The following is a 55229-nucleotide window of genomic DNA, read 5'->3' as shown; positions in this document are numbered from 1 at the left end:
AATCCGCCTTCGGCGCAACGCGTTCTGCGCCCCGATCTGCCCCACCTGTCGCGAGCGCGGGGCTGGTCGAAGCGGGCGGGAGACAAGCCCGCGCCCGCCGCTCCCCTCAGCTCAACCGGCTGATAACAATCACAACCTCGGGCTTCTTGCCGATCTCTTCCACAGCCGTCTGCCGCACCACGCGCCGCAAGCCCTCTTCCAGCTTGTCGTCATCGGTCAGCACCTTGTCATCGGCCCGGCCCATAAAGCCGTCCGCCGCCGCTTCGATCAGCTCCACAAGCGGCGCGCGCGAGCGGCCCGTTTCCGGCAAGCCAACCAGCTCTGCCCAGGGCTCGCCCAGCGGCTCGTCGTTTTCGTCAAGGATCAGCGTCAAAAACACCTGGCCGTTCAGCGCCACCCGGATCCGGTCGCGCACCACGCCATCGAGCGCGCCAATCTTGACCGAGCCATCCAGATAGGTCCGCCCGGTCTCGATGTATTCCACGATCTCGGGCTTCGGCCCGGTCAGGTCCACCATCGAGCCGTTCACCGCCACGATCGACGGAATGCCCTTGGCCTCCCCCACCTTCGCATGCTCGCGCAGCATCCGGTGCTCGCCATGCATCGGCACCAGAATCTTCGGGTGCATCAGGTCGTGCATCGCTTCAAGGTCAGGCCGGTTGGCATGGCCGGACACGTGATAAAGATCACTCCGGTCGTCGATCACATCCACGCCCATCTCCGAGAAGGAGTTGACGATGCGCAGCACGCCGCGCTCGTTGCCCGGAATCGTCTTGGACGAAAACAGGAAGGTATCGCCCTCCTTCATCGTCAGCCCCAAAAATTTGCCGCGCGCCAGCTGCGCCGATGCAGCCCGCCGCTCGCCCTGCGAGCCGGTCACGATCAGCATGAGGTTCTCGCGCGGAATATCCACCGCCTCCTCGGGCGTCACCGTGTGCGGAAACTTCTCCAGCACGCCGGTGTCAATCGCCACCGATACCATCCGCTTCATCGCGCGGCCCAGCAAGCAAACCGACCGGCCCGCCTTTGCGCCCGCCTCGGCCAGAGTCTTCACCCGCGCCACGTTGGAGGCAAAGGTGGTGCAAACAATCATGCCCTCCGCCTTTTCCACGAGGTCGATGATCGCCGGCGGCAGCGTGGCCTCCGAGCGGCTCGGATGCGGGCTCATGATGTTCGTGCTGTCGCAGGTCAGCGCCTGCACGCCGGGCTTGGCAACCTCGTTCCAAAGCTCCGGGTCAAAGGCCTCACCCACCACGGGGTTGCCGTCGAGCTTGAAGTCGCCAGTGTGCACCACCCGGCCCGCCGGGCTGTCGATCACCAGCCCCGAGCTTTCGGGGATCGAGTGGCTGACCGGCAGGAAAGACACCTTGAACGGCCCCGCCTCGATCATCTCCGGGTAAGGGCCGACCGCATTCACATGCTCCACGTCCTGCCCCTGCTCATCCATCTTCCGCACCGCCAGCGCCGCGGTGAAGCGGCGGCAGTAGACCGGCGCGCGCAGATCGGCCCAGAAGTGGCCAATGCCGCCCACATGGTCTTCATGGCCGTGGGTGATAAAGATCGCGTCCAGCCGGTCGCGGTTTTCCTTCAGCCATGTCATGTCGGGAAAGATCAGATCCACCCCCGGGGTGCCGTCCATATCGGGGAAGGTCACGCCGATATCGACAAGGATCAGCCGCTCCGCCCCCGGCTTGCCGTAGCCGTAGACATAGGCATTCATCCCCACTTCCCCGGCCCCGCCGAGGGGGAGATAGATCAGCCGTTCTTTGCTCATTCACTAAGCCTCTGGTTATGCGCATGGATCACTGTCAGCCCATGCATTGTCAGATCGTCTTCAAACGCGTCAAAGCGGGCATGGCCCATCTGGAACAGCGGCGCAAGGCCACCGGTGGCGATCACCCGCATCTCGCGCCCGTATTCACCCTTGATCTGGTCGCAAATGCCGTTGACGAGGCCGACATAGCCCCAGAACACGCCAGATTGCATGCAGGCCACCGTATTGGTGCCAATCACCCGCTCGGGCTTGGTTACATCCACATGCGGCAGGGCGGCGGCGGCCATGTGCAGCGCTTCGAGGGAAAGGTTGACGCCCGGCGCAATGACCCCGCCCACATAGGCGCCATCCTCGGCCACCACGTCAAAGGTGGTCGCAGTGCCAAAATCCACCACAATCAGGTCGCCCCCGTGCCGGTCAAAGGCACCCGCCGTGTTCACCAGCCTGTCCGGCCCCACGGCCACGCCTGCATCCACCCGGGGCGGCACCGGCAAGGCGCATTCCGGCTTGCCCACCACCATCGGGCGGCAGTTGAAGTAACGGTCCGAGAAGACCCGCAGGTTGAACACCACGCGCGGCACCGTCGAAGAGATAATGACCGCGTCGATATCCACCGCCACCTTGCGATGCTCCATCAACTGGCTGAACCACACCCAATACTGATCCGCCGTGCGCTGATGCTCGGATGAGGTGCGCAGGGTCGCCACAAAGCGCGTCCCGTCCCAAATCGAAAACACCGTGTTGGTGTTACCGCAGTCGATGCAAAGCAGCATGCCCGCCCCTCTCAGAAAAAGACCTCGCCCGCCGCGATGCCGCGCAGGCCGGTCTTGGTTTGAAGCTGAAGGTAGCCCATTTCGTCGATGGTTTTGAAGGTGCCGGTCAGCGCCTCGCCGGGCAGCCGCGCCGTGATCACCTCGCCCAGCCGCGCCGCCCGGTCGAGCCATGCGCGGCGGATGGGGGCAAAGCCATGGGTGGCAAAGCTGGCCTCATGGCGGGCGTAGGCAGGGGCCAGAGCGTCCAGAAACTCCTCCGGCGTCACCCGCACCCCGGCTTCCTGCGCCAAGGCCACCGGCCGCACCGCTCCGGGCTCCACCTCACCCACATCGGGCGGTTCAATCAGGTTGACGCCAATGCCAACCAACAGCCCGTCCAGCGTGCCATCAGGCCGTGGCCCGAGGCTCTCCAGCAAAATGCCCGCCACCTTGCCGCCATTCAGCAGCACATCATTCGGCCATTTCAGCGAAAGCCCATCAGGTCGCCCGGTGACTGCGACAAAGGCATCAAACAGCGCCAGCGCCGCCACAAAGCTGCGTTGCGCCGCCGCCTGCGCCGTGCCGGGGTTTGGCAGCGCCAATGTTGCCGTGAAGGCCCCCTCCGGGTTCGCCCAAGGCCGCCCGCGCCGCCCGTGCCCGCCGGTCTGGCGATGGGCCAGCACCCAGACCGGCCCCGCGTAGCCCGCAAAACCATCGCGGGCCACCATCATCGTTGAAGGACAGCTCGGAAGAACGATCCGGCCCGCGTCAGTTGACAAGTGTCGCCGCCGCCGCCGCCGCGTAGCCGTCCACCCCGAAGAGATTGACGATACCGAGCACCATGATCGCCGCCGAAGCCACGAGGAAGCCAAAGGTCAGCGGGCTCATATGGCCCTCCACCGGCTCCACGCTCTCTTCGCCGAAATACATGTAGTAAACGATCCGCAGGTAGTAGAAGGCGCCAATCACGCTGGCCACCGCACCGGCCACCGCAAGCCACGCCATATCGGCATCCACTGCGGCCCGCAGCACGGCGAACTTGCCGAAGAAGCCAAGCAGCGGCGGAACGCCCGCGAGGGAGAACATCAGCACCAGCAGCGCCAGCGCCTTTACGGGCTCCCGGCTGCCAAGCTGACGCATGCTGTCAATCGCGGTGATGTGCCGCCCGTCGCGCTCCATGCTGAGGATGAAGGCGAAGGTGCCGATGTTCATGGTCACATAGATCGCCATGTAAATCAGCATCGCCGTCACGCCCTGCTCGGTGCCCGAGGCGAGCCCCACAAGCGCGTAGCCCATATGGGCGATGGAGGAATAGGCCATCAGCCGCTTGATGTCGCGTTGCCCAACAGCGGCGATGGAGCCAAGGAACATCGACAGCACCGCCAGCAGCGCAAGGATCTGGGCCCAGTCGCCGGTGGCATTGCCGAAGGCATCATGCAGAACGCGGGCAAACAGCGCCATCGCCGCCACCTTGGGCGCCGTTGCAAAGAAGGCTGTGATCGGCGTCGGCGCGCCCTCGTACACGTCCGGCGTCCACATGTGGAACGGCACGGCGCTGATCTTGAAAGCGAGGCCCGAGATGATGAAGACAAGGCCAATAAGCAGGCCAAGCGGCATCTCGCCCTCGCCCGCCGCCGCGATGATCCCGGCAAACTGCGTGGTGCCCGCGTAGCCATAGGTCAGCGACGCGCCATAGAGGAGCAGGCCCGAAGACAATGCGCCCAGAACGAAGTATTTCAGGCCGGCTTCGGTGGATTTCACGCCGTCGCGCCGGATCGCGGCCACCACGTAGAGCGCCAGCGATTGCAGCTCAAGCCCCATGTAAAGCGCCATCAGGTCGCCCGCCGACACCATCAGCATCATGCCGACAACCGCCAACACCACCAGCACCGGGTATTCAAACTTCAGCAAGCCACGGCGCGCCATGAACTCCTGGCTCATCATCAGCACGCAGGCCGCGCTAAGGAGGATCACCACCTTGGCATAGCGGGCAAAGCCATCGTCAATGAAGAGGCCGCCAAAGGCCGTGCGGTCATTCCCGCCCGACATCAGCACCCAGACGGCCACGGCAATCATCACCGCGCTGGCCGCCCATGTGAGCGTGCCGGCCATGCCGTCCTTCTCGGTGTAGACGGCGCCAATCAGCGCAGCCATCGCGAAGAGCGAAAGGAAGATCTCCGGCAGGAGAATGGCTAGATCGGTCGAAATCATCAGTGGTCTCCCGTTTCCGCCACTTGGGTCGTGGGGCTGAAGTCCGCCACGGCCGTCTCGTATTTACCCACCAGCGCCTCCACCGAGGGGCCGATGATATCGGTCACCAGCGCCGGGTAGACACCCAGCAACAGGGTCATCACCACCAGCGGCGCAAAGATCGCGCGCTCGCGGCGAGACATGTCGGTGATCGTCTTCAGGCTCTCCTTGATCAGGTCGCCCAGCACCACCCGGCGGTATAGCCAAAGCGCATAGGCCGCGCTGAGGATCACGCCCGAGGTCGCAAAGAGCGCCACCCATGTGTTCACCTGGAAGATGCCCATCAGCACGAGGAACTCGCCGATAAACCCAGAGGTGCCCGGCAGGCCCACGTTGGCCATGGTGAAGAAGCAGAAGATCAGCGCATAGGCCGGCATCCGGTTGATGAGGCCACCATAGGCGTCAATCTCGCGGGTGTGCATCCGGTCGTAGATCACGCCGACGATAAGGAAGAGCGCGCCCGAGATGAAGCCGTGGCTGATCATCTGGAAGATCGCACCGTCAATCCCCTGCTGGTTGGCGGCAAAGATACCCATGGTCACATAGCCCATGTGAGCCACCGAGGAGTAGGCGATCAGCTTCTTCATGTCCTCCTGCGCCAGCGCCACCAGCGAGGTGTAGACGATGGCGATGGCGCTCATCCAAAAGACAAGCGGGGCCAAAACATCCGAGCCCACCGGGAACATCGGCAGCGAGAAGCGCAGGAAGCCATAGCCCCCCATCTTCAGCAGGATCGCCGCCAGCACGACCGAACCCGCCGTGGGCGCCTGAACGTGCGCATCCGGCAGCCAGGTGTGCACCGGCCACATCGGCATTTTCACCGCAAAGCTGGCAAAGAAGGCGAGGAACAGCAGCGTCTGCAGGCCCCCGACGATCTGGAAGCCGAACAGGCTCATCGTTCCGGTCGAGAAGTTGTGCTGCAACAGCTGGGCAATGTCGGTCGTGCCCGCATCCACATACATCGCAATCATCGCCACCAGCATCAGGACCGAGCCGAGGAAGGTGTAGAGGAAGAACTTGAACGCCGCATAAATCCGGTTCGCCCCGCCCCAGATCCCGATGATCAGGAACATCGGGATCAGCCCCGCCTCGAAGAACAGGTAGAACAGCACCAGATCGAGCGCGCAGAAAACGCCAAGCATCAGCGTTTCCAGCAGCAGGAAGGCAATCATGTATTCCTTCACCCGCACCTTCACATTCCACGCCGACCAGATGGTCAGCGGCATCAGGAAGGTGGTGAGCATGACGAAGAGCACCGAAATGCCGTCGACGCCCATCTTGTACTTCAGCCCCATCAGCCACTCGCGCTCTTCCACAAACTGGAAGCCGGTGTCAGCCGGGTCGAACTGGGCGATCAGGAAGAGCGACACGATGAAGGTCGCGCCGGTGGCAATGAGCGCCAGCCACTTGGCATTCTTCTGGGCCGCCGCGTCGTCGCCACGCAGGAACAGCGCGAGGATCACCGCCGCGATGGCCGGGATGAAGGTGATGATAGAGAGCAGGTTGTCCATCAGTTGGCCCCTCCGGTGATAGACATCCAGGTGACAAGCACCACGATCCCCAGCACCATCGCCGCCGCATAGGCAAAGATGTAGCCGGATTGTGCGCGGCCCGCGAGCCGGGTGAAGAAGGGGATGATCCCCAGGGCAAGCCCGTTGATCCCGCCGTCAATGGTGCCGGCATCCCCCTTCTTCCAAAGGAAGTTGCCGAGCCGCTGTGCGGGCTTCACGAAGATCACGTCATAGATCTCGTCGAAGTACCACTTGTTAAGCAGGAAGCGGTAAAGGATCGGCTGGTTCTCGGCCAGCTGCTTCGGAGTCTCGGGGCGGCGGATGTAGAACACCCAAGCCATGCCGAGGCCAAAGAGCATCGCGAGGAAGGGCGAGAGCTTCACCCATTTCGGCACGTTATGCGCGTCGTCCAAAATGGTGTTCTCGGGGCCGAAGTAGAGCGCGCCGTCACCGGGGTTGCCGCCAAAGGCCGCATGGTGCTCGGCATCCGCGCCGTGATCGTCGGTCACAACCACTTCCACGTCTTCGGGGCTGGTGGCCATCTCGGTGGCCTCGTCGCTATGCTCCTCGGCAGCGGCAGCCTCTTCGCCGTGCTCATCGGCCGCGCCGTGGCCTTCTTCCGAGACATGGGCCTCCCCGGCCAGCGGAATGCCATAGAACTTCGCCACCTGATCGGTGTGCCCAAAGAAGCTGCTCATCCAGATCATGCCCGCAAAGATCGCCCCAAGCGCCAGCACGCCAAGCGGCACCAGCATGGTCATCGGGCTCTCATGGGCGTGCTCGTGGGTGTGCTTGTCGCCACGCGGCTTGCCAAAGAAGGTCATGAAGATGAGCCGCCAGGAGTAGAAGCTCGTCATCGCCGCCGCGATCACCAGCAGCCAGAAGCCGAGCTGCCCGGCAGGCGTGCCCGCCGCAAAGGCGCTCTCGATGATCGCATCCTTGGAGAGGAAGCCGGCAAAGCCGATATAGGTCAGCGGAATGCCCACCCCGGTAATCGCCAGCGTGCCGATCATCATCGCCCAGAAGGTCACCGGCAGCTTGTCTTTCAGCCCGCCATAGTTCCGCATGTCCTGCTCATGGTGCATCCCGTGGATCACGGAGCCCGCACCAAGGAAGAGCATCGCCTTGAAGAAGGCGTGGGTGAAGAGGTGGAACATCGCCGCCGAATACATGCCCACGCCAGCGGCCACGAACATGTAGCCAAGCTGCGAACAGGTCGAATAGGCGATCACGCGCTTGATGTCGTTCTGCACCAGCCCCACCGTCGCCGCGAAGAAGGCGGTGAAGGCACCGATGTAAACGATGAAGGTGGCCGCATCGGGCGCAAACTCATAGAGCGGCGACATCCGGCACACGAGGAAGACCCCCGCCGTCACCATCGTTGCCGCGTGGATCAGCGCCGACACCGGGGTCGGGCCTTCCATCGCGTCCGGCAGCCATGTGTGCAGGAACAGCTGGGCCGATTTGCCCATCGCGCCGACGAACAGCAGGAAGCCCAGCAGGTTGGCCGCGTTCCACTCCGTCCAGAGGAAGGTGATGTTGGTTTCGGCCAGCTCGGGCGCCGAGGCAAAGATCACGTCAAAGTCGATGCTGTCGGTCAGGAAGAACAGCCCGAAGATGCCGAGGGCAAAGCCAAAGTCGCCCACCCGGTTGACCACGAAAGCCTTGATCGAGGCCGCGCCCGCGCTCGGCTTGCGGATGTAAAAGCCGATCAGCAGATACGAGGCCACGCCCACGCCTTCCCAGCCGAAGAACATCTGCACGAGGTTGTCGGCGGTCACCAGCGCCAGCATCGCAAAGGTGAAGAACGACAGGTAGGCAAAGAAGCGCGGCCGATAGCTCTCTCCCTCGCGGAAGTGCTCGTCATGGGCCATGTAGCCAAAGGAATAAAGGTGCACGAGGCTGGAGACGGTGGTCACCACGATCAGCATGATCGCCGTCAACCGGTCCAACCGGATCGCCCAATCGGTGCTCAGGCTCCCGCTCTCGATCCACCGCATGATGGTGATCTGCTCGGTCTGCCCGTCGAAGCTGAAGAAGACGATCCAGCTCAGGATGGCCGACAAAAACAGCAAGCCCGTGGCAATGACCATGCCCGCCTTCTCGCCAACGATCCGCCAGCCGAAGCCGCAGATGATGGCGCCGACGAGTGGCGCGAAGAGGATGATGGTTTCCATGGCCCCTTACCCCTTCATGTTGTTGACGTCTTCCACCGCGATCGTGCCACGGTTGCGGAAGAAGCAGACGAGAATGGCGAGGCCGATGGCAGCCTCTGCGGCGGCAACGGTCAGCACGAAGAGGGTGAAGATCTGGCCCGTCAGGTCGCCGAGAAAAGCGGAGAAGGCAACGAGGTTGATATTCACCGCCAGCAGCATCAGCTCGATCGACATCAGAATGATGATCACATTCTTCCGGTTGAGGAAGATGCCGAAGATGCCGATGACGAACAGCGCCGCCGCGACAGTCAGGTAGTGTTCCAGTCCGACCATCAGTTAAAGGTCTCCATCCTGAAGCGTTTCTTGCCGTTGCGCATAGCGGGGAAGGCCGCCGCACAGCCGCAGGTTTCTTTTCGGGCAGCCCCAACCGAAGCGCCGAGCGATTTGCGGCCGATCCGCAGGGCCATGTCGTCAAAGCTATAGCTGCGCTTGTCGTCCACTACCCGCTTCAACTCCTGCTGCACCCGGTCGCGCTGCGAAAGCTTGCGTGTCTTGCCGGCGCAAAAGCCCCGCGTTTCCTCCTCGCAGGCCGAGCGTGCATTGATCTGCTTGCCGCTCGCGCAGGCGGTCACAACAACCGCGCGGGTGCAGTCGCCACCAACGCAGGTTTCCACCACATGACTCACAATGCCGGTGCCAACCAGCGCATGACGGCTGGCATGATAGGAGCCGACAGTGCCAAGCTGGCGGTTGCACTGCTCCAGCGTCAGCGCCGCAACGGGGCCAGCCGAAGTGGCCAGCGCGGTGAGGGTCATGGCAACCATCGCTCTCAAACCCCCTGCCCCAAGCGCAAAGCCCGGCGCATGCGCCAGCGCCGCACGGCCCGCAGCACAGCCACACTGGCCAGCGCCTTGAGGGCCCAGAGCGCGACAAAGCCGCCAACGCCGACCGAGGCCAGCATCATGTGCCAAAGGTCCAGCATCAAAGGCCCTGCCCCGGTTTCACGTCGATCACTTCCATCGCCTTGGCCGGATCGCGATACATTTGCGCCAGCACGTCCTGCCGCTTCACGTCGGTGCGGTGGCGCAGGGTCAGCACGATGGCCCCGATCATGGCAACCAGCAGGATCAGCCCGGCGATCTGGAACAGCAGGAAATACTGATCGTAGATCACCAAGCCAAGCAGGCCGGTGTTGGGGTTGTTGGTCGGGGTGATCTCGCCAAGGCTGCCCGCCACGGCCACGCCATCGGCAGACACCCATGCGCCATAAACCATGCCCAGTTCCATCAACAGCACCACGCCGATCACGGCGGCAAGCGGCACGTATTTGGCCATCTCGCCGCGCAGCTCGGCAAAGTCCACGTCGAGCATCATCACGACGAAGAGGAACAGCACCGCCACCGCGCCGACGTAAACAATCACCAGCAGCATGGCCACGAACTCGGCCCCCAGCAGCACGAAGAGCGCGGCCGCGCTGAGGAAGCTCAGGATCAGCCAGAGCACCGAATGCACCGGGTTGCGGCTGACCACGACAAAGAAGCCCGCAGCGACCACGATGATCGCAGCCACGTAAAAGGCAAAGTCAGCGACCGTCATGCGCCCTCTCCCTTGGTTTTCTGAATTTCGGCCTGCGCCAGTTCCATCGCCTTGGTCATGGCCGGCACACCGCCGAACATGCTCATCATGGCGATCACCTCGGCCACCTCTTGCGGGCTTGCGCCAGCCTCAAGTGCGTGGCGCACCGTCAGCGTAATCTGGTCTTCCGCCTGCGCCCCCAGCACCGTGAGGGCCGCCAGCGTCACCAGCAGACGGGTGCGCGCATCCAGCCCCTCGGGGTTGAAGGTCTTGCCCATCCACATTTCCATCATGTCCTTGGGCATGGTCGGCATGAAATCTCCCATGCCCGGCATCTTGAAAGACGCCAGATCAGGGTTGACCGATTTGGCCATCTCCTGCCCCTGCTCCATGAGCTGCTGGAAAAGTTTGGTGAAGTCGTTGGTCATCGGTAGGGCGCATCCAGCTCGAGGTTGCGGGCAATCTCGGCCTCCCAGCGCTCGCCATTCGCCAGCAGCTTGTCCTTGTCATAGAACAGCTCTTCGCGGGTCTCGGTGGCGAATTCGAAGTTGGGCCCCTCCACGATCGCATCAACCGGGCAGGCTTCCTGGCAGAAGCCGCAGTAGATGCACTTGGTCATGTCGATGTCATAACGCGTGGTGCGGCGCGAGCCGTCTTCGCGCGGCTCGGCATCAATCGTGATCGCCTGTGCCGGGCAGATCGCCTCGCAGAGCTTGCAGGCAATGCAGCGCTCCTCGCCGTTGGGGTAGCGCCGCAGCGCGTGCTCGCCCCGAAAGCGCGGGCTGAGAGGCCCTTTCTCATGCGGATAGTTCACCGTCGCCTTGGGCGCGAAGAAGTACTTCAACCCAAGCCGAAAGCCCGCAATCCAGTCGGACAGCAGGAAATACTTTGTGGCGCGGTTCCAGTCGATCTGGGTCATTTAGGCTCCGTCATCCCCGCAGGTTGAAATCGCTGCGCATGTTGGGCGCGTTCTTCATCTTTTCCGCCTGTTCCTTCATCTCGGCAAAGGGGTCGATCCCCCTCAGCGAGCAATGAAGCGCGTGCAGCACGCCGGTAAAGTCATCCACGCTCACCAGCGCCGGTGTCTTCACCTTCTCGGCCAGATGGGTAAACCACTGGTTCACCACCTCGCCCGTCTTGGCCAACTGCGGGCCCCCAAGCTGCGGCAGGTCATAGCCAAGCCGCTCCTGCGCCAGCCAGTTGTTCACAACCATCCCGGTGGTCTCCGGGTTGATCTGGTCCCACTTCGGTTTGCTCTCGCCAAAGCTGCCCAGCATCACCGTCCGAAACGTACCCGCCTCGGAATAGATCGTCTGATGCGGCGCCTCCTCCATCCAGGTGGCAATGGCCTCCGCCGGGGTCTGTTCTTCTTCGCTCATGGTTTACCCTCCCATCGCAAACCGCGCCCAGAAGGCACCGAAGACTTCGAACTTGGCGAGGAAGGCAACGAGCACCACCCAGGCCAGCGAGAACGGCAGAAACACTTTCCAGCCGATCCGCATGAGTTGGTCGTAGCGATAGCGCGGGGTGATCGCCTTGATCATCGAGAAGATGAAGAAGAAGAAGCACATCTTCAGCACCATCCAGAGGATGCCATCCGGCAGCCCCGGAATGGGCGAGAGCCAGCCACCGAAGAACAGCAGCGTGACCAGAGCGCACATGAGCACCACCGCCACCAGCTCGCCAATCATGAAGAGCAGGAAGGGGGTGGAGGAATATTCAACCTGATAGCCCGCCACCAGCTCCGATTCTGCTTCGGGCAGGTCAAACGGCGGGCGGTTGGTTTCGGCCAGCGCCGAGATGAAGAACAGGAACACCATCGGGAAGTGCGGCAGCCAGTACCATCCCAGCAGCCCCCAGCCGGTGTCTTGCGCGGCAACGATGGAGCCGAAGTTCATCGAACCGGTCGACAGGATCACGCCAATGATGATCAGGCCGATGGAAACTTCATAGCTGATCATCTGCGCAGCAGAGCGGAGCGAGCCGAGAAACGGATATTTCGAGTTCGAGGCCCAGCCGCCCATGATCACGCCGTAAACCTCCAGCGAGGAAACGGCGAAGACGTAGAGGATGGCCACGTTGATATCGGCCAGCACCCAGCCGTCATTGAACGGAATCACCGCCCATGCAATCAGCGCCATCACGAGGCTGACCATGGGGGCGAGGAAAAACACCGCCTTGTCCGCCCCGGCGGGCACCACGATCTCTTTCACGATGTATTTGCCGAAATCCGCAAAGCTCTGCAGCAGACCGAAAACGCCCACAATGTTCGGGCCTTTGCGCATCTGGACAGCCGCCCAGATCTTGCGGTCGGCATACATCAGGAAGGCGAGTGCCACCATCAGCGGGATCACCAAAAGCAGCACCTGCCCTACGGTCAGGAGGAGGATGCCAAATCCGGTGTTGGTGAAGAAATCTGCCATTCTGCCTTACGTCCTCAAACCGTGGGTATGCCCCGAGCCTTGCAATCCTCAACCGCCACTTCCGCGTCGATATTGGTTGGCCCGCTCGGGAGCGCTGGCGATATGGTGTAAACAGCATCCGCCCGCCAAAGGCCAGCCTCTTCGGCCACTCTTGTGCGGACGTGACGCACGAAGCCGTAGCCCCGGATCAACGTGTATTGCGCGGCAGCGCAGAGGGCGTATTCCTCCACATCCACCTCGTCGCGCGCACCCTTCATCTCAACGATGAAACCCACCAGCTCGCCATCCAGAAGGCGGGTTTCGATGCCCTGATAGTCTGGCTCAAACGGCAGCGCCCGGCGGCCAACCACCTCGGGCAACGCATCGCCCTCGGGGTTGTCAAAGGCAATGCCATGGCCCTCGGGGCGGCTTTCCCCGCACCCGGCCAGCAACGCCGCCGCCAAAAGAGCCGAAAGCCCCCGCACCCGGCTTACTCCGCAGCCATCGGGGCGTTGCGCCGCGCTTTGGTGCCAGCGGAAAGCTCGGCCATCACTTCGGAGGCCCGTGCGACCGGGTTGGTCAGATAGTGATCCTTGATCGCGGCCACAAACTCGGCCTCGCCGAGCGTGCCCTCGTCGAGCGGCTGCCAATCGTTTTCCGGCACCGCATCGACGCCCGCCAAATGGGGCACCTCCGCCACCAGCGCCTGACGGAGCTGCGCAAGGCTGTCCCACGGCTGGGCCTCGCCCTCCATCTGTGCCGAAGCGGCCCGCAGGATCGCCCAGTTTTCTTTCGCCTCACCCGGCGGGAAGCCCGCGCGGAAGGCCAGCTGCGGGCGGCCCTCGGTGTTGACGAACAGCCCGTTTTCTTCGGTCCATGCCGCGGCAGGCAGGATCACATCGGCACGGTGTGCGCCCCGGTCGCCGTGGCTGCCTTGGTAAATCACGAACGGACCGTCAGCGATGTCGACCTCATCAGCCCCGAGGTTCCAGATCACCTCGGCCCCGTCGATCGCGGCGTCCAGGCCACCCTCGGTCACAGCGCCCACATCCATCGCGCCCACGCGGGAGGCGGCGGCGTGCAGCACCAGCAGCTTGCCTGCGCCCACCGCTTTCATCGCGGCGCCCAGCACGGCAGCGCCATCGGCCTCGCGCAACGCGCCCTGCCCGATCACCACCAGCGCACCCTCAGCCGCCTCATCCAGCTTGGAGAGCGCGGCCCGGTCTGTGCCGAGGTGCGTGTAATCATAAGTCAGATCCACCGCCTGACCGACGAGCGAAACCTCCGCCCCATTGAGCCAGGCCTTGCGAATCCGCGCGTTCAGCACCGGTGCCTCGGCGCGCGGGTTGGTGCCGATCAGGATGATGGACTTGGCAGCGTCGATATCTTCAATGCGTGCCGTGCCCGCATAGCCCGAGCGGTTGCCTGCGGGCAGCTTGGCGCCATCGGTTCGACACTCCACCGTGCCGCCCCGGCTCTCCACCAGCTGTTTCAGCGCAAAGGCCGCCTCTACCGGGGCCAGATCGCCAACCAAGCCGGCAATCTTCTTGCCCTTTGTCGCCTCGCCCACTTTGGCCAGCGCCTCGCCCCAGCTTGCGGGCCGCAGCTTGCCGTTTTCGCGGATGTAAGGCTTGTCGAGTCGCTGGCGGCGCAGCCCGTCCCAGACAAAGCGGCTCTTGTCCGAAAGCCACTCCTCGTTCACCCCGTCATGGTTGCGCGGCAAAATGCGCATCACTTCGCGGCCCTTCACATCCACCCGGATGTTGGAGCCAAGCGCATCCATCACGTCGATCGACTCAGTCTTGGTCAGCTCCCACGGGCGGGCGGTAAAGGCATAGGGCTTGCTCACAAGCGCGCCCACCGGGCACAGGTCGATGATGTTGCCCTGCAACTCGCTGTCCAGCGTCTCGCCCAGATAGCTGGTAATCTCCGCATCCTCACCCCGGCCGGTCTGGCCCATCTGGGTGATGCCGGCCACCTCGGTGGTGAAGCGCACGCAGCGGGTGCAGCTGATGCAGCGGGTCATATGGGTTTCAACCAGCGGGCCGAGGTTCAGATCGTCCACCGCACGCTTGGGCTCGCGATAGCGCGAAAAGTCCACGCCATAGGCCATCGCCTGATCCTGCAGGTCGCACTCGCCGCCCTGGTCGCAAATCGGGCAATCCAGCGGGTGGTTGATGAGCAAAAACTCCATCACCCCCTCGCGGGCCTTCTTCACCATCGGGGAATTGGTTTTCACCACCGGCGGCTCACCGTCCTTGCCGGGGCGCAGGTCTTTCACCTGCATGGCGCAGCTGGCAGCGGGCTTGGGCGGGCCGCCCACCACTTCCACCAGACACATCCGGCAGTTTCCGGCAATCGACAGGCGTTCGTGGTAACAGAAACGCGGAACCTCAATCCCGGCTTGCTCGCAAGCCTGAATGAGCGTCATCGCGCCCTCTACCTCAACTTCTTTGCCGTCAATGATGATCTTGCGCAGGTCGCTCATGCGGGGCCCTCTTGGCTGCCCCGAACCGGCACCTGCCATGGGCCCCTGCCCCGCCGCGCCGCATCCGGGTGATGCTGCGCTCTTGTAGGCGTCTCGGGGGGTGAGTTTCAACCCTCACGCCCCCGAAAAATCCTTAACACTCGCCACGCCTTATCCGCATCGCCGCGGCGCAGCGCAAATGCGCTTTATCGCGCCCGCATCAGGTTCCCGGCCTGGGTCTTTGCGGCAATCTCTTCGCGGCCCAGCTTGCAATAGCTCGCCGTGCTGCCATCAACCCCCTTGGAACGCATGTAGTCGCGCGCCTTGCCGACAAGCCGCTCCTTCTGCGCCTTGTCATCCACATAGGCGTCGATCTCATCATCGCTGAACCCTTCGGCCCGCGCCTGCTTTTTAAGAGAATTCAAAAAGCTATAGCCCCGGAGCGTGCGGGCAGAGATATCCGGGCATTTCTCCGAAATCTCCAATGCGATGCCCACCGAGATCAGCCCGCCGTTCACCGCCTTGCTGTCCGCCAGCGATTTTGCCGCCGCCGCGCCGGAAAATCCCAGCGCCACCATCACCGCAATAACCGCGCCGCCCAGTAACTTGCCTGCATGTCTCATTACATTCACCTTCTCTGTCCGTTTCGAGCGCATTTGCGCCTCGGCTTCGATGAACCAGATGGGGCCAGAGCAGTGGCTATGCAATAACAAGGCCCCTGTCATCCGCTGACAGAGCCTCACATACCCTTGATTCTGTTGGAGTTTGGCGAAAAACCGCTATTGCGGGCGCGGCCAGCGCCGCAGCGCGAGGCTCAGCACCAGAAGCGCGCCCAGAAGCGAGCAGATCGGGTAGGCCAAGAAGATGAGCTCGTGCGGCAGACCGAGGGAGCCACTCAAGGCCCGCAGGATGTAGGGTGCGCCCCACGCCAAAAACAGGAAGCCGAGGCCGTAAGCCACAGCCTCCCCCACAGCACGCCCCGAGCGAAGCGCAATCAGTGCAATCGCCCCCGACAGGATCAGCATCGAGAGTACGCTGATGCCCTGAACCACAAGAACGAGGCCGCTGGTCATTCAGCGGCAATCGCGCCGCGCTTGCTGGCAATCCGATCTTCGATCACATCGCGGAAGTTCTTGATAAGCCCCTGAATCGGCCAGGCCGCCGCATCGCCGAGGGCACATATCGTGTGGCCTTCAACCTGCTTGGTCACGTCAAAGAGCATGTCGATCTCTTCCACGCTGGCCTCGCCTTTGACCAGACGGTCCATCACGCGCATCATCCAGCCCGTGCCTTCACGGCAGGGGGTGCACTGGCCGCAGGACTCGTGCTTGTAAAACTTGCTCAAGCGCCAGATCGCCTTGATGATATCGGTGCTCTTGTCCATCACGATCACCGCCGCCGTGCCAAGGCCAGAGCCCAGCTCGCCGCGCAGGTAATCGAAGTCCATGATGGCGTCCTTCATGTTCTCGCCGCGCACGCAGGGCACGGAAGAGCCGCCGGGGATCACCGCCAGCAGGTTGTCCCACCCGCCGCGAATGCCGCCGCAATGCTTCTCGATCAACTCTTCGAAGCTGATGCTCATCGCCTCTTCCACCACGCAGGGGTTGTTCACATGGCCCGAAACCGCAAACAGCTTGGTCCCGGCATTGTTCTGACGTCCAAACCCGGCAAACCACGCCCCGCCCCGCCGCAGGATCGTCGGCACCACGGCAATCGATTCCACATTGTTCACCGTGGTCGGGCAGCCATAAAGGCCGGCCCCGGCAGGGAACGGCGGCTTCATCCGCGGCATGCCCTTCTTGCCCTCAAGGCTCTCCAGCAGCGCGGTTTCTTCGCCGCAAATGTAGGCCCCGGCCCCATGGGCGAGGAAAATGTCGAAATCCCAGCCAGAGCCAGAGGCGTTCTTGCCCACCAGCCCGGCGTCATAGGCCTCGTCGATCGCGGCCTGAAGCGCCTCGCGCTCGCGGATGTATTCACCGCGAATGTAAATGTAGCAGGTGTGCGCGTTCATCGCGAAGCTGGCAATCAGGCAGCCCTCGATCAGCGTATGCGGATCGTGGCGCATGATCTCGCGGTCCTTGCAGGTGCCCGGCTCCGATTCGTCTGCGTTCACAACGAGGTAGGCAGGCCGCCCGTCGCTTTCCTTGGGCATGAAGCTCCACTTCAACCCGGTCGGAAAGCCCGCGCCGCCCCGGCCCCGCAGGCCACTGGCCTTCATCTCGTCGATGATCCAGTCGCGGCCCCTCTTGATCAGGTCAGCCGTATTGTCCCAATGCCCACGCGCCTGCGCGCCCTTCAAGGTGCGCTCATGCATCCCGTAGATGTTGGTAAAAATGCGGTCGCTGTCCTGCAACATGGGCTGGCTCCAAATTCGGCTTCGCAATTCGGGAGATAGCTGAACCCCCGCGCCAATGCCAGAGGGTTCTGGCACCGACAGATTGACATTTCCCTGCCCCGTGGCGTCGCGCCCCCGGGGCCGGTCTTACTTTCGGCGCCGCCACATTGCGGCAAGGTTGACCATGGCAAAGACGAAGCAGGCCATGGCCACGAGGTAGATCAGCAGCTCAAACCGCGCTGCCAGCCCAAGTTTCACCACCAGCCACGGGGCCAGTATCGCCAGCACCCCGGCGGCTGCGATGAGCAGCGCAATCCGGCGGCCGGTACGGGCAAAGGCCTTCTCTTCCTCCGGGCTCACGCGCGCCGCCTCAGTAGACGTCGCCCTTCTTCACCCGGCCCGAAAACTCGGTCTCGCCCCCGGTGGCCAGCGTCTTGGCCTGGCCAACCCAATCGTCGCGGCGCACGCGGCCCCGGAAACCTTCCAGATTGTCGTCAACCCAGTCGACCTCGGCCTCGCTCCAGCGCGAAATCTGGTCGAAATGGTAAAAGCCCATGGAGTGCAGCAGTTTTTCCAGCTTCGGCCCCACTCCTTTGATGGCCTTGAGGTTGTCGGGCTTGCCGCCGCGCGGCGAGGCGAGCGTGCCCGGCTTCTCGCCAACAGTTGGCTGCTGCGCACCGTCGCCGCCCTTGTCTTCCTCAACCTCGGGGCCCTTGCCCGCAGCTCCATCCTTCGCGGCTTCCGTGCCGTCTTCGGTGGGCTGCTCCGTGGTGCTGCCCGCCGTATCGGCCTCGGCGCCCGCCTTGGGTCCGGGCTTTGCGGCATCGACATCGGAGGCCTTGTCACCGTCAGTCGAGCTTGCGTCTGCGCCGCTCGCACCGGCAGGTGCCGTCGCCTGCCCTTTCGCATCGTCAGAGCTTTTGCCCGCATCCGCGGCGCGCTCGGCATCGCCTGCGCCATCCACCTTCTGATGGTCGGCCTCCGCAGCCTCGGCAGCCGCCTCCTGCTTCGCGGGCGACCCTTTCACCTCGGTGTTTTCCCATCCCGCGGCCTCGGCCCGGGCGCGGCTGGTGGGCGTGGCGTTCTTGCCCGCCCAAGGCGTCAGCAGCGGCACTTCGGTGCCGTCGATCCGCTTTACCGTATCGCCAATATCGGTCGCCAGTTGCACACTGGCGTTGTATTTCGTCTTGCCGCTCTCATGCTCGGTCAGGCTGGTCAGCCCGCTCAGCGGTTCGGCGGCATAGCGGCCATTCTGCGGCCCCGGCACCGGCACCTTGCCTGCGCGCAGCTCTTCGATGATCTCGCCAAACCGCTCGGCGGTGAGATCCTCGTAATAATCCTTGCCGATCTGCGCCATCGGCGCATTGGCACAAGAGCCGAGGCATTCCACCTCTTCCCAGCTCAGCTTGCCGTCTTCCGAAATCTCATGCGGGTTTGCGGCAATCTTTTCCTTGCACACGGCCATCAGGTCTTCAGCGCCGCAGATCATGCAGCTCGTTGTGCCACACACCTGAATATGTGCAACGCTGCCAACAGGTTGCAGCTGGAACATGAAGTAAAAGCTGGCCACCTCCATCACCCGGATATCGGCCATACCCAGCATCTTGGCGATGTGCTCAATGGCGGGCCGCGTCACCCAGCCTTCCTGCTCCTGCGCACGCCAAAGCAGCGGGATCACGGCGCTGGCTTGCCGCCCCTCGGGATACTTGGTGATCTGACCTTCCGCCCACTTCTGGTTGGCCTCGGTAAAGGCAAAGCTCTCGGGCTGGTCGTGGTAGAGGCGGCGAAGCATGGCTTACTCCGTGATCGGGAATGTCGGCATACCGTTCAGAATCGCGAACGACAGCGTGAAGGTGAAAAGCAGGAACAGCGCAACAAAAGTCGCCCCGCCCGCAACGATAGCCAGCGGATAGGCCGCCAGCGCCGATGGCACGCGCCGCGCCACGAAGATCGTGACCGACAGCGATGCAATCAGCATCAGGAGAGAAACGAGCGCGGGCGTCATCGGCTCAGCGGTCCACCTCGCCGAACACGATATCCATCGTGCCGATGATGGCGGCAATGTCGGCCAGCTGATGGCCCTTCGAGATGTGGTCCATCGACTGAAGGTGCAGGTAGCCCGGTGCGCGCAGCTTGGCACGGTAGGGTTTGTTGGTGCCATCGGCCTTGAGATAAACGCCAAACTCCCCCTTCGGCGCTTCAACCGCGCAATACACCTCGCCCTCGGGCACGTGGAAGCCCTCGGTGTAGAGTTTGAAGTGGTGGATCAGCGCTTCCATCGACTGTTTCATCTCGCCGCGCTTCGGCGGGGTGATCTTGCCGCGCGAAAGCACATCGCCCTGCCCTTCCGGCGCGCGCAGCTTTTCGATGGCCTGCAGGATGATGCTGGTCGATTGCCGCATCTCCTCCATCCGAACGAGGTAACGGTCGTAGCAGTCACCGTTCTTGCCGATCGGAATCTCGAACTTGAACTCGTCGTAGCACTCATAGGGCTGAGCGCGGCGCAGATCCCAGGCCATGCCCGAGCCTCGCACCATCACACCGCTGTAGCCCCAATCCAGCACTTCCTGCTGGCTGACCACACCGATATCGGCGTTGCGCTGCTTGAAAATGCGGTTCTCGGTGAGCAGCCCATCAATATCGTCCAGCCGGTTGGGGAATTTCTTCGCCCACGCCTCGATATCGTCGAGCAACTCGGGCGGCAGATCCTGATGCACACCGCCGGGCCGGAAATAGGCCGCGTGCAGCCGCGCACCGCAGGCCCGCTCGTAGAAGATCATCAGGTCTTCGCGCTCCTCGAAGCCCCAGAGCGGCGGGGTCAGCGCGCCCACGTCCATCGCCTGCGTGGTCACGTTGAGCAGGTGGTTCAGCACCCGGCCAATCTCGGAAAACAGCACCCGGATCAGGCTGGCGCGGCGCGGCACAGGCGTGCCCGTCAGCTTCTCGATGGCGAGGCACCAAGCGTGCTCCTGATTCATCGGGGCCACGTAGTCGAGCCGGTCAAGATAGGGCAGGTTCTGCAGGTAGGTGCGGCTTTCCATCAGCTTCTCGGTGCCGCGATGAAGCAGCCCGATATGCGGGTCACACCGCTCCACAATCTCGCCGTCCAGCTCCAGCACAAGCCGCAAAACCCCGTGCGCCGCAGGGTGTTGCGGGCCGAAGTTGATGTTGAAGTTGCGGATCTGCTGCTCGCCTGTCAGCGCGTCCTCAAAGCCTTTGCCATCCATGGTCTCAGACCCTTTCCATGTTGCGCTGCCACGCTTCGGGCAGCGCCCCCATCTCATCGGCCACCGCAGCATATTGCGGGGCCAGCAACCGTTGCAGGGCGGCGCGGCGGCTGTCATCCAGCTCCAGCTCCGGCCCCGCGTTAATCTTCTCACCCGTCTCCGCCTTCACCCGGTCGATCCCGAGAAAGTCGCACAGCGCCCGAACAGAGCCGGGCTTGAACAGGTCTTCGTAAAAGCCGCACATCACCCGTTCGCGGGGCAATGCTGCCAGCTTGGCCAGCACGGCGGCATAGTCGCCACGCTGGGTAATATCGGTGTTCTCGCCCCGCAAGGCCTTGTCGAGCAACCGCAGGGCATAACCCTCCGCGTCATCCGTTTTGCCCCGCTCGGCACGCTTGCCAGCCATGAAGCGACACTGGCTCCAATACCGCTCCACCGGGTCACGCATGAGGAAGATAAAGCGCGTGTCAGGCACAAGCTCCGCCATCTCGCGCAAGCGCTTCTGCGGCAGCAGGCAGTAGCTCGGCGTGATATCGGCCACCAGCTTCGCCTCACCCGCGCCTTCATAAAGCAGGTCCAGATAGGTCCGGTGGTCGCGCTCCCCGATGACCAGCGCCGTCAGCCAGCGCTCCATCTGCTTGAGCCTCCGGCGCAGCCGCGGCACCCGCCCCTCCTGCTCGCCAGCCTCGACGCGGGCAATCCTGTCGCGCAGCCGGGTGATCTGGGCCACCACCTGATCCTTTTGCCAATCCGGCTTCAGCCCCTCGACAGTGTCCCAGTAATGCAGCTCCTTGGCGACCGGCATGGCACATTGCGGATGCGCGTCGAGAAAGCCGTGCAGCCAGCTTGTGCCGGTCTTCGGCGCCCCGATGGCATAAAGCAATGTCGCCTGCGCGCTCACCAATCAGCCCTTGGCTTCTTCGGTTTTCTCGTCGCCGGGCAGAATGTACTCCGCCCCCTCCCAGGGAGACATGAAGTCAAACTGGCGGTAGTCCTGCGTCAGCTTCACCGGCTCGTAGACAACCCGCTTCTCCACCTCGTCATAGCGCACCTCGGTGTAACCCGTGGTCGGGAAGTCCTTGCGCAGCGGATGGCCGCGGAAGCCGTAATCGGTGAGCAGGCGGCGCAGGTCCGGATGGCCCGAGAACATGATCCCGAACATGTCGAACACCTCGCGCTCAAACCAGTTGGCGCTGGGGTGCTCGCCCACGATCGAGGGCACCATCTCATCCTCGCGCACCGCAACCCGCAGGCGGATGCGCTGGTTCTGGTACATGCTGAGGAAGTGGTAAACCACGTCAAACCGCTTGTCCCGCTCGGGGTAATCAACGGCGGTGATGTCCACCAGCGTCGAGAAGCGGCAGTTGGCGTCGGTCTTCAGGAATTCCACGAACCCGGTCAGGTTCGACAGCGCCACATCCACGTTCAGCTCGTCAAAGGCCACATCCCAGCCCGCCACGCAATCGGGGCGACGCGCCTCCAGATGCTGGCCGAGTTCGTTCAGAGCATCGCTCATCTTGTCGTCCCTTTCTGGGTCAGCGCACCAGCGTCCCGGTGCGGCGAATGCGGCGCTGGAGCTGCAGCAAGCCATACATCAGCGCCTCTGCCGTCGGCGGGCAGCCGGGCACGTAGATGTCGACCGGCACGATCCGGTCGCAGCCACGCACCACCGAGTAGCTGTAATGATAGTATCCGCCGCCATTGGCGCAGGAGCCCATCGAGATCACGTAACGCGGCTCGGGCATCTGGTCATAAACCTTGCGCAGCGCCGGGGCCATCTTGTTGGTCAGCGTGCCAGCCACGATCATCACGTCACTCTGGCGCGGAGAGGCGCGCGGCGCGATCCCGAAGCGCTCGGCATCATAGCGCGGCATCGAGGTGTGCATCATCTCCACCGCGCAGCAGGCAAGACCAAAGGTCATCCAGTGCAGCGAGCCAGTGCGCGCCCAGTTGATCAGGTCTTCCGTCGAGGTGAGCAAAAAGCCCTTGTCCTGAAGGTCGCGATTCAGGCTTTGCACCGCCACGTCCTTGTCGGCACCCGCCGTCGTGCGGCCATAGGGGGCCAGCTCGCCCTGCACCTGCGGATCGGCAAACTGCGGCGGCGTGCCGGTCTTTTCCGTCACTCCCATTCCAGCGCCCCTTTCTTCCATTCATAGGCAAAGCCCACCGTCAGCACGGCGAGAAACACCATCATCGACCAGAAGCCCAGCATGCTGATATCCTTGAAGGCCACAGCCCAAGGAAACAGGAAGGCGATCTCGAGGTCGAAGATGATGAAGAGGATGGAGACGAGGTAAAACCGCACGTCAAACTTCATCCGCGCATCGTCGAAGGCGTTAAAGCCGCATTCGTAGGCGCTCACCTTCTCCGCATCGGGGTTGCGCACCGCCAGAACGGCGGCAGCGAGTATCAGCACCAGCCCAAGGCCAATGGCGATACCGAGAAAGATGACAATGGGCAGGTATTCCCTGAGCAAAGCGTCCAAAGCCGGCTCCTTTCTCGCGTGCCTCACAGGCGGTCCGTGACGGCCCCGGGGCACGCGCATCGTGGCTGTGTCCGGTCTTACTCCCGCCCCGGGAGAGGGTCAACCTGCACCCCCTTCAAATTCCCGGCTTTTCGCCCTGCGCTACTCCGCCGCAACCGGCAGCACCTCCGAGCGGGCGCGAAAGCTCTCCACCACATGCTCCGCCAGAGCCGCCGAACAGCAGCCCGGCTCCTCCTGCTCGATCATCCGAAGCTGATAGCGCCCGATCTCCTCAAACCCTTGTTCAGGGCCAAGCCGCTCCAGCTCCGGGGTGAAATTGCCCAGCGGCAGCGGGCTCACCGCAAGGTCGGCCTCAACCGCCGCCAACAGCGCCTGCCCGCTCTCCGAGACATAGGCTATACGCGACTGTTTTCCCACGCGACCAAGCGATTTCAACGACTTGCGCCGCCAGATGCAGCCCTCCTGCGCCAGCGCCAACGGCACCGGGTCGGCCTTCCACGCCCGCCCGCCGCGCTTTCCGGCCCAGGCCAGCACCTCGTCATGCACCACCCGGCCCGGCCCGCCCTCATCGGCGCACACCGTATGCAGCGTCACATCCAACTCGCCCGCCCGCGCCGCCTCGACCAGCCGCGCAGAGGTGTCCAGCGTCACCCGCACATGCACGCCCGGATGCGAGGTGGCAAAGCGCTTCAGGATCACCGGCAGCGCATTGGCCCCCATGTCCCCGGGCGCGCCCAGCCGCACCTCCCCCGCCATCGGCGTGCCCGCAAACCGTGCAATCGCTGCTTCGCTCACCCGCATGATCTCTTCGGCATAAGCCAAGAACGCCTCACCATCGCCGGTAAGCCGCACCTCGCGCGGCAAGCGCTCAAACAGCACCCGCCCCAGCTGCTCCTCCAGCCGCTTCACCTGCATCGACACCGCCGAGGGCGTGCGCAGCACCGCCTTGGCAGCCGCGCTGAACGAGCCGGTATCGTGGATCGCCAAAAAGGTGCGGATCAGGTCGGTGTCGATCATCTGCGGCGCAAGCATGGCATATGCTTTCAATTTTTCTGAATGATACCGTCAATACTATTCGTTTGATTGAACTCACGTCAAGGCGCACCTTTCCCTCAATCGAAACGTCACCCGAAGGAACCAGCCAATGGCCCACATCCCCTACCACCCCGCCGAAGCCGCCCGCTTCCCCCACCTGCGCGCCCTCCTCGCCCGGATCGGGGCCGCCATCCGCAGCAATTTTGAAACCCGCGCCGCCATCCGCGCCCGCCGCGCCCGGATCTCCAAGGTCGAACGCCTCGATGACCGGACGCTGCGCGACATCGGCCTCACCCGCGATGATCTCAACTATGCGCTCTCCCACCCCGAAGCGCCGGATGACACCCTCCGCCGCCGCGCCCTGACCAACCGCAAAGCCGATCTGGAGCGCCCACGCCTCAAGGCGCGCTAAAGCAAACGGGCCGCCCTCGCCCGAGAGCGGCCCCAATCTTCGACAATTTGATTAAAATGCGCGCCGCCCGGTCCGCGCCTCCGCAAGTTCCATTCTCTTGCGTCAAATATTCCCGGGGAGCGCGAGGGGCTGGCCCCTCGCTCCGGCCCTCACCAGATCAGCCCAAGCGCTGCAACAACGCGCGCGAGGGCTCTCCCGTCACCGGCAACCCGTTCGCCGCCTGATAGGCCCGGATCGCCGCCGCCGTCTTGTTGCCCAGCACCCCATCGGCGGTGCCCGCATCAAACCCGGCACGCGTCAGACCGGCCTGCAACCGCATCCGGTCCTTCTGCGTCAGCCCGTATCGGTCGGGGCCAAACTCGGCCTTCAACCCGCCCCGCCCGGCGATCCTGTCGCTGAGGTAGCCCACCGCGAGAGCATAGTTGTCAGAGTTGTTGTAGCGCTTGATGACATTAAAGTTGTGCCCCACGGCAAAGCGCGGCCCGCCCGGATCGGGCTGAAGGCCCCCACTGGTGGTCTCGCTGCCCCAGCGCTCACCGCGCCGCCAGCCGTTCTTGGCAAGGTAGGCCGCCGTCGAGGCCAGCGCATCACTCGGATCGTCACTCCAAATGTCCCGCCGCCCGTCGCCGGTGAAATCCACCGCAAACAGCTGGTAGCTCGTGGGGATAAACTGTGTGTGCCCCATCGCACCGGCCCAGCTGCCCACCATCCGCTCGGGCGTGGTGTCGCCCGATTGCAGGATGCGCAGCGCAGCGATCAGCTGCTTTTCAAAAAACGCGCCGCGCCGCCCCTCATAGGCCAGCGTCGCACAGGCCGAGATCACCGGAATATCGCCGCGCCGCGTGCCATAGGTGCTTTCCACACCCCAGATCGCACAGCATATCTCCGCCGGAACCCCGTATTTCGCCTCAATCGCATTGAGCCGCCCGCGCTGGCGCGAAAACGCCGCCCGGCCCATCGCCACCTTCTTCTCGCTGGCGACCAGCGAAAGGTAATCCTCGAACGAGCGTTTGAACTCCGCCTGATTCCTGTCGCGCTCGATCACCCCGGGGATGAAGCCCGCGCTCGCAAAGGCCCGGTCCACCACGCCCTGCGAAATGCCTGCGCCCACGGCACGGCCCTTGAACCGCGCCACCCATGCGTCAAACGCCGCATTGGCCACCGGCCTCATCGCAGGGTCAGGCGCGCTCTGGGGGACGGCATCAAAGCCGTTCACCCCGCCACAGGCGCTCAAAAGCCCCATCGCCGCCGTCGATACCAAAAATCCGCGCCTGCTCGTCACGCTCAATGTCATCGGGTGTCCCCCCGTTGCTGACGTCCTCTTTTGCGCGAGCCTAGCCCATGCGCCGCGCCGCCCCAAGTGCCATCTGCACCGCAAAGCCAGCCGCAGCGCCCCGCCGCCGACCGGCGACCGCCGCGCGCGCGCCCCTCCCTTCCACATCATATCCCCACCCCGCCCGGCCCCGCGCTGCGGCTTGCGATCTCCCCTTTCCAAGCCCCGCCGCTCGGGGCACAAAGCGGCATGGCCAAATCCCTTGCTTTCACCTGCACCGCCTGCGGCGCGTCCCACTCCAAATGGAAGGGCCAATGCGACGCCTGCGGCGCGTGGGACACCATTCAGGAAGAGGCCCCGCTGTCCTCCGGCCCCAAGGGCAAGGGGCTCGGCGCGCGCAAGGGCACCACCATCCCGCTGGCCGAACTCTCCTCACCCGAGGCCCCGCCGCCCCGCACCATGTCCGGCCTCGACGAGTTTGACCGGGTGCTCGGCGGCGGCCTCGTTCCCGCCTCGGCCACCCTCGTGGGCGGCGATCCGGGCATCGGCAAATCCACCCTGCTGCTGCAAGCCGCCGCCCGCTTTGCGATGGCCGGGCAGAAGACCATCTACATCTCCGGCGAGGAGGCCTCCGCGCAGGTCCGCATGCGCGCCCGCCGCCTCGGGCTGGCCGAAGCGCCGGTCAAACTGGCCACCGAAACCTCCCTGCGCGACATCCTCACCACGCTGGATGCCGAACGCCCCGACCTCTGCATCATCGATTCGATCCAGACCATGTGGTCCGACACGGTCGACTCGGCCCCCGGCTCGGTTTCGCAGGTCCGCGCGGCCTGCCACGAGCTGACACAATTCGCCAAACGGCGCGGAACCGCCGTCATCCTCGTGGGCCATGTCACCAAGGAAGGTGCCATCGCCGGCCCCCGCGTCGTCGAGCATATGGTCGATACCGTGCTCTACTTCGAAGGCGAGCGCGGCCACCAGTTCCGCATCCTGCGCGCGGTGAAAAACCGCTTCGGCCCGGCGGATGAAATCGGCGTGTTCGAGATGACCGGCGAGGGCCTCGCCCAAGTGCTCAATCCCTCCGCCCTCTTCCTGTCAGACAATGAAACACCCGCCCCCGGCACCGCCGTCTTTGCCGGGATCGAGGGCACCCGCCCCGTGCTGGTGGAGTTTCAGGCCCTCGTCGCGCCCGCCCCCGCAGGACAGGCCCGCCGCTCGGTTGTGGGCTGGGACTCGGGGCGACTGGCCATGATCCTCGCCGTGCTGGAAGCCCGCTGCGGCATCCCCTTCGCCGGGATGGATGTCTATCTCAACGTCGCGGGCGGCCTGAGGGTGTCAGAGCCCGCCGCCGACCTCGCCGTTGCCGCCGCCCTGCTCTCGGCCCGTGAAGATGTGCCCCTGCCGCCACGCATGGTGGTTTTCGGCGAGATCAGCCTCACCGGCGCCCTCCGGCCCTCCTCGCAAACCGAAAACAGGTTGAAAGAGGCGCAAAAACTTGGTTTCTCCTGCGCAACGCTGGCAGAGGGGTCAAAATCTACCTCCAGCGGGGGCATGGACCTGCGCAAGATGTCAGACCTCACGGGTTTCGTGGGCGAGATGTTCGGCGCAGGCTGACAGACCGGAAAGGCAAGAAGAGAGCACATGGAAGGCTTCACCATTTTTGACGCGGGCGTGGCCGTCGTCATCGTCCTGTCGGCGATTCTCGCCTACTCCCGCGGCTTCGTACGCGAGATCCTCGCCATCGCAGGCTGGATCGGCGCCGCCGTGCTGGCCTATATCTTCGCGCCCCAAGCGGTGCCGCTGGTCAAGGAAATCCCTGTCGTGCAGGACTTCCTCGACAATTGCGAACTGGCCACCGGCGCAGGCTTCGTCGTGGTCTTCGCCATCGGCCTCGTGATCTTCGCGCTCTTCACCCCGCTCTTCGCCAGCCTCGTGCAACGCTCTGCGCTCAACGCGGTCGATCAGGGCCTCGGCTTCGTCTTCGGCGCCCTGCGCGGGTTGATCCTCGTGGCCATCGCGCTGGTGCTCTATGATTTCATCGCCGGGTCCGAGAGCCTCGCCTTCGTCGATGACAGCCAGACCTCCAAGCTCTTCGGCTCCGCCAAAACCCGGATCGACGGCGAGATTGCCGATCAGGAAGGCGTGATGAACTGGTTCCGCGAGAAGTTCGAAAGCCTGACAGATCGCTCCTGTGGCGCGCCTGCCGCCGCACCGGCCGATCCCACGGCCCTGCCCGATCAGCCCGCCACCGACGGCAACTGATCGCCCGATAATACCCCAAACACACGCGGGCTGCGCCTTCCTTACGCAGCCTGCACCCCCATCGTCAGCCCTTCGTGTCAAACGCCCGTTACAAAGGGATGACAGCGCCCGCGCCAAAGGTTAAACGGGGGCATCGCTCACAAAGCCGGATTCGGAGCTGCCCCTTGCCCGACCATCAGCGCGGTCAACCCGCCCTGCCACCCGCCCATCCGTTCGATGACGACAAGCTCCGCGAGGAATGCGGCGTTTTCGGTGTCATCGGCGTAGAACAGGCTGCCAATTTCACCGCCCTCGGGCTGCACGCGCTCCAGCATCGCGGACAGGAGGCAGGCGGCATCGTCAGCCACGATCCCGAACAGGGCTTCAACTCCGCCCGCCGCTTCGGCTACGTGCGCGACAACTTCACCAAGGCTTCGCTGATGGACACGCTGCCCGGGCCGCTCTCCATCGGCCACGTGCGCTATTCCACCGCCGGCTCCAAGGGCAACACGCAAATCCGCGACGTGCAGCCCTTCTTCGGCGAGTTTTCCATGGGCGGCGCGGCGATTGCCCACAACGGCAACATCACCAATGCCGGAGCCCTGCGCCGCGAGCTGATCGAGCGCGGCTCTATCTTCCAAAGCTCGTCGGACAGCGAATGCATCATCCACCTGATGGCCCGCTCGCTGCAACGCGACGTGCCCGCGCGGCTCGAAGATGCGCTGCGCCGCGTCGAAGGCGCGTTTTCCATCGTCGCCATGACCCGCACCAAGCTGATCGGCGTGCGTGATCCGCTCGGCGTGCGCCCGTTGGTGCTCGGCAAGGTCGGCGACGGCTGGGCCCTGAGCTCCGAAACCTGCGCGCTCGACATCATCGGCGCAGAATTCGTCCGCGAGATCGAGCCCGGCGAGATGGTCGTCATCACCAAGGATGGCGTCGACAGCCGCCGCCCCTTCCGCTCCAAGAAGGGCCGCTTCTGCATCTTCGAGCACGTCTACTTTTCGCGCCCCGATTCCATCCTCGGCGGCCGCAGCGTGTATGAAACCCGCGAAGCCATCGGCCGCGAGCTGGCCAAGGAATCCCCGGTCGACGCCGATCTCGTCTGCCCCGTGCCCGATTCCGGCACCCCCGCAGCCATCGGCTTCTCGCTCGAAAGCGGCATCCCCTACGCGATGGGGATCATCCGCAACCAATACATGGGCCGCACCTTCATCGAGCCCACCGAGCAAATCCGCAACATGGGCGTGCGCCTCAAGCTCAACGTCAACCGCGCGCTGATCAAGGGCAAACGGGTGATCCTTGTTGATGACTCGGTCGTGCGCGGCACCACCTCGCGCAAGATCAAGGAAATGATCCTCGACGCAGGCGCCAAAGAGGTGCACTTCCGCATCGCCTCGCCCCCCACCGCATGGCCCTGCTTCTACGGCGTCGACACGCCCGAGCGCAGCAAGCTGCTGGCCGCCAACATGAGCGCCGACGAAATGGCCGACTACCTCGGCGTCGACAGCCTCAAGTTCATCTCGCTCGACGGTCTCTACCGCGCCGTGGGCGAGGCCAAGGGCCGCGACCCGAAAAGCCCGGCCTATTGCGACGCTTGCTTCTCCGGCGAATACCCGGTCGAGCCCGCCGACATGATCGAGCAGGGCTTCGAGATGAAAACCGCCGCCGAGTAAACGGCAACAGCCGTCATCCTCGGGCCTGATCCGCGGATCTCCTCCTTGCCAGAAGCGTCATCCTCGGGCTCGACCCGAGGACCTCCCGACCACGAGATCCTCGGGTCAGGCCCGAGGATGACAGCCTCACCGCTGCGAAGAGCGGCCGCGCCGTAGGCAAGGCCCCGATGAGCCGCCCTGCCATTCCCTACCGCCGAAAATCCTCCGCCTTCAGCCCGTGCTTGGCCAGCTTGTCGTAAAACGTCTTGCGCGGCAGATGCAGCGCCGCCGCCGTCGCCGTCGCATTCCCGTTCTGCCGCCCCAGCGCAGCGGCGATCAGTGACTTCTCCACCCGCGCCATCTGCTCGGCCAGTCCCAGCTCAGCCGCCTCCTGCGCCTCGCCCGGCATCCCCAGCACAAAGCGCATGGCCGCGCTCATCAGCGAGCGGGCGTTGCCCGGCCAGTCCTGCGCCATCAACCCGGCCAGATGCTCCTCGCTCACCTCCGGCTCCGCGAGCCCCGCCTGCTCCGCCGCCTGCGCGACGTAGTGGCGAAACAGCACCGGAATATCCTCGCGCCGCTCCTCCAGCGTCGGGATCCGCACCTGCATCACGTCGAGCCTGTAGTAGAGATCGGCAGCAAACCGGCCCGCCTCCATCTCGGCCACGAGGTCGCGGGTGGTTCCGGCAACGATCCGCGCCTCCCCCGGCGCCTCCAGCCGGTCCAGCAGAACAAGTTGAACGGATGCAGGCAAGGCGCTGATTTCATCCAGAAAAAGCGTGCCCGCCCCCACCGCCTCAATGGCTGCATCCAGCCGCGCTTCATCCAACGAGGCGGCAAGGCGCTTGACGAAGGGCTGCGGCGCGGCGGGCGACATGATGTGGATCACCTCGGCAATCTTCGCCGTCTGCGATCCGGGCCCGCCCGTCACCAGCACCTCGGCCCCGGCCCTCGCCACCGCCCGCACCTGCGCGCGCAGCGCCTGTGCCTCCGCCGAATGGCCAAAGATCATCCGCGAGGCCGCATCGCCCCGCTCCAACTCCCGCTTCAGCCGCCGGTTCTCCAGCACCAAGGCCCGCGCCTTCAGCGCCTTCTCGACCACGCCCACCAACTCCTTGGGGCCGCAGGGCTTTTCCAGAAAGTCAAAGGCCCCCTCACCAATCCCCTTCACGGCCATCGGCACGTCACCCTCGCCGGTCAGCAGGATCACCGGCAAATCCTCGTCGCGCCGCCGCGCCTCGGCCAGCAGAAAGAACCCGTCCCGCCCCGGCATCCGGATGTCGCTCACCACCACGCCGTCAAACTCCGGCCCGATGTGGTCCTTCGCCTCGATGTAGCTGCCCGCAAGGATCGCCTCGATCTCGGCAAGCTCCAACGTCTGCCCCAGCGCCTCGCGCACCGCAGCATCGTCATCCACCACCAGCACACGCCGCGCTCCGCTCATGCCGCCACCTCCATATCGGCGGGCTGAAGCTCAACCGTAAACTCCGCGCCGCCGCCCTCCCGGTTCACACCCCGGATGTTGCCGCCAAAGCTCTGCACCAGCCCGTAGCTGATGGAAAGTCCCAGCCCCATGCCCTCGCTCGCGCCAACCTCCTTGGTGGAGTAGAACGGGTCAAAAATTCGGTCCGGCTCCGCGATCCCCGGGCCGGTGTCGCGCACCTTCAGCCGCACTGGCGCACCGGGCTCAATGGCAATGCCCAGCCGTGCGCCCTCGCGTCCGGACATCGCATCAATTCCATTGCTGACAAGGTTGAGCACCACCTGCTGCAAGCGCACCTCACCGCCCCGCACCATCACCGGCGCGCCCGGAGCGGCCCAGTCCAGCGCAACACCCACCTGCGCCATCCGGCCCTCGACCAGTTCCAGCACCGTCTCCACCACGGCCCCCAGATCAACCCGGCCAATCGGCTCGCTCTCTTGCCGGGCGAAAGCCCGCAGGTTGCGGATGATACGCCCCATCCGCCGCGCAAGGTCTCCAATCCGGCCAAGGTTCTGCGCCGCCCGCTCTGGCTTGTCGCGCTCCAAAAAGCTCTCCGCATTTTCGGCAAAGGAGCGGATCGCCATCAGCGGCTGGTTCAACTCGTGGCTGAGCCCGGCGCTCATCTGCCCCAAGGCGCTCAGCTTGCCCGCCTGCACAAGCTCAGCCTGCGCCCGGCGCAGCGCCGCCTCCGCCTCCTTGCGCTCGCGCACCTCGCCCTCCAGCCGCACATTCGCCGCCTGCAAGGCCGCCGTGCGCTTCTCCACCCGCGCCTCCAGCACCGCATTCGCCCGCGCCTCCACGCCCAGCCGCTCGGCCAGGGCACGGCGGCGCTCACTGAGCAAAAACAGGAAGGCCCCGAAGCCAAGGCACAACGCCGCCACCGCCGCCGCCGCCAAAGCACCAAGCCGCAGCGCGGGCGCGAGCGAAATCAGCGCCTCGCCCCGCATCCCGATCACCGGCAGATCCTGCGTCAGATGCAGCGCGGCGCCCGGAATATAGGGGCCCCCATCCACCCACCACAGGTCGCGCCCCTCTGCCTGCCACGGCCGAAACGGAAAGAACGGCTTCAGCTCCGCCCCTTCATGCACGGCTGCGCCCTCCACGCCGTCGCGGCGCATGAACAGCAGCTCGGTGCGGTTGGCGACAAAAACAATGCCGTCACTGTCGGTATAAAACACCGGCACCGGATCGCCCGCCCAATCCAGCTCGATCAGCCGCAAATCGGCCTGCACCACAACAATGCCCATCACCGGCCCGCCCGGCGCAAAGATCGGCGCGGCGTAGGAATAAAGCCGCTTGCCGCTCGCCGGGTCCACCCGATGGCTGCTGCCCAAAGCGCCCTGTCGCGCACGGGCGATCTCGGGGCCATCCAGCCGCACAGGCGCGGCCCCCGCCTCGCCCGTCGCGGCCAGCACCCGCCCGCCAAGATCGGTGAGATAGATCGCCGCGCTGCCCGTCATATCGGCATGGCGCACCAGCAACGCCGAAACCCGCTCCGCCGCGCCGCGCCCCGCCACCTGCGCGCGCGGCTCGGGCCGGTCGGCCAGCGCCACCGCCAGTTCTGCATAGCTCTGCAACTGGGTCGCAAGCCGCTGCGAGGTGAGCCGCAAATCGCTCTGCCCCCGCCGCTCCACCTCGTCCAGCGCCGAAGCAAAGCCGCCCCAGCCCGCCGCCACGCTGAGCAGCGCCGCCGCAACAAGGTAGAGCAGGATAACAAGCCAGCGTCGCGTCATTCCTCTTCCTAGACAATTCGCCGCCCATCTGAAAGCGTCGCCGCCATGCAGGCGCTTTCCCAATCCCCCACCGATCCGTCCTTCGTGCAAGACCCATACCCCTTCTATCACCGCGCCCGCGCCGCCGGAGATCTGTTCTACTGGGAGGACTACGGGCAACTGGCCGCCGCGGGCTACGCGCAGGTGAAACGCCTGCTGAAAGACCGCCGCCTTGGCCGCGAGATGCCGCCCGATCTCGCGCCGCCAATCCCGCCGCGCCTGCAACCCTTCTACGACGTCGAGGCCAACTCGATGCTCGAACTCAACCCACCCCGCCATACGCGCCTGCGCGGGCTGGTGCTGCGCGCCTTCACCTCCGCCACCGTCGAGGCCCGCCGCCCCGCGCTGGAGGCCCTCTGCGCCGATCTCATCTCCGCGTTCCCCACAGGCCCCTTCGACCTGCTCGACGCCTTCTGCCGCCCCCTGCCTGTCATCACCATCGCCGCGCTTCTGGGCGTTGACGTGGCCCGCGCGCCCGACCTGCTCGCATGGTCCAACGCCATGGTCGGCATGTATCAGGCTGGCCGCACCCGCGAGATGGAAGACGCGGCCATCGAGGCCACCCACAGCTTCACCGCCTTCCTCGCCGATGAGATCGCCCGCCGCCGTGCCGCCCCCACCGAGGATCTCATTTCGCAACTCATCGCCGCCGAGGAAGCAGGCGAAAAGCTCACCGCCGCAGAGCTGACCTCCACCGTCATCCTGCTGCTGAACGCCGGGCACGAGGCCACAGTACACAGCCTTGGCAACGCGATAAAAATCATCTGTGAACAGCAGCTTGCAGACCACACCTCATCCAACGAAAACGCCCCGCTGCTCACCGAAGAAGTGCTGCGCTACGCCCCCCCGCTCCATATTTTCGAGCGGATCGCCTCTGAGGATTTCGAGATCTACGGCACCCCCATCACACGCGGCCAGCGTATCTCCTGCCTGCTCGCCGGGGCCAACCGCGACCCAGATGCCTACCCCAACCCTGACAGTTTCAACCCCACCCGGCGCGGGCCCTCCAACATGGCCTTCGGGGCCGGGTTGCACTTTTGCGTCGGCGCGCCGCTGGCCCGGCTGGAGCTGCAAGTCGCCCTCCCCGCGCTCTTCTCCGCCTGCCCCGGCCTCACCCTCGCCGCACCGCCCCGCTACGCTTCGGTCTATCACTTCCACGGGCTGGAATCCCTCAGCGTCACCGCCTAACCTTGCAGGCATTGCTTCAGGAGTTTTCCATGCGCGCCGTTCTTGTTTTCGTCGCCCTTTCCCTGCCCGCCACCGCACAGGAGCGGGTGCTTTCCCCCAAGCGGGCCAGCGGCTATGACGGCATCATCACCCAATGCGTCACCCTCACCCGCGAGGCCTACGCCAACGATATGTGCGCCCCGCTGGCCACCTCGATCGCCGGCATGGCCACCAAGGCAGACCTCGCCCACATACATCTCGGCCTTGTCGAATGGGGCTTTGGCACAGATGAATATGCCCCCACACCCACCGATCTTCCGATGGTCGCGCCGGTCAACCTCACCTTCTACATCCGCGGCGTCTCCGATCCCGCCGGGGCAATGATCTGGGCCTCGCTCTACCGCGAAGTGCCCGAGGGGCGGCTTGTCATCTGGGAGGATTCCGGCCTCGGCGTGGGCGAAGAAAGCGTCATCCGCGACGGCCTTTCCACCGGCATCGCCCGCAAGCTCCAGCCGGTGATCGACGCGCTCGCAGAGGCAAATTAACAACCCCGCGCAAGCCGTTCATTTAACGCGTAAAAATCACGCCCACCACCGCCACGCACAAGGCCCTGCCGCTCTACTCCATCGCCACCGGCAGCGCCGTGGTGCTCTTGATCTCTTCCATCGAGAGCAGCGCCGTGACGTTGTGAATTTTAACCTCGCCGATCAGCGCCTGATAAAATTCATCATAGGCCCGCGCATTCGTCACCTGCACCTTCAGGATGTAGTCGATATCCCCCGCCAGCCGATGCGCCTCCAGCACCTCGGGCCGCGCACGCAGCGCTTTCAGGAACTTCTGCTGCCAGTCCGCCTCATGCTCGCTGGTGCGGATCAGCACGAAAAAACACGCCTCCAGCCCCAGCGCCTCAGCGTTCAGCAGCACGGTATTCTGGCGGATCACCCCGGCCTCGCGCATCTTGCGCACACGGTTCCAAACCGGCGTCTTCGAACTGCCTACTTTCTTGGCAATTTCGTCCAAAGATTGCGCAGCGTCACTTTGCAGTTCTGCAAGGATTTTCCGGTCGATCTTGTCCAGACGGACGGACATTCGCTTTTCTCCAGAGTTGATGGAATTCCGGCCCTTCACGGGAGTTTCTCGGAACGTTTTTCCCTAACTGCCGTGAACCCCTGCCAATTACCAGAACAAAATTCTACATTCTGCACAAGCAACAGGAGCCGCCGCCATGCAGCATTTCCCGATCTTTCTCAACACCCGCGGTCAGCGCGTGATGCTTTCGGGTGGAGGCGAGGCAGCGCTGGCCAAGCTGCGCCTACTCACCAAGACCGAAGCCGATCTGCACGTCTACGCCGCCGATCCCCACGCCGATCTGCAAACCCTCGCCGCCGAGGGCCGCATCACCCTGCACAGCCGCGCCGCCCGCGCGGGCGACTTCGCGGGGGCCCGCCTCGCCTATGGCGCCAATGAGGATCACGCCGAAGACACCCGCATCAAGGCACTGGCCGAGGCCGAAGGCGCGCTGGTCAACATCGTTGACGATCTGCACAACAGCCAGTTCATCACCCCCGCCATCGTCGATCGTGACCCGGTGACGGTGGCAATCGGCACCGAGGGCGCCGCCCCCGTGCTCGCCCGCGCCATCAAGCGCGACCTTGAAGAGCGCCTGCCCACCTCCCTCGGCTTGCTCACCCGCGTCGGCAAGGCCTTCCGTGCCGCCGCCGACGCGCTGCCGATGGGCAAAAAGCGCCGCGACTTCTGGGCCGAGTTCTACTTCGACAAAGGCCCCAAGGCGCTGGCCCAGGGCGAAGAGAGCGCCCGCACGGCGCTCGATGAGCTGCTCGCCCGCCACCTCGCGCAAGCCCCCGAACCGGGCGAAGTCGCCTTCGTCGGCGCGGGCCCCGGCGATCCCGAGATGCTCACCCTTGCCGCCCGTCGTGCGCTCGATGAGGCCGAGGTTGTCATTCACGATGGCCTCGTTTCCCCCGAAATCCTCGAACTCGCCCGCCGCGAGGCGCTCATGATCGACGTGAGCAAGAAGGGCTTCGGCAAGAGCACCCCGCAAGAGGCGATCAACGCGCTGATCGTCGGCCATGCGCTCAAGGGCGAAAAGGTCGTGCGCCTCAAGGCCGGTGATCCGGTCATCTACGGTCGCCTCGATGAAGAGCTGAAGGCCCTCGCCCCCCACGGCATCGCCACCCGCATCCTGCCCGGCATCACCGCCGCCTCCGCCGCCAGCGCCGCCCTCGGCCAGAGCCTCACCAAGCGAGGTCGCAACTCGGAGCTTCGATTTCTGACCGGGCACGACACCAAGGGCTTCACCGAGCAGGATTGGTCCGCCCTCGCCCGCCCCGGCAATGTCGCCGCGATCTACATGGCCAAAAAGGGCGCGCGCTTCCTTCAGGGCCGCCTGATGATGCACGGCGCGGCCCCCGAAACAGATGTGACCGTGGTCGAAAATGCCTCGCGCCCCGATATGCGCGTGCTGCACACCACCCTCGCCGCCCTGCCAGACACAACCGAGGGCCTCGACGGCCCCGCGGTCCTCCTCTATGGCCTCGCCCCACGCGACGCCACCGATGCTCTCGAATTGAAGGTTGCCCAGTAATGCCCAAGCCCTTTACCCCCAAGGTCGTCACCGCCAACGCGCTCATCGAGGGCGATGTGATCTACCTGACGAATAACGGCGAATGGTCGCGGCGCCACGAGGATGCCCGGCTCTTCACCGATGAAGCCGCCGCCAACGCCGCTCTGGCCGCCGCCGAGCTTCAGGCCTCCGAAATCGTCGGGGCCTACCTTGCCGACGCCACCTCCGGCGCACGCGGCCCCGAGCCCACACACTTCCGCGAGGCCTTCCGCGCCACCGGCCCCTCCAACTATGCCCACGGCAAACAGGTGGATCTCTGATGTATAGCTATACCGACTTCGACGAAGCCTTCGTCCGCACCCGCGTCAGCCAGTTCCGTGCTCAGGTCGAGCGCCGCATCGACGGCTCGCTCACCGAGGACGAGTTCAAGCCGCTGCGCCTTATGAACGGCCTCTACCTCCAGCTGCACGCCTACATGCTCCGCGTGGCCATCCCCTATGGCACCATCTCGGCCCGCCAGATGCGCCAGCTCGCCTTCATTGCCGACAAGTGGGACAAGGGCTACGGCCATTTCACCACCCGCCAGAACATCCAGTACAACTGGCCCGCACTGAAAGACGTGCCCGACATGCTCGAGGCGCTGGCCGATGTGCAGATGCACGCCATCCAGACCTCCGGCAACACCATCCGCAACGTGACCTCTGACCACTTCGCCGGGGCCGCCGCAGATGAGCTGGAAGACCCGCGCCCCTACGCCGAGCTCCTGCGCCAATGGTCCACCGACCACCCCGAGTTCCAGTTCCTGCCCCGCAAGTTCAAGATCGCGGTGACGGGGGCCGAGGCCGACCGCGCGGTGATCCGCAGCCATGACATCGGCCTCCAGATCGTCGAGCAAAACGGCGAAACCGGCTTCAAGGTCATCATCGGCGGCGGGCTTGGCCGCACCCCGATGATCGGCAAGGTGGTGCGCGAGTTTCTTCCCAAGGAAGACCTGCTGCCCTACTGCGAGGCCATCGTCCACGTCTACAACACGCTCGGACGGCGCGATAACAAGTACAAGGCCCGCATCAAGATCACCGTCCACGAGAACGGGATCGACACCATGCGCGACCTCATCGAAGCGCGCTTCACCGAGATCCGCCCCGAGTTCACCGGCGTCGATCAAGAGCTTCTGGCCGGCATCAAGGCCCAATTCGCCACCCCGCCGCTGCGCGAGGGCGATACCGCCGCCTATGACGCCGCCTACCAGATGGACCCGATCTTCCGCGCCTGGGCCGACACAAACCTGACCGCGCACCGCAAGGCCGACCACGCCATTGTCACAATTTCGATAAAGGCCCATGGCAAGACGCCCGGAGATGCAACCTCCGACCAGATGCGCCTTATGGCCGATCTGGCGGAAGAGTATGCCCACGGAGAGCTGCGCATCAGCCACGAGCAGAACGTCATCCTGCCCCATGTCCACAAGGGCGACCTTCCCGCGATCCATGCGGCGCTGAAGGCGGCCGGGCTGGGCACCGCCAACATCGGGCTTGCGTCAGATATCATCGCCTGCCCCGGCATGGACTACTGCGCCCTCGCCACCGCCCGCTCGATCCCGATTGCTCAAGAGATCGCCACCCGCGTCGACGAGCTGAAGATCGAGCACGAGGTCGGTGAGCTGAAGATCAAGATCTCCGGCTGCATCAACGCCTGTGGCCACCACCACGTGGGCCACATCGGCATCCTCGGGCTGGATCGCGCGGGGGTCGAGAACTACCAGGTCACGCTCGGCGGCGATCACACCGAAACCGCCGCTGTCGGCACCCGCATGGGCCCCGGCTTCTCGGCGGACGAGATCGTGCCGGCCATCGAACGCCTGATGCTGGCCTACCTCGACCTGCGCGACGCGCCCGAAGAGACCTTCCTGCAAACCTTCCGCCGGTTGGGGGATGCGCCTTTCAAGGCCGCCCTCTACCCCGAAAGCGAGGCCCGCAATGCCGCGTGATACCGTCACTGGCGTGACCGACGAGGTGGCCGAAGCCCGCGCCGCCGCCGAGGCCCGCGCCCTCAACGAACGGTTCGCCGGAGCCACGGCGCAGGAAGTCCTGCGCCACGCCCTGACCGATCCGGCGATGGGCCGCATCGCCACCGTCAGCTCCTTCGGGGCCGAGTCGGTGGTGCTGCTGCACATGATCTCGCAGATCGACCGCGCCGCACCGGTCCTCTTCATCGACACCCAGATGCTCTTCGAGGAAACCCTGCAATATCAAACCGATGTTGCCGAAAAACTCGGGCTGACCGGCATCGAGCAGATCCGCACCGCCGATGTGGACCTCTCCACGCAAGACCCCGACAACACCCTGCACCAGCGCGACACCGACGCCTGCTGCGACCTGCGCAAGACCGTGCCGCTCGCCAATGCCCTGCTGGCCTATGACGGCTGGGTGACGGGCCGCAAACGCTTTCAGGCCGAGGCCCGCGCCACGCTGGACTACTTCGAAAGCGAAGGCCCCCGGATCAAGATCAACCCGCTCGCAGGCTGGTCGGCCACCGAGCTCAAGGCCTACATGGATGAGCACGATCTGCCCCGCCACCCGCTCGTGGCCAAGGGCTATCCCTCCATCGGCTGCTGGCCCTGCACCACGCCCGTCAAAGAGGGCGAAGACGCCCGCGCCGGGCGCTGGCGCGGCGAAGACAAGGAAGAATGCGGCATCCACTTCATCGACGGCAAGGTCGTGCGCGGCCCCCTGCCCGAGAGTGAAACCGCTCCCGAAAGGAAGAGTGCCTGACATGACAAACGTGATCGTCACCGACACCGGCTTTGCCGCCGATGACTGGGCCCACCCCGTCACCCCGCTCGCCGAGTTGGAAAACACCGAGGCAGGTGCCCCCGCGCTGGCCGTGGATCTCGCACCCGGGGATGACCCGGCAGCCCTGCAATCCCGCCTCGACGGCATCGACCTGATCCGCATCGCCTTCCCCAGCTTTGCCGATGGTCGCGGCTTCACCCATGCCAAGGCCCTGCGCCGCATGGGGTTCGCCGGGCGCCTTCGGGCCGCGGGCCATGTGATCTCCGATCAATACGCAATGGCGCGGCGCTGTGGCTTCGACGAGGTCGAAATCTCCCCCGATCTCGCCGCCCGCCAGCCCGAGGCCGAGTGGAAGTTTCGCGCCGACTGGCAAGCGCATGACTACCAGTCCCGCATGCGCGCCTGAGCCGCCTCGAACATATTCAGAAACCCTGATACAGATCAAAGCACCAAGGAGCCGCGCGGCCGACAAAGCCCGCGACAGATGCATATGACCGAACAGAGCCCCGTGACAGAACAAGCCGCCCAACCCGTCAAAGCCAAGCCCACGCTCCCCGACGCGCAAACCGTGACAGAGGTGAAGCACTACACCGACCGGCTGTTCAGCTTCCGCTGCACCCGCCCCGCGTCGCTGCGCTTCCGCTCCGGCGAATTCGTGATGATCGGCCTGATGGGTGACCCGGATCCGAAAACCGGCAAGCAAAAGCCCCTGCTGCGCGCCTATTCCATTGCCTCGCCCTCATGGGACGAAGAGCTGGAGTTCTACTCGATCAAGGTGCAGGACGGCCCGCTCACCTCCAAGCTCCAGCATATCCAGCCCGGCGACGAGCTGATCCTGCGGCCCAAGCCCGTCGGCACGCTGGTGCATGACGCCCTGCTGCCCGGCAAGCGCCTCTGGTTCTTCGCCACCGGCACCGGTTTTGCGCCCTTCGCCTCCCTGCTGCGCGAACCGCAAACCTATGAAGACTACGATGAAATCGTCATCACCCACACCTGCCGCGAAGCTGGCGAGCTGACCTATGGCCGCGAGCTGATCGAAAGCCTCAAGGATGACGAGCTTCTGAACGAGGTGATCGGCGAGGGCTTCTGGAAGAAGATCCGCTACTACCCCACCACCACCCGCGAAGAGAGCGCCAAGATGGGCCGCATCACCGACCTGATGCGCACCGGCGAGGCCTTCACCGACCTCGAATGCGCGCCCCTCAACCCCGAGACAGACCGCGCGATGATCTGCGGCAACCTCGCCTTCAATCTCGAACTGAAAGAGATGCTCGAAGGCTACGGGCTGGAAGAAGGCGCCAACTCCAAGCCCGCCCATTACGTCGTCGAAAAGGCCTTCCTCGACTGACCGATCGGGCGCGGCGGCTCTTGCCCCGCCGCGCCTTTCGCCCTAGTCGGAGAAGATGGATACCGCCTTCCTCATCTCCGCCTTCGTCACCCTCTTCGTGGTGATCGACCCGCTCGGCCTCGCCCCCCTCTTCGCCGCGCTCACCCATGACGAAACAGAGGCCCGCCGCCGCGCCATCGCAATCCGCGCCGTGGCCATCGGCTTTTCCATCCTGCTGGTCTTCGGCCTCGCTGGCGAGGCGGTGCTCGAATTCGTCGGCATCTCCATGCCCGCCTTCCGCATTTCCGGCGGGCTGCTGCTGTTTCTCACCGCGCTCGAAATGCTCTTCGAGCGCCGCACCAAGCGCCGCGAGGACCAGGCCGAGGAGGATCGCCCCGATCCCTCCATCTTCCCCCTCGCCACGCCCCTCATCGCCGGGCCGGGGGCGATTGCCTCGATGATCCTGCTCTCCGGCGCGCCCAACGCCACCTGGTCCACAACGCTTCAGGTCATCGGCGTCATGGCCACGGTGCTGGCCATCGTGCTCATCCTCTTTCTCGGCGGCGGCCTGCTTTCGCGGCTTCTCGGCAAAACCGGCATCAACGTGGCCACCCGCCTCCTCGGCATGCTGCTCGCCGCGCTCTCGGTGCAATTCGTCATCGACGGGCTGCGCGACCTCTCCCTGCTCTAGCAAATCGCCGCAGCGCCCCCTAAATACCTGATATGGACGGCGATACCCTCGGACGGCTCACCTATCTCATCCTGCTCGGTGTCTTCATCGGCAGCTACTTCTTCGTGTCTGGCCGGACCAACTGGGGCCAGACAGCCCGGCACGCCGCGCTCTGGGTCTTCATCTTTCTCGGCGTGATCGTCGCCTATGGCCTCTGGAATGACGTGAAGCGTGAGGTGGCCCCCCGGCAATCGGTCTTTGCCGAGGATGGCCGCGTCGAGGTGCCCGTCTCCCCCGATGGCCACTACTACCTGACGCTCGATATCAACGGCGCGCCCACCCGCTTCGTGGTCGACACCGGCGCGTCTGACATGGTGCTCTCCCGCGCCGATGCCCGCGCCGCCGGGATCGACCCCGACAGCCTCGCCTACCTGGGCCGCGCCAATACCGCCAACGGCGAGGTGCGCACCGCGCTGGTGCGCCTCGACGAGGTCAGCCTCGGCGGCATCTCCGACAGGAACGTGAGCGCATTGGTCAATGACGGCCAGATGAACGGCTCTCTTCTCGGCATGCGCTACCTTGAGCGCTTCGCCTCGGTCAGCTTCTCGCGCGGCGAGATGATCCTCCAGCGCTGATCCGCTCAAGCGGATTTCTATGCCCTCAGCATCTTTTTAATTGGCGCACCGCACCGCCACGCCCGACCCTTGAGCCACGCGCCGCCACGGCGCACCAAGGGAGGAACCACCATGAAACGCACCCGCTTCACCGCGGCCGCGCTGCTGCTTGCCACCAGCCCCGGCCTCGCCACCGCCGCCCCCGATGCCAAGGGCTGCACCGCCCTGCGCGGCCTCTCCGTGCCGCCCGAGGCCATCGGCCTGCCCAGCAGCGGCGCCGACATTCACACCGCCGCCTTCATCGAGGCCCCGGTCCCCTACTGTCAGCTGAACGGCGCAATCGACCCGGTCGATCCATCGGCACCCGACATCAACTTTCAGGTCAACCTGCCCGCCGAGTGGAACGGCAAGGCCCTGCACTACGGCGGCGGCGGCTACAACGGCAGCCTCGTCACCGGTCTCGCCCAAGCCAAGTTCAACCCCGAGGTCGAGCCAACCCCGCTCGAAAAAGGCTACGCCACATGGGGCAGCGACAGCGGCCACCAATCCGGCTCCTCGCTCTCGGGCGAGTTCATGCTCAACGAGGAATCCCTGCGCAACTTCGGTGGCGAACAGCTGAAGAAAACCCGCGACACCGCAATGGCCGCCCTCACCGCCTTCTACGGCGAGGCCCCAAGCCGCACCTACTTCCAAGGCAGCTCCCAAGGCGGCCACGAGGCGATGATCGCCATCCAGCGCTGGCCCGATGATTATGACGGTGCCCTCGTCACCCACCCCGCCAACCCCTTCGTCGGCCTCCAGCTGTCAGGCATCCGCGCGGGCCAAGCCTTCTACGCCGAGGGCGCCTATATGTCCCCCGCCGATGTCGAGCTGCTCAACAGTGCGGTCTTCGCCGCCTGTGATGGTCTCGACGGCGCAGAAGACCGGCTGATCGGCAATATCGCCGCCTGTGAGGCTGCCTTCGACGTGCAAAGCCTCGCCTGCGAAGGCGACAGCGCGCAAGAAGGCCAATGCCTCACCCAAGCCCAGATCACCGCGCTCGATGTGATCGCCACCCGCACCGAAACCCCGCCCCTGCAAGGCGGCGCAACAGGCTTCTCCGGCTGGCCGATCTACCTCGCGGGCGATCTCTACGGCCTCTGGGGCATGGGCACATCGCCCGAGCTCACCAACCCGCCAACCCCGGTCGCCAACTTCGGCCTCGCCGTGCTGGCCGACCCGATGATCCGCTACGGCGTGCTGGCCGACCCCGACGCCAACACCATCGAGTTCGACCCAGAGGCCCACGCCGCCCGCCTTACCGAACTGTCGGAAATCACCGATGCGGTTGAGGCCGACATGTCCGGTTTTGCCGATAAGGGCGCCAAGATCCTGCTGATGCACGGCACCACCGATTTCGCCATCCCCTTCGGCAATACCGTCGACTGGTACGAACGCGTGGTGGCGGAGATGGGCCGAGAGGCCACGCGTGACTTCATGCGCTTCTGGCTGGTGCCCGGCTTCGGCCACGGCTCCGGCGAGTTCCAGATGCGCTGGTCGAGCCTCGATGCGCTCGACGCCTGGGTCGAAGAGGGCACCGCCCCCGAGGGCCTCGTCATGACGGACGCCGCCGAAGCCACCGCAGGCCGCAGCCGCCCGATGTGCGAATACCCGGCTTTTGCCCGGCTGAACGAAGGCGCAAACGACCTCAACGCCGCCACCAGCTACAGCTGCGTCACCGAGTAGCCCGTGCCCATTTTCTTGCTGTAAATATCTCCTGCCGGAGGCCCAAATCTCTTCTGGGCCTTCGGCACCCCCGGCCACCAACCTGGCCGAAACTGCCCGCCCGCGCGTCATGGTTAGGGCGGGACGTGTCCCGCCACCCCGAAAAGCCGCTACCCGCCGCTCTCGGCCTTCTTCTCCCAGCGCCCGCTCTCTTCCGACCAGTATTCGGCCACCGCGCCCGCCCCGGTGAGCGCCTTCCACTGGCCCCGCGCGTGCTGCACCGCATCCGGGTCATGCCCGTCAAACAGCACGCAAACCCGCTCCAGCGTGGCCACCTCATCAGGCTGCACCCCGGCACCATCCACCGCCATCAGGCAGGTCGCGCCATTGGGCATCTCCTCGCCCGTGGTCAGCAGCACCGGCTGCAGCGCGTCATGCGGCCCGCCCGCGCGGCCATGGGCCAAAAACTGCTCATCCGGCCCCTTCCATAGGGCCTCGTCCAGCCAGCCCATCCGCCCCTCGTCCCGGCCCCGCACGGCCACCCGCCAGCCTGCGGCGAGCGAGCGCTCGAGCAGCACCGGCAGGGTGGCTTCCAGCGGGCGCTGGGTCAGGTGATAGAACATGGCCTTGCCCATCAGGGCTTACCCCTCATAGCTATCCGCAATCAGCCGGTTGAGCGCCAGCACACCCCAGCCAGAGGCCCCTTTCGGCCCAAGCGCGGGGGCCTCGGCGGGCTGCGCGACACCGGCAATGTCGAGGTGAATCCACGGGGTCTCCTCCTTCACGAACCGGCGCAGAAACTCGGCTGCCGTGATCGACCCGCCCCAGCGGGTGCCCACGTTCTTCACATCCGCCTTCCGGCTCTTAAGCAGCTTGGCATAGGCCTTGCCCAGCGGCATCCGCCACGCGCCCTCGCCCTCGGCCTCGGCGGCCTTCAGGAAGGCCCCGGCAAACCGGTCGTCGTTGGAGAAGACGCCCGCGTTCTCATGCCCCAGCGCCACAATGATCGCCCCCGTCAGCGTGGCCAAGTCCACCATCGCGGCGGGCTTGAAGCGCTCCTGCGCGTACCACATCACATCGGCCAGAACGAGGCGGCCCTCGGCATCGGTGTTGATCACCTCAACCGTGTCGCCCTTCATGCTGGTCACAATGTCACCGGGCCGTTGCGCGCGCCCGTCGGGCATGTTCTCCACGAGGCCCACGAGCCCCACCACGTTGGCCTTGGCCTTGCGCTCTTTCACCAGCTGCATCACGCCGCTGACAACACCGGCGCCGCCCATGTCCATCGTCATGTCTTCCATGCCGCCCGCAGGCTTGAGGCTGATGCCGCCAGTGTCAAAGACAACGCCCTTGCCCACCAGCGCCAAGGGCGGTTCGTCTCCGCCGCCATTCCACTGCATCACCACGACCTTGGAGGGGCTCTCCGAGCCCTCGCCCACGCCCAGCAGGCAGCCCATGCCGAGCTTCTCCAGCTCGTCTTCCTCCAGCACCTCCACCGTCAGGCCATCGCCCTCCAGCGCCTTCAGCCGGTCGGCAAAGCTGGTGGTGGTCAGCACATTGGCAGGCGCGTTCACGAGATCCCGGGTAAAGGCCACGCCCCCGGCCATCGCCTGCACCTCGGTGCCGTCCACCTCTTCAGGCTTTGCCAGCATCATGGTGATCTCAACCGGGGCCTTGGGCGCCTTCGAGGTCATCTCCACGTAGTCATAGGCCCCCAGCAAGGCCCCCAGCAGCAGCGCATCCGCGCGCTTGACCGCGCCCGCCAGCACCAGCACCGGGCCCTCCCCGGCGGCCTTGCCAATGGCCGCACCCGCCCTGCGGGCCGCCTCCAGCGTCGGGCGGCGCGACAGGCGCACCACCTGCACCGCCTGGGCTTCCATGCCCGCAGGCCATGTCAGCTCGGTCGCTTCGCCCTCTTCCACCTTGCCCCAGGCCTCGCTCTCCACCAATCGCTTCAGCGCACCCCGGGTCAGCCGGTTCACCCGGCGGGCGGGCACATCGAGCGTGCCATTGTCGGGCACCAGCACCACCACCCGGCCCTCAGCCCCTGCGATGGCGTCGATATCTGTTTCCTTCAGGGTAAAGCGGGGCAGATCGGTCATGGGGCGACTCCTTTGGTTGCGTGCCGCACATAGCTAGGGCGAAACCGCCCCGAAGGAAAAGGGGGGCTGGCGAAGCGTCACCCTCCGGGGGGTGTCAGCCGGTGGCGTTCGGGCGAAAGTGGCCGCTCCGGGCGCAGCCCAAGGCCCACCACCGCGCCCACCCGGCGTTGCAGCCAAGGCAGGGATGAAACCAGCCGCAGCACCATCGGAGCGCGGTCGCGCCGCGCGCGGGGCCCGTCACCGCGCTCCAGGATCGGGCCAAGAAGCCGGTTCTGTATCAGCCCCTGCAAAGCCTGGGTCGCGCGTGTTGGCCAGGCGCGGCGGCGGCGCAGGGCCTCAAGGTCCACCTCCTCCAGCCGCCCCTCCGCCAGCGGACCGGCCAGCAGATTGGCGGCGGCCACGGCATCCTGCACCGCAAGGTTAATGCCCACCCCGCCCACGGGCGACATCGCATGCGCCCCGTCACCGATCATCACCAATCCCGGGCGCGACCATTTCGTCAGCCGGTCCATCCGCACGGTCAGCAGCTTGAGCGCCTCGATGTCCTCCAGCCTGTCCACCACCCCGGCAAAATCCGGCACCGTCTCGGCCACCTTGCGGCGAAAGGCCTCGATCCCCTCCGCCCGCACCTGCGCCGCCCCGCCCTTGCGGATGACATAGGCACATTGAAAGTAGTCACCCCGGTCGATGGTCACCAAGATGCGCCCGCCCCGGCTGCGCAACAGCGGCTCGGGTTCGCTCCCGCGCGTGTCGCCCCCCGGGCGAGGCAGCGAAAACCAGAGCACGTCAATCGGCGCGCCCACCTCCTTCATCGGCAGCCCAGCGGCCTGCCGCACCCGGCTGTGCCGCCCGTCCGCCCCAATCACCAGCCGCGCAGTGACGCGGCGCTCGGTGCCCTCCTCCCGCACCGTCACGCCAGTCACCGGGCCGCCCGGTTCCTGCTCGACCAGCCCGGTCACCTCTGCATTCATCCGCAACTCGAAGCCGGGCAGCTGCGCGGCGGTGCGCGCGATGAAATTCAGCAGGTGCCACTGCGGCACCATCGCGATGAACCGGCAGCGTGCCTTCAGCCGGGAGAAATCCGCCACCGCCACCCGCTCCTCGCCAAACACCCCGCCAAGGCGCGGCAGGCGGTTGTGGGGCAGCGCAAGAAAGCTGTCGAGCAGGCCAAGGTCTCCGAAGATGTCGAGGGTGGAGGGGTGCACCGTGTCGCCGCGAAAGTCGCGCAGGAAGTCGCCATGCTTCTCCAGCACAAGCACCCGGCAGCCGGCGCGGGCAAACAGCAGGCCCGCGATCATCCCGGCAGGCCCGCCGCCGGCGATGACGCAGTCGTACTCCGGCGCTTCGCCCATCCCGGCCACCTTCCGCAGCTTGCATTGCTTCCGCACAGCCAGCCTGCCCCGGCATCATTGCCTGTTTCAACCCCGCGCGCGATCCGCTAGATTTCGCGGCAACCAGAACAACACCGCCGGGGCAGTCCGCGTGCCGAGATACGACCGCTATATCCTCTCCCAACTTCTGGTGCTGTTCGGCTTCTTCTCGCTCGTGCTCGTCTCGGTCTATTGGGTCAACCGCGCGGTGATCCTGTTTGACCAGCTCATCGCAGACGGCCAGTCGGCGGGCGTGTTCGTGGAGTTCACCGCGCTCTCGCTGCCCAACGTGATCCGCCTCGTGCTGCCGATGGCTGCCTTCGTGGCCACGGTCTATGCCACCAACCGGCTGGCTTCGGAAAGCGAGCTGGTGGTCATCCAGGCCACCGGCTTCTCGTCCTGGCGGATGGCGCGGCCGGTGCTGTTCTTCGGGCTCTTCGTGGCGCTGCTGATGGCGGTTCTGGTGCATGTGCTGGTGCCCGCCTCGCGCGGCCAACTGGCCGAGCGGCAATCAGAAATCGCCAATAACATCACCGCCCGCTTCCTCACCGAGGGCCAGTTCCTGCACCCCGCCTCCGGCATCACCTTCTACATCCGCGAGATCTCTCCCGAGGGCGAACTGCGCGATGTGTTCCTCTCCGATGCCCGCAACCCCGACGAGCGCACCACCTACACCGCCGCCCGCGCCTTCCTCGTGCGCCAGGAGACCGGGCCGAAACTGGTGATGTTCGACGGCGCCGCGCAAACCCTCTCGGCCGAGACAGAGCGGCTCTTCACCACCGCCTTCTCCGACTTTTCCTACGACATCGGCGCGCTCATCACCTCCTCCGCCTACGCCCGCACCGATATCCGCCACTACCCGACGGCGGCGCTGTTCTCTCCCACAGAGGAGGCGCTGGAGATCACCGGGCGCACCCGGGCCGAGTTTACCTATGAGGGCAACCTGCGCATCGCGCAGCCGTTTACGGCGCTGGTGGCGGCCCTGATCGGCTTTGCCACGCTGATCACCGGCGGATTCTCCCGCTTCGGGGTCTGGCGACAGATTCTCGTGGCGGTGGGGCTGCTGATCGTGGTGCAGGTGTTGGAGACGGTGGCCGCAGGGGCCGCGCGCAAGGATGCCGCGCTCTGGCCGGTGGTCTACCTGCCGGTGGCGGTGGGGCTGGCGATCACCGCGGCGCTGCTGTGGTATGCTGACCGGCCCTTCATGTTCACCCGGCGGCGCAAGGCGGAGGCCCCCGCATGACCCGCCGCTGCTGCCACATGGCGCTGGCCCCTGCCGCGCGGAGGCTTCACCCATGAAGCTCCACTTCTACTTCGCCCGAAAATTTGCCCTCGCCCTGTTCGGCGTCTTCGCGGTCTTCGGCCTGCTGCTGACCCTGCTCGATATCGTCGATCAACTGCGGCGCTTCTCCGATACCGGCATCAGCTTTGGCGGCGCGCTGGAGCTCTCGCTGCTCTCCGTGCCGCAAACGCTCTACCGCATCCTGCCGCTGATCGTGCTGCTGGCCACGCTGGTGCTCTTCCTCGGGCTGGCCCGCAGCTCCGAGCTGGTGGTGACCCGCGCCGCCGGGCGCTCGGCGCTCCGGGCGCTGGTCTCTCCGGTGGTGGTGGCGCTGCTGCTCGGCGGGCTGGGGATCGCGGTGATGAACCCCATCGTCGCCGCCACGCAGGTGCGCTACGAGCAAAAGGCAGCCGACCTGTCATCGGGCGGCGGCTCGGTGCTTTCAATCTCGGGCGAAGGGCTCTGGCTGCGTCAGGGCGGGCCAGAGGGCCAAACGGTGATCCGCGCGGCACGCGCCAATCTCGACGGCACCACCTTCGAAGGCGTGACCTTCCTCAGCTTCGCGCCCGCAGGGGCCGAGGTGCAGGGGCCGGTTCAGCGCATCGAAGCGGCAGCAGCGCGGCTGGAGCCGGGCCGCTGGGTGCTGGAAAACGCCAAGGTCTGGCCGCTGGTCGGCGTGCCCAACCCAGAGGCCGCCTCCTCCCGCGCGGTGGAGATGGAGCTGCCCTCCGCCCTCACCCTCGACCAGATCCGCGACAGCTTCGGCACCCCCTCGGCCATCCCGATCTGGGAGCTGCCCGGCTTCATCGCCAACCTCGAAGGCGCCGGGTTCTCGGCCCGTCTGCATAAGGTGTGGATGCAGATGGAGCTGGCCCTGCCGCTGTTCCTGATGGCCATGGTGCTTGTGGGGGCGGGCTTCACCATGCGGCATACGCGGTTCGGCAAGACCGGGCTGATGGTGCTGCTGGCGCTGATGCTCGGCCTCGCGCTCTACTTCATCCGCAACTTCGCCCAGATCCTCGGCGAGAACGGCCAGATCCCCGTGACCATGGCCGCATGGACGCCCCCCGTCGCGGGCATCCTCGCCTCACTCGCCCTGCTCTTGCACCTGGAGGACGGCTGATGCTGCGGCTCCTCGCCACGCTAGGCCTCTTCGCCCTGCTCATCGGCCCCGCCAGTGCCCAGCAGTCCGAAGAGGCGGTGCTGCTGGCTGACCGGGTGGAGATTGCCGGAAATGACAGGCTGATCGCCACCGGCAACGTCGAGGTGATCCAGGGCGACACCCGGATGACCGCCGGACGTATCGTCTATGACCAAAGCACCAATATGCTGGTGATCGACGGGCCCATCACCCTCAACGACGGCGCGGATACGGTGATCCTCGCCTCCGACGCCGCGCTCTCGACCGACCTGAAGAACGGCCTCCTGCGCTCCGCCCGCATGGTGCTCAACCAGCAGCTCCAGCTTGCCGCCGTCGAGATCAACCGGGTCAACGGCCGCTACACCCAGCTCTACAAAACCGTCGCCTCAACCTGTCAGGTCTGCGGCAAGCGCCCGGTGCCGCTCTGGCAGATCCGCGCCAAGCGGATCATCCACGACGAGCAGGAACGGCAGCTCTACTTCGATGGCGCGCGCTTCGAGGTGGCCGGCGTGCCGATCATGTATCTGCCCCGCCTGCGCCTGCCCGACCCCACGCTGAAGCGCTCCACAGGCTTTCTGGCCCCCACCTTCCGCTCCACCGATGCGCTCGGCTTCGGGGTGAAGATCCCCTATTTCATCACTCTCGGCCCCCACGCTGACCTCACCCTCACACCCTACGTCTCCACCAATTCCACCCGCACGCTGGAATATCGCTTCCGCCGCGCCTTCCGCGCCGGCACGCTCTCGTTTGAAGGCGCGGTCTCCGAGGATGACATCCGCGAAGGCGAGCTGCGCAGCTACCTCTTCACCCAAGGCCAGTTCGACATCGGGCGCGGCTACACCCTCTCCTTCGACGTCGAGACCGTCTCCGACACCGGCTACCTGCTCGACTACGGCTATTCCGACAAGGACCGGCTCGACAGCGCTGTCGAGATCGCCCGCACCCGGCGCGACCAGAACTTCCGCGCCAATATCACCGCCTACCGCTCGCTGCGCGACAGCGAAAGCAACCAGACCCAGCCCACCATCACCGCCGACCTGCACTACGAAAACCGCTTCACGCCGGGCTGGCTCGGCGGCTCCGCGGGCTTCGCCTTCGATCTGCACCACCACTACCGCCGCTCCGATCTGGATATCGACAGCGCCGATAGCGATCTCATCGTCGATGGCCGCGATGTCACCCGCGCCTCCGCCCGGCTCGACTGGCGGCGCGATTGGCTGCTGGATAACGGCATCATGATCGGGGCGCTCGGGGCGCTGAATTTCGACTTCACCGATGTGGCCGATGACGCGGGCTATTCCGACTCGGTCTTCGAAGTCACACCCCAGGCCGCCGTCGAGCTGCGCTGGCCCTTCATCCGCCGCGGCGCCCGGGCCACCCACATCCTCGAGCCCATCGTGCAACTGGCATGGACTGGCGAAAGCGACACCGACCTGCCCAACGATGAAAGCACCCTGCTCGAGTTCGACGAAGGCAACCTCTTCTCGCTCGACCGCTTCCCCGGCGGCGATGTCTACGAGCGCGGGTTGCGCACCAACCTCGGCCTGCGCTGGACCCGTTTCGATTCCAGCGGCTGGACCCTCGGCGTCACCCTCGGGCGGATCATCCGCTCCGAAGACCTTGGCCAGTTCACCGGCTACCCCGGGCTGGAAGGCACCAAATCCGACTGGCTCGCAGCGGTGCAACTCCAGCTGCCCAACCGGCTGACCCTCACCAACCGCGCCCTCTTTGATGACAACTTCTCTTTCTCTAAGAACGAGCTGCGCGCCGCCTGGTCCTCCGATAGCCTCTCGATGGCGGGCTCCTACATCTGGATGGAAGCCAACACGCTCGAGAACCGCCCCCTCGACGTGAACGAGATCACCCTCGACACCGCATGGCAGGTGGATGACAACTGGCTGCTCTCGCTCGACTGGCGCTATGACGTCGAGCAGGACCGCGCCGCCGAGGCCACCTTCGGCGTCGAATGGCGCAACGAATGTGTGGAGGTCGATCTTACGGTCTCGCGCCGCTTCACTTCCTCCACCGCCATCGACCCGACCACCGACATCGGCCTTCAGGTGTCGCTCTCCGGCTTCGGCGCAGGCCGCGCGTCACAGCGCCACCTCGCACGTGGTTGCAGGGGCTGAAGCCATGGGCCACCTCATGCATCCCACCGGGCCCCGCCACGCCCGGCGCATCTGCGTTGCGCTGGCCACCCTCGCGGCCCTGCTCCTGCCCGCCCCCGCGCAGGCCGAGCGGGACGAGGTGGCGAACTGGCCCGCAACCTGCGCCGAGGCCGTGGCCCGCCTCACCTTCGAGCTGCCCGCCGAAGAGCGCCGCCGCCTTGCCGCCATGCCCGAGCAAAACCTGCCCCTGCTCCACCACGGCTACGGCACCCATATCCGCAACAGCTTCGGCCTCTGGCTGGGCAACATCGCGCTGGCCCGCGATTGCACCGGCGCGGCACTCCCCCACCCCGACGAGGCCTCCATGGCCATCATCCGCGCCCTCTGGCTCAGCCTCCAGCCCTGAGCCCGGCCCCTTCACGCCCGCGCAACCGGGGATGACAAACCCCCGCGCCTTTGCGATAAGTCACCAACAATGACCAGAACAGCTTGCAGGCACCCATGATCACTTCGCGTTTCACCCTCCTGTTGCGGTCCGCTCTGGCCGCTCTGCTGGTGCTTATCGGCCTCCCCGCCACCGCACAGGTCGCCACGACCGAGCTGTTCAAACCGGTGGTCACGATCAACGGCAAGGCGGTGACCAACTTCGAAGTCCAGCAACGGATGATCATGCTCAAGCTCTTCCGCACCGCCGGAGACCTCGAAGAGCAGGCCATCGAAGCCCTCATCGAAGACCGCCTGCGCTTCATCGCCGCCGAAGAAATGGATCTTGCCCTGAGCGAGGAAGAAATCATCGAGGGCGAGGCCGAATTTGCCAGCCGCGCCAACCTCACCCGCGAAGAGTTCCTGCAGGCTCTCGCCGGCGCTGGCGTGGCCCGTGAGAGTTTCCGCGATTTCGCCGCCGCCGGCCTGCTCTGGCGTCAGGTCGTGGCACAGCGCTTTGCCCAACGGGCGCAGGCCCAAGTCACCGAAAGCGATATCCAGCGCGCCATCTCCACAACCTCCCGCCGCGGCGGTGGTGTGAAGGTGGACTTCGCCGAAATCATCCTGCCCGCCAACACCCCCGCGGCGGCGGCGCAGGCCGAGCGCCGCGCTGCCGAGCTTGGCGGCACCTCCATGTCCGAGGCGGCCTTCTCCTCCTCCGCACGGCGCTTCTCGGCCTCCCCCTCCCGCGCACGCGGCGGCCGCATCCCCGAGCCGGTGCCCATCGGCAACCTGCCCGGGCCCATCGCGCAGGCCTTCCTCACGTTGGCACCGGGCGAAACCACAGATCCGTTTCCAATCCCCAACGCCATCGCCATCTTCCAGCTGCGCCGCCTGATCGACACCGACGAACCGGGCGATGAGACGACAGCGCTGGAATATGCCCGCTTCCTCATCCCCGGTGGCCGCACCGAAGAAACCCTGACAGAGGCCGCCCGGATTCGCGCCCGCGTCGACACCTGCGATGATCTCTACGCCGTGGCCAAGGGCCTCCCGCCCCAGCGCCTCACCCGTGAAACCCGCGCCGCCGATGATGTGCCCCGTGACATCGCACTGGAGCTGGCCAAGCTCGACGCGGGCGAAAGCTCCACCGCGCTGACCTCCGGCAATGCGCTGGTTTTCCTCATGCTCTGCGCCCGCAGCGCGGCCACGCTTGAAGATGACAGCCCCACGCCCACCCTGCGCACCGGCAACGTCGCCGCCCCGGTCGAGCCCGCCCCCGATGCGGCCACGGCCGAGGCCAGCGAGCCTGAAGGCACCGTGCCCGGCGTGTCCGAGGTCAATCGCCGTGCGGTGCGCGAACGGCTGGTCAACCAGATCGTTGCGGGCTACGCCGCAGGCTACCTCGCCGAGCTGAAGGCCAATGCCATCATCACCTATCCCTGAGGGCGCCCCGCGCCCCATCGCACTGTCCTGCGGCGACCCGGCAGGCATCGGCCCCGAAATCGCGGTAAAGGCCTGGCAACGCTATCGCGCACGCCTGCCCTTCGCCTATATCGGCAGCCGTCGCCACCTGCCGGCCCATCTGCCCGTTGCGCCCGTCACCAGCGCCGCCGAAGCCGCCAGCGTGGCCGCAGACGCCCTGCCACTGATCGAAATCGACTTCGCCGGTGAGAGCCAGCCCGGCCAGCCTGATCCGGCAGATGCCCCCGGCACCATCGCCGCCATCGAGCGAGCCGTGGCCGAAGTGCGCTCCGGGGCCGCCGCCGCCCTCACCACCTGCCCGATCTCCAAGCTGGCACTGATCGAGGGGGCCGCCTTCGCCTTTCCCGGCCATACCGAGTTTCTGGCCCATCTCGCAGGCGGCGGGCCGACCCCGGTGATGATGCTGGCCTCGCCCGCGCTGCGCGTGGTGCCCGCCACCATCCACATTCCGCTGGCGCAGGTGCCCACCGCGCTAACCCCCGAGCTGCTCAGCGAAACCATCCGCATCACCGCCGCCGGTCTGACCCGCGATTTCGGCCTCTCCGCGCCCCGCATCGCCGTGGCTGGCCTCAACCCGCACGCGGGTGAAGGCGGCAAGATCGGCACCGAAGAGCTGCGCTGGATCACCGCCACGCTCGACGATCTCCGCGCCGAGGGCCTCGCCCTTACCGGCCCCCTGCCCGCCGACACCATGTTTCACGCCGCCGCCCGCGCCCGCTATGACGCGGCAGTGTGCATGTATCACGATCAGGCCCTGATCCCGGCCAAGACGCTGGCCTTTGACAGCGCCGTCAACGTCACCTTCGGCCTGCCCTTCACCCGCACCTCCCCCGATCACGGCACCGCCTACGATATCGCCGGCCAAGGCATCGCCACGCCCGCCTCCCTCTGCGCCGCGCTCGAAATGGCGCGCGACATGGCCATCGCCCGAGGCGCACATGGCCCAGATTGACGGCCTCCCTCCCCTGCGTGATGTGATCGCGACCCACGGGCTCGCGGCCAAAAAGTCGCTCGGCCAGAATTTCCTGCTCGACCTCAACCTCACCTCCCGCATCGCCCGCATCCCCGGTGACCTCTCGGGCGCCGATGTGCTGGAGGTCGGCCCCGGCCCCGGCGGCCTCACACGCGGCCTGCTGGCCAACGGCGCCCGCCGCGTGCTGGCCATCGAAAAAGACGCCCGCTGCCTCCCCGCGCTGGCCGAAATCGCCGAGGCCTACCCGGGCAAACTCACCGTACTGGAAGGCGACGCGCTCGAAATCGACGCCACCGCCCACCTGACCGGCCCCATCCACGTGGTCGCCAACCTGCCCTACAACGTCGGCACCGAACTGCTGATTAGGTGGCTGACACCGCCGCAATGGCCGCCCTACTGGCAAAGCCTCACGCTGATGTTCCAGCGTGAGGTGGCCGAGCGCATCGTTGCCCAGCCCGGCGGCAAGGCCTATGGCCGCCTCGCCGTGCTGGCTCAATGGAAGGCCGAGGCCCGCATCGCCCTGTCGCTGCCGCCCGAGGCCTTCACGCCACCGCCAAAGGTCTCCTCCGCCGTGGTCCACCTCACACCCCGCCCCGCGCCCGCCTTCCCCGCCGATCCGGTGATGATGGAACGCGTGGTGGCCAAGGCCTTCAACCAGCGCCGCAAGATGCTGCGCGCCGCGCTC

At 65.5% G+C, this 55229-nt stretch carries 57 protein-coding genes (1 of these 57 running past the window's edge); 22 read left to right on the top strand and 35 right to left on the bottom strand.

From position 1 onward, the window contains the following. Positions 1–106 precede the first annotated feature (106 nt). From FHY55_RS09280 to FHY55_RS09150, 28 genes are all read right to left on the bottom strand, one after another. Positions 107–1774 carry a ribonuclease J gene (locus FHY55_RS09280; protein WP_140013925.1) on the bottom strand — a complete coding sequence of 556 codons (1668 nt, stop codon included), beginning with the start codon at positions 1772–1774 and terminating at the stop codon, positions 107–109. Then, complete coding sequence (locus FHY55_RS09275; protein ID WP_140013924.1) at positions 1771–2547, bottom strand: type III pantothenate kinase; 777 nt, start codon at positions 2545–2547, stop codon at positions 1771–1773. The genes FHY55_RS09280 and FHY55_RS09275 overlap by 4 nt, the downstream gene beginning before the upstream one ends. A gap of 11 nt (positions 2548–2558) precedes the next feature. Continuing rightward, positions 2559–3305: a biotin--[acetyl-CoA-carboxylase] ligase gene (locus FHY55_RS09270; RefSeq protein WP_371707628.1), complete on the bottom strand. Its 747-nt coding sequence runs from the start codon at positions 3303–3305 to the stop codon at positions 2559–2561. Beyond that, on the bottom strand, positions 3295–4737 hold the full coding sequence (nuoN, locus tag FHY55_RS09265; RefSeq protein WP_140013922.1) for an NADH-quinone oxidoreductase subunit NuoN: 1443 nt from the start codon (positions 4735–4737) through the stop codon (positions 3295–3297). The genes FHY55_RS09270 and nuoN overlap by 11 nt, the downstream gene beginning before the upstream one ends. Beyond that, complete coding sequence (locus FHY55_RS09260) at positions 4737–6287, bottom strand: NADH-quinone oxidoreductase subunit M (protein ID WP_140013921.1); 1551 nt, start codon at positions 6285–6287, stop codon at positions 4737–4739. Before FHY55_RS09260 ends, nuoN begins: the two co-directional genes overlap by 1 nt. Continuing rightward, positions 6287–8464, bottom strand: a complete 2178-nt coding sequence (nuoL, locus tag FHY55_RS09255) for an NADH-quinone oxidoreductase subunit L (protein WP_140013920.1) — start codon at positions 8462–8464, stop codon at positions 6287–6289. The genes FHY55_RS09260 and nuoL overlap by 1 nt, the downstream gene beginning before the upstream one ends. Positions 8465–8470: 6 nt before the next feature. Continuing rightward, positions 8471–8776 carry an NADH-quinone oxidoreductase subunit NuoK gene (nuoK, locus tag FHY55_RS09250; protein WP_140013919.1) on the bottom strand — a complete coding sequence of 102 codons (306 nt, stop codon included), beginning with the start codon at positions 8774–8776 and terminating at the stop codon, positions 8471–8473. Beyond that, complete coding sequence (locus FHY55_RS09245; RefSeq protein ID WP_140013918.1) at positions 8776–9267, bottom strand: hypothetical protein; 492 nt, start codon at positions 9265–9267, stop codon at positions 8776–8778. Before FHY55_RS09245 ends, nuoK begins: the two co-directional genes overlap by 1 nt. A gap of 5 nt (positions 9268–9272) precedes the next feature. Continuing rightward, a complete protein-coding gene (locus FHY55_RS20485) occupies positions 9273–9425 on the bottom strand; it encodes a hypothetical protein (protein ID WP_168222964.1) in 153 nt (50 codons plus the stop codon). Then, positions 9425–10039, bottom strand: coding sequence for an NADH-quinone oxidoreductase subunit J (locus FHY55_RS09240; protein WP_140013917.1), 615 nt, complete (start codon positions 10037–10039; stop codon positions 9425–9427). The genes FHY55_RS20485 and FHY55_RS09240 overlap by 1 nt, the downstream gene beginning before the upstream one ends. Continuing rightward, positions 10036–10446 (bottom strand): carboxymuconolactone decarboxylase family protein, encoded by a 411-nt coding sequence (locus FHY55_RS09235; RefSeq protein WP_140013916.1) that lies wholly within the window; start codon positions 10444–10446, stop codon positions 10036–10038. The genes FHY55_RS09240 and FHY55_RS09235 overlap by 4 nt, the downstream gene beginning before the upstream one ends. After that, complete coding sequence (nuoI, locus tag FHY55_RS09230; RefSeq protein WP_140013915.1) at positions 10443–10937, bottom strand: NADH-quinone oxidoreductase subunit NuoI; 495 nt, start codon at positions 10935–10937, stop codon at positions 10443–10445. Before nuoI ends, FHY55_RS09235 begins: the two co-directional genes overlap by 4 nt. A gap of 10 nt (positions 10938–10947) precedes the next feature. Continuing rightward, positions 10948–11397, bottom strand: a complete 450-nt coding sequence (locus FHY55_RS09225; protein WP_140013914.1) for a hypothetical protein — start codon at positions 11395–11397, stop codon at positions 10948–10950. Between the two features lie 3 nt (positions 11398–11400). Next, complete coding sequence (gene nuoH / locus FHY55_RS09220) at positions 11401–12441, bottom strand: NADH-quinone oxidoreductase subunit NuoH (RefSeq protein WP_140013913.1); 1041 nt, start codon at positions 12439–12441, stop codon at positions 11401–11403. 14 nt (positions 12442–12455) lie between these two features. Next, positions 12456–12800: a hypothetical protein gene (locus FHY55_RS09215; protein WP_254695503.1), complete on the bottom strand. Its 345-nt coding sequence runs from the start codon at positions 12798–12800 to the stop codon at positions 12456–12458. A gap of 110 nt (positions 12801–12910) precedes the next feature. Further along, a complete protein-coding gene (nuoG, locus tag FHY55_RS09210) occupies positions 12911–14908 on the bottom strand; it encodes an NADH-quinone oxidoreductase subunit NuoG (protein WP_140013911.1) in 1998 nt (665 codons plus the stop codon). A gap of 185 nt (positions 14909–15093) precedes the next feature. Then, positions 15094–15510 (bottom strand): DUF5333 domain-containing protein, encoded by a 417-nt coding sequence (locus FHY55_RS09205; protein ID WP_140013910.1) that lies wholly within the window; start codon positions 15508–15510, stop codon positions 15094–15096. Positions 15511–15666: 156 nt separating this feature from the next. Beyond that, on the bottom strand, positions 15667–15960 hold the full coding sequence (locus FHY55_RS09200; protein WP_140013909.1) for a hypothetical protein: 294 nt from the start codon (positions 15958–15960) through the stop codon (positions 15667–15669). Beyond that, complete coding sequence (gene nuoF, locus FHY55_RS09195) at positions 15957–17243, bottom strand: NADH-quinone oxidoreductase subunit NuoF (protein ID WP_140013908.1); 1287 nt, start codon at positions 17241–17243, stop codon at positions 15957–15959. The genes FHY55_RS09200 and nuoF overlap by 4 nt, the downstream gene beginning before the upstream one ends. A gap of 126 nt (positions 17244–17369) precedes the next feature. Further along, positions 17370–17582, bottom strand: coding sequence for a DUF5337 family protein (locus FHY55_RS09190; protein WP_140013907.1), 213 nt, complete (start codon positions 17580–17582; stop codon positions 17370–17372). A 10-nt stretch (positions 17583–17592) separates the two neighbouring features. Next, positions 17593–19014: an NADH-quinone oxidoreductase subunit NuoE gene (gene nuoE / locus FHY55_RS09185; protein WP_140013906.1), complete on the bottom strand. Its 1422-nt coding sequence runs from the start codon at positions 19012–19014 to the stop codon at positions 17593–17595. A 3-nt stretch (positions 19015–19017) separates the two neighbouring features. Next, positions 19018–19227: a hypothetical protein gene (locus tag FHY55_RS09180; protein ID WP_140013905.1), complete on the bottom strand. Its 210-nt coding sequence runs from the start codon at positions 19225–19227 to the stop codon at positions 19018–19020. A gap of 4 nt (positions 19228–19231) precedes the next feature. Beyond that, positions 19232–20449: an NADH-quinone oxidoreductase subunit D gene (locus tag FHY55_RS09175; RefSeq protein ID WP_140013904.1), complete on the bottom strand. Its 1218-nt coding sequence runs from the start codon at positions 20447–20449 to the stop codon at positions 19232–19234. Between the two features lie 4 nt (positions 20450–20453). Next, positions 20454–21350 carry a sulfotransferase gene (locus tag FHY55_RS09170; RefSeq protein WP_168222963.1) on the bottom strand — a complete coding sequence of 299 codons (897 nt, stop codon included), beginning with the start codon at positions 21348–21350 and terminating at the stop codon, positions 20454–20456. Positions 21351–21353: 3 nt separating this feature from the next. Continuing rightward, a complete protein-coding gene (locus FHY55_RS09165; RefSeq protein WP_140013902.1) occupies positions 21354–21965 on the bottom strand; it encodes an NADH-quinone oxidoreductase subunit C in 612 nt (203 codons plus the stop codon). Positions 21966–21984: 19 nt separating this feature from the next. Continuing rightward, positions 21985–22578, bottom strand: coding sequence for an NADH-quinone oxidoreductase subunit B family protein (locus FHY55_RS09160; protein ID WP_254695464.1), 594 nt, complete (start codon positions 22576–22578; stop codon positions 21985–21987). Continuing rightward, on the bottom strand, positions 22569–22934 hold the full coding sequence (locus FHY55_RS09155) for an NADH-quinone oxidoreductase subunit A (RefSeq protein WP_140013901.1): 366 nt from the start codon (positions 22932–22934) through the stop codon (positions 22569–22571). The genes FHY55_RS09160 and FHY55_RS09155 overlap by 10 nt, the downstream gene beginning before the upstream one ends. 141 nt (positions 22935–23075) lie before the next feature. Continuing rightward, a complete protein-coding gene (locus FHY55_RS09150; RefSeq protein ID WP_140013900.1) occupies positions 23076–23966 on the bottom strand; it encodes a LysR family transcriptional regulator in 891 nt (296 codons plus the stop codon). Between the two features lie 112 nt (positions 23967–24078). Here FHY55_RS09150 and FHY55_RS09145 point away from each other — a divergent pair, with 112 nt between their 5' ends. After that, positions 24079–24381 carry a hypothetical protein gene (locus tag FHY55_RS09145; protein WP_140013899.1) on the top strand — a complete coding sequence of 101 codons (303 nt, stop codon included), beginning with the start codon at positions 24079–24081 and terminating at the stop codon, positions 24379–24381. A 157-nt stretch (positions 24382–24538) separates the two neighbouring features. Here the strand turns inward: FHY55_RS09145 and FHY55_RS09140 are convergent, their stop codons facing one another. Beyond that, on the bottom strand, positions 24539–25675 hold the full coding sequence (locus FHY55_RS09140) for a lytic murein transglycosylase (RefSeq protein WP_140013898.1): 1137 nt from the start codon (positions 25673–25675) through the stop codon (positions 24539–24541). 228 nt (positions 25676–25903) lie between these two features. On the opposite strand from FHY55_RS09140, the gene radA reads away from it, so the two are divergent. From radA to purF, 3 genes are all read left to right on the top strand, one after another. Further along, on the top strand, positions 25904–27268 hold the full coding sequence (gene radA / locus FHY55_RS09135) for a DNA repair protein RadA (RefSeq protein ID WP_140013897.1): 1365 nt from the start codon (positions 25904–25906) through the stop codon (positions 27266–27268). 27 nt (positions 27269–27295) lie between these two features. Next, positions 27296–27916: a CvpA family protein gene (locus FHY55_RS09130; RefSeq protein WP_140013896.1), complete on the top strand. Its 621-nt coding sequence runs from the start codon at positions 27296–27298 to the stop codon at positions 27914–27916. A gap of 194 nt (positions 27917–28110) precedes the next feature. Beyond that, a complete protein-coding gene (gene purF, locus FHY55_RS09125; protein WP_254695502.1) occupies positions 28111–29568 on the top strand; it encodes an amidophosphoribosyltransferase in 1458 nt (485 codons plus the stop codon). Between the two features lie 187 nt (positions 29569–29755). Here the strand turns inward: purF and FHY55_RS09120 are convergent, their stop codons facing one another. Together FHY55_RS09120 and FHY55_RS09115 are read right to left on the bottom strand one after the other, a co-directional pair. Continuing rightward, positions 29756–30991: a sigma-54 dependent transcriptional regulator gene (locus tag FHY55_RS09120; RefSeq protein WP_140013894.1), complete on the bottom strand. Its 1236-nt coding sequence runs from the start codon at positions 30989–30991 to the stop codon at positions 29756–29758. Next, positions 30988–32763 carry an ATP-binding protein gene (locus FHY55_RS09115; RefSeq protein WP_140013893.1) on the bottom strand — a complete coding sequence of 592 codons (1776 nt, stop codon included), beginning with the start codon at positions 32761–32763 and terminating at the stop codon, positions 30988–30990. The genes FHY55_RS09120 and FHY55_RS09115 overlap by 4 nt, the downstream gene beginning before the upstream one ends. Positions 32764–32808: 45 nt before the next feature. On the opposite strand from FHY55_RS09115, the gene FHY55_RS09110 reads away from it, so the two are divergent. Further along, on the top strand, positions 32809–33990 hold the full coding sequence (locus tag FHY55_RS09110; RefSeq protein ID WP_140013892.1) for a cytochrome P450: 1182 nt from the start codon (positions 32809–32811) through the stop codon (positions 33988–33990). 29 nt (positions 33991–34019) lie between these two features. Then, on the top strand, positions 34020–34514 hold the full coding sequence (locus FHY55_RS09105; RefSeq protein ID WP_140013891.1) for a hypothetical protein: 495 nt from the start codon (positions 34020–34022) through the stop codon (positions 34512–34514). Positions 34515–34587: 73 nt separating this feature from the next. Here FHY55_RS09105 and FHY55_RS09100 read toward each other — a convergent pair whose 3' ends face one another. Further along, positions 34588–35058, bottom strand: a complete 471-nt coding sequence (locus FHY55_RS09100) for an Lrp/AsnC family transcriptional regulator (RefSeq protein ID WP_140013890.1) — start codon at positions 35056–35058, stop codon at positions 34588–34590. A 136-nt stretch (positions 35059–35194) separates the two neighbouring features. On the opposite strand from FHY55_RS09100, the gene cysG reads away from it, so the two are divergent. From cysG to FHY55_RS09055, 9 genes are all read left to right on the top strand, one after another. After that, a complete protein-coding gene (gene cysG / locus FHY55_RS09095; RefSeq protein ID WP_140013889.1) occupies positions 35195–36574 on the top strand; it encodes a siroheme synthase CysG in 1380 nt (459 codons plus the stop codon). Beyond that, positions 36574–36873, top strand: a complete 300-nt coding sequence (locus tag FHY55_RS09090) for a DUF2849 domain-containing protein (protein ID WP_140013888.1) — start codon at positions 36574–36576, stop codon at positions 36871–36873. The genes cysG and FHY55_RS09090 overlap by 1 nt, the downstream gene beginning before the upstream one ends. Continuing rightward, a complete protein-coding gene (locus tag FHY55_RS09085; protein ID WP_140013887.1) occupies positions 36873–38540 on the top strand; it encodes a nitrite/sulfite reductase in 1668 nt (555 codons plus the stop codon). Before FHY55_RS09090 ends, FHY55_RS09085 begins: the two co-directional genes overlap by 1 nt. Continuing rightward, positions 38530–39324: a phosphoadenylyl-sulfate reductase gene (locus FHY55_RS09080; RefSeq protein WP_140013886.1), complete on the top strand. Its 795-nt coding sequence runs from the start codon at positions 38530–38532 to the stop codon at positions 39322–39324. Before FHY55_RS09085 ends, FHY55_RS09080 begins: the two co-directional genes overlap by 11 nt. Before the next feature lies 1 nt (position 39325). Next, positions 39326–39751, top strand: a complete 426-nt coding sequence (locus FHY55_RS09075) for a DUF934 domain-containing protein (protein ID WP_140013885.1) — start codon at positions 39326–39328, stop codon at positions 39749–39751. Positions 39752–39835: 84 nt separating this feature from the next. Beyond that, positions 39836–40693: a ferredoxin--NADP reductase gene (locus tag FHY55_RS09070; protein WP_140013884.1), complete on the top strand. Its 858-nt coding sequence runs from the start codon at positions 39836–39838 to the stop codon at positions 40691–40693. Positions 40694–40748: 55 nt separating this feature from the next. Then, positions 40749–41363, top strand: a complete 615-nt coding sequence (locus tag FHY55_RS09065; RefSeq protein WP_140013883.1) for a MarC family protein — start codon at positions 40749–40751, stop codon at positions 41361–41363. A 32-nt stretch (positions 41364–41395) separates the two neighbouring features. Beyond that, positions 41396–41977 carry a TIGR02281 family clan AA aspartic protease gene (locus FHY55_RS09060; protein ID WP_140013882.1) on the top strand — a complete coding sequence of 194 codons (582 nt, stop codon included), beginning with the start codon at positions 41396–41398 and terminating at the stop codon, positions 41975–41977. 111 nt (positions 41978–42088) lie between these two features. After that, on the top strand, positions 42089–43681 hold the full coding sequence (locus FHY55_RS09055) for a tannase/feruloyl esterase family alpha/beta hydrolase (RefSeq protein ID WP_140013881.1): 1593 nt from the start codon (positions 42089–42091) through the stop codon (positions 43679–43681). A gap of 149 nt (positions 43682–43830) precedes the next feature. Here the strand turns inward: FHY55_RS09055 and FHY55_RS09050 are convergent, their stop codons facing one another. From FHY55_RS09050 to FHY55_RS09040, 3 genes are all read right to left on the bottom strand, one after another. Continuing rightward, positions 43831–44295: a DNA polymerase III subunit chi gene (locus tag FHY55_RS09050; protein ID WP_140013880.1), complete on the bottom strand. Its 465-nt coding sequence runs from the start codon at positions 44293–44295 to the stop codon at positions 43831–43833. Positions 44296–44301: 6 nt separating this feature from the next. Then, a complete protein-coding gene (locus FHY55_RS09045) occupies positions 44302–45762 on the bottom strand; it encodes a leucyl aminopeptidase (RefSeq protein ID WP_140013879.1) in 1461 nt (486 codons plus the stop codon). A 77-nt stretch (positions 45763–45839) separates the two neighbouring features. Further along, positions 45840–47150: an FAD-dependent oxidoreductase gene (locus FHY55_RS09040; protein WP_254695463.1), complete on the bottom strand. Its 1311-nt coding sequence runs from the start codon at positions 47148–47150 to the stop codon at positions 45840–45842. A gap of 94 nt (positions 47151–47244) precedes the next feature. On the opposite strand from FHY55_RS09040, the gene lptF reads away from it, so the two are divergent. The 7 genes from lptF to rsmA all read left to right on the top strand — a co-directional run. Then, positions 47245–48375 (top strand): LPS export ABC transporter permease LptF, encoded by a 1131-nt coding sequence (gene lptF / locus FHY55_RS09035; protein ID WP_140013878.1) that lies wholly within the window; start codon positions 47245–47247, stop codon positions 48373–48375. Between the two features lie 52 nt (positions 48376–48427). Next, a complete protein-coding gene (gene lptG / locus FHY55_RS09030) occupies positions 48428–49537 on the top strand; it encodes an LPS export ABC transporter permease LptG (RefSeq protein ID WP_140013877.1) in 1110 nt (369 codons plus the stop codon). Beyond that, the gene (locus FHY55_RS09025) at positions 49537–51684 is read left to right on the top strand and encodes an LPS-assembly protein LptD (protein ID WP_168222962.1); all 2148 of its coding nucleotides are present in this window, start codon (positions 49537–49539) and stop codon (positions 51682–51684) included. The genes lptG and FHY55_RS09025 overlap by 1 nt, the downstream gene beginning before the upstream one ends. A 4-nt stretch (positions 51685–51688) precedes the next feature. Next, positions 51689–52069: a DUF6794 domain-containing protein gene (locus FHY55_RS09020; RefSeq protein WP_140013875.1), complete on the top strand. Its 381-nt coding sequence runs from the start codon at positions 51689–51691 to the stop codon at positions 52067–52069. Between the two features lie 95 nt (positions 52070–52164). Then, on the top strand, positions 52165–53532 hold the full coding sequence (locus tag FHY55_RS09015; RefSeq protein ID WP_140013874.1) for a peptidylprolyl isomerase: 1368 nt from the start codon (positions 52165–52167) through the stop codon (positions 53530–53532). Then, a complete protein-coding gene (gene pdxA / locus FHY55_RS09010) occupies positions 53510–54523 on the top strand; it encodes a 4-hydroxythreonine-4-phosphate dehydrogenase PdxA (RefSeq protein ID WP_140013873.1) in 1014 nt (337 codons plus the stop codon). The genes FHY55_RS09015 and pdxA overlap by 23 nt, the downstream gene beginning before the upstream one ends. Further along, a protein-coding gene (gene rsmA / locus FHY55_RS09005; RefSeq protein ID WP_140013872.1) for a 16S rRNA (adenine(1518)-N(6)/adenine(1519)-N(6))-dimethyltransferase RsmA crosses the window boundary here: on the top strand, positions 54510–55229 show its 5' portion. Its footprint extends 117 nt past the window's final position; only the first 720 of its 837 coding nucleotides appear in the window; its start codon is at positions 54510–54512; its stop codon lies beyond the right edge, outside the window. The genes pdxA and rsmA overlap by 14 nt, the downstream gene beginning before the upstream one ends.

Origin of the sequence: Oceanicola sp. D3 (assembly GCF_006351965.1) — a bacterium.
Classification (GTDB): Bacteria; Pseudomonadota; Alphaproteobacteria; order Rhodobacterales; family Rhodobacteraceae; genus Vannielia.
The sequence above is the reverse complement of the archived record's forward strand: the minus strand, read 5'-3'. Positions and strand labels throughout refer to the sequence as shown.

What these genes read in the sequence shown, in the direction of transcription:
- FHY55_RS09165 (WP_140013902.1), bottom strand. Translation starts at nt 21,965, where the DNA reads ATGAGCGATGCTCTGAACGAACTCGGCCAGCATCTGGAGGCGCGTCGC.
- FHY55_RS09180 (WP_140013905.1), bottom strand. Translation starts at nt 19,227, where the DNA reads ATGACGCCCGCGCTCGTTTCTCTCCTGATGCTGATTGCATCGCTGTCG.
- FHY55_RS09260 (WP_140013921.1), bottom strand. Translation starts at nt 6,287, where the DNA reads ATGGACAACCTGCTCTCTATCATCACCTTCATCCCGGCCATCGCGGCG.
- nuoF (WP_140013908.1), bottom strand. Translation starts at nt 17,243, where the DNA reads ATGTTGCAGGACAGCGACCGCATTTTTACCAACATCTACGGGATGCAT.
- FHY55_RS09240 (WP_140013917.1), bottom strand. Translation starts at nt 10,039, where the DNA reads ATGACGGTCGCTGACTTTGCCTTTTACGTGGCTGCGATCATCGTGGTC.
- FHY55_RS09160 (WP_254695464.1), bottom strand. Translation starts at nt 22,578, where the DNA reads ATGGGAGTGACGGAAAAGACCGGCACGCCGCCGCAGTTTGCCGATCCG.
- FHY55_RS09020 (WP_140013875.1), top strand. Translation starts at nt 51,689, where the DNA reads ATGGGCCACCTCATGCATCCCACCGGGCCCCGCCACGCCCGGCGCATC.
- FHY55_RS09090 (WP_140013888.1), top strand. Translation starts at nt 36,574, where the DNA reads ATGCCCAAGCCCTTTACCCCCAAGGTCGTCACCGCCAACGCGCTCATC.
- pdxA (WP_140013873.1), top strand. Translation starts at nt 53,510, where the DNA reads ATGCCATCATCACCTATCCCTGAGGGCGCCCCGCGCCCCATCGCACTG.
- FHY55_RS09235 (WP_140013916.1), bottom strand. Translation starts at nt 10,446, where the DNA reads ATGACCAACGACTTCACCAAACTTTTCCAGCAGCTCATGGAGCAGGGG.
- FHY55_RS09045 (WP_140013879.1), bottom strand. Translation starts at nt 45,762, where the DNA reads ATGACCGATCTGCCCCGCTTTACCCTGAAGGAAACAGATATCGACGCC.
- FHY55_RS09100 (WP_140013890.1), bottom strand. Translation starts at nt 35,058, where the DNA reads ATGTCCGTCCGTCTGGACAAGATCGACCGGAAAATCCTTGCAGAACTG.
- nuoE (WP_140013906.1), bottom strand. Translation starts at nt 19,014, where the DNA reads ATGCTTCGCCGCCTCTACCACGACCAGCCCGAGAGCTTTGCCTTTACC.
- FHY55_RS09110 (WP_140013892.1), top strand. Translation starts at nt 32,809, where the DNA reads ATGCAGGCGCTTTCCCAATCCCCCACCGATCCGTCCTTCGTGCAAGAC.
- FHY55_RS20485 (WP_168222964.1), bottom strand. Translation starts at nt 9,425, where the DNA reads ATGCTGGACCTTTGGCACATGATGCTGGCCTCGGTCGGCGTTGGCGGC.
- FHY55_RS09200 (WP_140013909.1), bottom strand. Translation starts at nt 15,960, where the DNA reads ATGACCAGCGGCCTCGTTCTTGTGGTTCAGGGCATCAGCGTACTCTCG.
- FHY55_RS09245 (WP_140013918.1), bottom strand. Translation starts at nt 9,267, where the DNA reads ATGGTTGCCATGACCCTCACCGCGCTGGCCACTTCGGCTGGCCCCGTT.
- FHY55_RS09105 (WP_140013891.1), top strand. Translation starts at nt 34,020, where the DNA reads ATGCGCGCCGTTCTTGTTTTCGTCGCCCTTTCCCTGCCCGCCACCGCA.
- FHY55_RS09075 (WP_140013885.1), top strand. Translation starts at nt 39,326, where the DNA reads ATGACAAACGTGATCGTCACCGACACCGGCTTTGCCGCCGATGACTGG.
- FHY55_RS09015 (WP_140013874.1), top strand. Translation starts at nt 52,165, where the DNA reads ATGATCACTTCGCGTTTCACCCTCCTGTTGCGGTCCGCTCTGGCCGCT.
- FHY55_RS09085 (WP_140013887.1), top strand. Translation starts at nt 36,873, where the DNA reads ATGTATAGCTATACCGACTTCGACGAAGCCTTCGTCCGCACCCGCGTC.
- FHY55_RS09070 (WP_140013884.1), top strand. Translation starts at nt 39,836, where the DNA reads ATGACCGAACAGAGCCCCGTGACAGAACAAGCCGCCCAACCCGTCAAA.
- lptG (WP_140013877.1), top strand. Translation starts at nt 48,428, where the DNA reads ATGAAGCTCCACTTCTACTTCGCCCGAAAATTTGCCCTCGCCCTGTTC.
- FHY55_RS09120 (WP_140013894.1), bottom strand. Translation starts at nt 30,991, where the DNA reads ATGAGCGGAGCGCGGCGTGTGCTGGTGGTGGATGACGATGCTGCGGTG.
- FHY55_RS09130 (WP_140013896.1), top strand. Translation starts at nt 27,296, where the DNA reads ATGGAAGGCTTCACCATTTTTGACGCGGGCGTGGCCGTCGTCATCGTC.
- FHY55_RS09140 (WP_140013898.1), bottom strand. Translation starts at nt 25,675, where the DNA reads ATGACATTGAGCGTGACGAGCAGGCGCGGATTTTTGGTATCGACGGCG.
- FHY55_RS09060 (WP_140013882.1), top strand. Translation starts at nt 41,396, where the DNA reads ATGGACGGCGATACCCTCGGACGGCTCACCTATCTCATCCTGCTCGGT.
- FHY55_RS09275 (WP_140013924.1), bottom strand. Translation starts at nt 2,547, where the DNA reads ATGCTGCTTTGCATCGACTGCGGTAACACCAACACGGTGTTTTCGATT.
- FHY55_RS09115 (WP_140013893.1), bottom strand. Translation starts at nt 32,763, where the DNA reads ATGACGCGACGCTGGCTTGTTATCCTGCTCTACCTTGTTGCGGCGGCG.
- cysG (WP_140013889.1), top strand. Translation starts at nt 35,195, where the DNA reads ATGCAGCATTTCCCGATCTTTCTCAACACCCGCGGTCAGCGCGTGATG.
- FHY55_RS09280 (WP_140013925.1), bottom strand. Translation starts at nt 1,774, where the DNA reads ATGAGCAAAGAACGGCTGATCTATCTCCCCCTCGGCGGGGCCGGGGAA.
- nuoG (WP_140013911.1), bottom strand. Translation starts at nt 14,908, where the DNA reads ATGAGCGACCTGCGCAAGATCATCATTGACGGCAAAGAAGTTGAGGTA.
- FHY55_RS09205 (WP_140013910.1), bottom strand. Translation starts at nt 15,510, where the DNA reads ATGAGACATGCAGGCAAGTTACTGGGCGGCGCGGTTATTGCGGTGATG.
- nuoN (WP_140013922.1), bottom strand. Translation starts at nt 4,737, where the DNA reads ATGATTTCGACCGATCTAGCCATTCTCCTGCCGGAGATCTTCCTTTCG.
- FHY55_RS09065 (WP_140013883.1), top strand. Translation starts at nt 40,749, where the DNA reads ATGGATACCGCCTTCCTCATCTCCGCCTTCGTCACCCTCTTCGTGGTG.
- FHY55_RS09145 (WP_140013899.1), top strand. Translation starts at nt 24,079, where the DNA reads ATGGCCCACATCCCCTACCACCCCGCCGAAGCCGCCCGCTTCCCCCAC.
- FHY55_RS09150 (WP_140013900.1), bottom strand. Translation starts at nt 23,966, where the DNA reads ATGCTTGCGCCGCAGATGATCGACACCGACCTGATCCGCACCTTTTTG.
- nuoI (WP_140013915.1), bottom strand. Translation starts at nt 10,937, where the DNA reads ATGACCCAGATCGACTGGAACCGCGCCACAAAGTATTTCCTGCTGTCC.
- FHY55_RS09025 (WP_168222962.1), top strand. Translation starts at nt 49,537, where the DNA reads ATGCTGCGGCTCCTCGCCACGCTAGGCCTCTTCGCCCTGCTCATCGGC.
- FHY55_RS09050 (WP_140013880.1), bottom strand. Translation starts at nt 44,295, where the DNA reads ATGGGCAAGGCCATGTTCTATCACCTGACCCAGCGCCCGCTGGAAGCC.
- radA (WP_140013897.1), top strand. Translation starts at nt 25,904, where the DNA reads ATGGCCAAATCCCTTGCTTTCACCTGCACCGCCTGCGGCGCGTCCCAC.
- nuoH (WP_140013913.1), bottom strand. Translation starts at nt 12,441, where the DNA reads ATGGCAGATTTCTTCACCAACACCGGATTTGGCATCCTCCTCCTGACC.
- FHY55_RS09080 (WP_140013886.1), top strand. Translation starts at nt 38,530, where the DNA reads ATGCCGCGTGATACCGTCACTGGCGTGACCGACGAGGTGGCCGAAGCC.
- FHY55_RS09175 (WP_140013904.1), bottom strand. Translation starts at nt 20,449, where the DNA reads ATGGATGGCAAAGGCTTTGAGGACGCGCTGACAGGCGAGCAGCAGATC.
- nuoL (WP_140013920.1), bottom strand. Translation starts at nt 8,464, where the DNA reads ATGGAAACCATCATCCTCTTCGCGCCACTCGTCGGCGCCATCATCTGC.
- nuoK (WP_140013919.1), bottom strand. Translation starts at nt 8,776, where the DNA reads ATGGTCGGACTGGAACACTACCTGACTGTCGCGGCGGCGCTGTTCGTC.
- FHY55_RS09225 (WP_140013914.1), bottom strand. Translation starts at nt 11,397, where the DNA reads ATGAGCGAAGAAGAACAGACCCCGGCGGAGGCCATTGCCACCTGGATG.
- FHY55_RS09055 (WP_140013881.1), top strand. Translation starts at nt 42,089, where the DNA reads ATGAAACGCACCCGCTTCACCGCGGCCGCGCTGCTGCTTGCCACCAGC.